Genomic DNA, 57,151 nt, shown 5'->3' with positions numbered 1-57,151 from the left:
ATAAAGCTTGCTGAGCAGGTCCAATAGCGATTCAGTGGGATCTACCTTGCGCTTCAACGCATACAGCAGCTGCGCATCTGCCTTGCCCACGGCGAAGGCGGTGGACATCAGGCCCATCAGCGCAACCGGGTTCGGCGAGATTTCTACCAGCTGGGTATGGCCGGCGTTGAAGGCCGCCTCGGTGGCATCCTGCAGGTAGACCGAGTGGCGGGTCATGCGCAGCCAGTAATCCTCATCGTGCACGGTGGTCCCGGGGCGATAGACCTCGCCCTTATCCACAGAGGAAAACAGCGGGGTGTGCAGCGGCTTGGCTTCCATGCCGGCGATGGCTGCATGCAGCTCGCCCAGGATGGGGTCCACAGCCGAGGTGTGCCCGGCCGCCTTCACATTGAGGGCGCGGGCGAACTTGCCCTCACCATCGAGCTTTTCCACCAGATCCAGCACCTCTTGGCGCGGGCCGCCCACGGTCGTCATGCCGGGGCCGGTGTACACGGCGGGCTCGATGTTTCCGTCAAGCGCGGCAATATCCTCGGCCGAGAGCTCTACTACGGCCATGGCTCCTTGCTCGGCATCGCTTAGCGACGCCTCGCCCTCACCCATCAGCCGCGCGCGGTGGCAAGCAATCACCATGGCGTCCTCGGCGGAAATTCCGCCTGCGGCATAGGCCGCTGCAATCTCGCCCATGGACATGCCCATCACACCGGCTGGGCGCACGCCAAAGGAAGCGAGCAAGTCCGTCAGCGCGATCTGGATGGCGGTAATGGCCACCTGGGCGGTCTCGGTGTCATATGTTTGGGCATCATCATTGACGATGTCCAAGATGGACCATCCGGACTCAAAGTCCACGATGACATCCAACTCTTCTAGGCGGGCCTTAAACTGCGGCGAGAGCGCAATCATGTCCTTGGCCATCTTGCGATGCTGGGAGCCGAAACCGGAGTAAACAAATACTGGCCCCGGTACCTGCGGGGAATCCGCAGCGGCAATACCGACGGATACCTTACCCTCGGCCACCTGGCGCAGGCGCTTGACCGCTTCCTCGGTGGAGCTAGCCATCACGATGGCACGCGAGCGGGAATGATTGCGGCGGGCGACGGTCCGGGCGACGTCGACAAGCGCGGGCTTTTCCGCCTCGATAAAGTCTGCCAACAGTGCCGCAGCGCGCGCCCGGCGCGATGGTAAGAGGCCAGAGACCGGCAACGCGACCGTTTCGGTGGAAAGCTGCGGCTCACGCTCGGCTGGGGTGCCGCGGTAATCGGTGAGCACGACGTGTGCATTGGTGCCGCCGAAACCAAAGCCGGATACGCCGGCGATCTTACGGCCGGAGTATTCGGGCCACTCGCGCGGATCCTCAACTACTTCGAGGCGCTCGGCCTCGAAATCGATATAGCGGTTTGGCGCCGAGTAGTTGATATTGGCCGGAATGACGTCATTGCGCATGGCCTGAATGACCTTGATGAGGCCTACCACGCCCGCGGCGGATTCGGAGTGTCCGATATTGGTCTTGGCCGAGCCGAGCAAAATAGGAGTATCGACCCCGCGACCCGCGCCGAGCACACGACCCAAAGCGGAAGCTTCGATCGGATCGCCCAAAATAGTGCCGGTGCCGTGGGCCTCAATATAGTCCACATCCTGCGGATTGACACCTGCATCGGCATAGGCGCGGCGCAGCACATCCTCCTGTGCCTCCGGGTTCGGGGCGGTCAGGCCATTGGAGTGGCCATCGGAGTTGACGGCCGAGCCCTTAATGACGGCCAAGATATCGTCGCCGTCCGCCTCAGCATCCTCCAAGCGCTTGAGCACGAGGACGCCGGCGGCGTCGGCACGCACGATGCCATCGGCGTCGTCAGAAAAAGCGTGAATGGCGCTCGTAGGAGAGGTAACGCCCAACTCCGAGAACGCTGTGGACGCATGCGGGGCGGCCAGAATATTCACGCCGCCGGCCAGCGCCACGTCCGCGCTTCCCGTGCGCAGATCCTTCATCGCCTGGTTCACTGCTACGAGGGAGGAAGAGCAGGCCGTATCCACGTTGATGGAAGGGCCGCGGAAATCCAGGGCATAGGAAATGCGGTTGGCCACCACAGCAGAAGAAATGCCAGTCAACGCATACGGGTGCATCTCGGCGGAATCGGCACCAATGAGCATGCCGTAGTCATTATTGGTCGATCCCATATACACGCCGGTCTGCGTGCCTCGCAGCTCATTGGCGGGGACACCAGCGTTTTCCAGTGCTTCCCACACCAGCTCCAGCAGGATGCGCTGCTGCGGATCCATATTGGCTGCCTCGAGTGGGGAAAGACCAAAGAACTCGGCATCAAAGGAGGCAATATCCTCGATATAACCGCCATCGGTATTTTGCTGGGCAATCTTCTCGCTCATCACCGGATCGGCGGAATACTCGGACCACCGGCCCATGGGCAGCGGGCCGGTGCCTGCGCGGGATTCCGCCAGCATAGACCAGAATTCCTGGGCATTCTTTGCACCTGGGAAGCGGCCCGAAAGACCAATAACCGCAACATCGGCTCCATGCGCTATCTGGGGAGCGTGCTCCTCGGGCTGCGCCACTGGCGCGTTCAACAGACGATCCGCCAGCAGCTCGATGGTCGGGTACTCGTATGCCACGGTGGCATCGAGGCGGGTACCGAGAAGATTTTCCAGTTCGCCAGATAGCACTACAGCATCCCGCGAGGAGAGACCATAATTTTCCAGCGGCTTGGAATCTAGGATCTCTTCGGGGGAAACACCGGTGGCCTGGGCGACCCAGTCACGCAGCCATGCTCGCAGTTGCTCGATGGTCATAAAAGGTCTTTCATTACGGGAAGTTATTAAATGGCATAAAGGTATATCGCTATATATTGTCACTTTGTTAGCGATAAATCAGATTCCTACATAGTTCTTCTTAGCTACACGGCGCGCAATCTTGCCGGAAGAAGTACGGTTGATTTCCCCTGGCGCCTTCCACACGATGTCATCCGGCGTGATTCCATGATGCGAGGTGACGGCGGTGCGAATGGCCTCGGAAGCCTCGGCATCGTCTGCCGGCTGCGCATCATCAGCGCGCTCCACCAACAATACGAGAGATTCAGCATCCTTGCCTTCCACGGAAAAAGCGGCAACGGAGTCCGGCCGCACCTGGGCGGAAGCTGCTTGAACGGTGCCTTCAATATCCTGCGGATAGTGATTGCGCCCAGCAATGACGATAAGGTCCTTCAGACGCCCGGTGATATAAAGCTCGCCATCCACTATGGCGGCTAGGTCACCGGTTGCCATCCAGTAATCATCCTCTGGCAGGCCTTCTTGCTGACGATCACCCAAGGTATTGCGGAACGTTGCAGAAGTTTTCTCTGGTCGGTTGAGGTAGCCGGAGGCGATATTGGGACCGTGCACCCAGATTTCTCCAATAACACCATCCTCAACCTCAGCGCGCGTTTCTGGGTCCACGATGGCCAAGTGCTGATGCGGCACACACTGCCCATTGGATGCATAGGCCACAGTCGCATCGGACTTATCCTCAATGACGGCGCGCCCCGCGGCCAACGCCGCACGGTTGAAGTGCGAGATGACCGGGCGCTTTTCGGTTTGCGGGGTGGACACAATCAGTGCTGCCTCCGCCAAGCCATAGGACGGGCGCAGCACAGAGCGGTCCGCACTGAAAGCACGCAGGAAGGAATCCACTGCCGTTTCCGTGACCGGCTCGGATCCAATGATGATTCCTGCTACGCGTGAGAAATCAGCGTCCTTGGCATGGCGCGCAGCGAGCTCCAGCGCAAAATTAGGAATTGCGGAATACGTGGCTTGCTCGCCGGCGGTGAGACGCCGGACCCAGCGGTCTGGGTGTTGAATGAAATCACGTGGGGTCATCATCTCGAAATCCAAGCCCAAGATGGTAACGAATACGGCCAGGATGATGCCCATATCGTGGTGCATCGGCAGCCATGAGACGATACGAGCCGGCATCTGCAGTTGCAGCGCTTGGAAGATCTGCGCGACATTGGTGATGATTGCTCGGTTGGTTAACTCCACGCCGGCCGGGGTTCGGGTGGAGCCCGACGTGTACTGCAAGAAGGCGGTGTCCCCTGCAGCTCCTTCCACGGGGGTCCAAGAGCTAGCCAAAGAATCTGGCAGGGCATCGAGGGAAATAACCCGCGGGCGCTCGCGCTGGCCGGAGAAGTACTTACGCACGGCAGCGGCAGAAACGCGATTAGTGACCACGATGGACGGTTCACAATCGCCAAATACAGCCTTGAGGTGGTCCGCGTGCCCCGGTTCATTGGGGTCATAGAGTGGAATCGGCACCATGCCCGCATACAGCGCACCCAAGAAACCAAAGACGTACTCCGGTGAATTACCCGCCAAGATGGCCACGCGGGTACCGGGCTCGGCTACCTGCTGGAGGCGCCCAGCCACCACCTTGATGCGGTTATTGACCTGCGCGCGGGTAAGTTCCCGGCAAGTCTCTTCCTCGCCATAGATCCACTGGCGCATCATCACGCGGTCTGGATCGGTCTCGGATTGGAAGAGCTTTTCCGCCAGCTGGGCCAAGGTGAACTCGGGCGCCAAAAATTGCCCCATCTGCGCTTTCAGATCCATCGAATCTCCTTTGGTAAATGGTTTCGTTAATAAAACTATCGGAGTTGGGAGAATAGTTGTTACGCGCCGTCGATAAGCTGGTGAGCCCAGCCCACAACCCACTGGTTGGCCGTGGTGCCATCAATAACGCCACTATTGGAGGCGTACTGTGCATGGACGCCATTCGCGGCAATCAAACCCTGCGCACGTTCGAGGGCATTAGAGACATTCGGCGGGGCGTCACAGACCGAATCATTGGGCGCACAGATCTGGAACGTACGATCTGCCAGGCTACCGAACCCATTCGGGCGCGCACCACGCATGGATGCGCCCGGCACGATGGGCTGGACCAAACCGGATACCGGCTGGAGGGCAATCTCCGCACCCACGCCACCGACTTTGCGGCCTGGGTTTTGTCCAACACCGTTTTGGCGGCGGCCGTCTGCAATAAGGGCCACGCCGGCAATATTTTCCGCCGGGACCGCACCCTGGCCCCCACCAATTTCATCGGCCACGTCACCAGCAATAACTGCGCCCTGAGAGAAGCCGCTCAGAATGAATTTGGTCTCCGGGCAGCTTTCATGCACGCCACGCAACTCGTCATTCATCTTTGCGGTGCCCTCGTTACGGGAATCGTCGTAACTCATCTCATGCTGCGCATTGATGTTTTTAAACTGCGCAGTATAAGGAAGAGTCCATATCTTTACGTCCTCCCCATAGGCCTCCTGCAACGGCTTCGTAATAGACAGCATGAACGAGCGCGGATTGGCAGAAGGATTGAGGGGGTCGTCGTCAGCCGCGGATTCCCACGTACCTGGGGCGGAAATGAACTCCACGCGAGGGCACCACTCAGGCTGCTGCGGTTGCGGCGGCGCAGCCTGCTCCGTGGGGTGCGGAGCAGGGGAATCATCAGTGCCACTGTTGAGGTAACGCGACGCGCCCACGCCGATGACAGCTAAAACGACGAGGACAGCGACGACGGTAATGGTTTTTCTCATGGATTAGTTGTACCAGGTAAACCTAGCAAATCCCTGTACGCGCGGAATCCGTAATGAGCTTGGAAAGCTCCTCAAAACTCATCTTGGTACGGTTTTGCTCAACGAGCTGGCCAGCAACCGCGGAGATAGTAACTTCATTCTCATCGCAAGCTGCTTGACCCGCGCCTAGGAGCTGATCTTCTACTCCATCGACGTTAACGCCAGCATCCTTGAGCTTGCCCAAGTACTTGGCCTCGGGTTCCGGCACTTCGGCGGACGGGATCTCCGAGATCTCGCGCGCACCGCGGTCTTCCTGAGACTTAGACTTTGCAGCAGAACTGGTCGTCTCTTCCGCTGAGGTAGGGGCGTCCGATTCCCGTTCGAGGGGCGCGACCTCGGTCTCCTGCGGCGGTTCGCTATCCACCGTGGCGGAATTGCAGCCCGCAAGAGCCAAACATAGGGCCGCGCCCACTACTACTAGCTTGCGCATAGCTACTTCTTCTCAGTCCGAACCTGTCCCAGGACCTCACTGATCTTGCCGTGCTGGAATTCCTGGCTCAGGCCCCCAGCGGCAATCTCGGAGTAGTCAGAAGTTGGCCAGCCGAACTCGCCCTGCTCCCAACCAGCCTGACCCCAGCGGTCCATGATCTTGCTCTTCATGATGTAATGCGCACCAGACTTAGGGGACCAGTAGATGCTGCCCTTTTCAAAGGTCTGGAAGAAGCCGCCATTGACGGCGTTCTCGCCGGACGTCGGGAAGCCGAGCGCGGATTCCGCGCCACCCATATCCTTGTACTTGGCGCCAATAGCACCGTGTACTACCTGGTTAGAACCATCCGGATTGCGGGTAAGGACGCCGTCCTGGAATTCCTGCATATAGCCCTCGCCAACCTTCTTGACTGGGCCGGTCGGGTACTTCAGATCGCCCTTTTCGTAGCCATTCTTGCCCCAAGCCTGGAACATATCGCCGGTGATCTCCCAAGCGCCGGTCTCTGGGGACCAGTAGATAGAGCCGTGCTCAAAGTGCACGAAGCGTCCCTTGCCGTCCGGAGTCTTGGTCTCACCAGTCTTAGGGAAACCAAGCCACGAGGTAGGTCCACCGATCTCGGCATAGCGAGCACCAATGCGGCCGAAGAGAGCGTGCGCACCGGTATCCGGGGACCAGTATGCAGTGCCGGATTCAAAGTCCTGGGCTTTGCCCTTCTTGGCGACGTCGTACTCATTATTCAAGCAAGAGCCAATTACGCCGCTCTTAGTCTCCTTAGCGATGGCACCGACGGCCTCACAGTCTGCACCACGGTCCGCCTTGTTCATCTGCAGGGCATCCGCAATGTACGGCCATGCCTGCTGCATCTCAAACTGCCAGTACTCCCAGCTGTGCACGCCGGATGGGCGGAACTTAACCACCGGGTTAATCTTCGCGCGCTTGGCGTAATCCACGTAGGTCTGGGTAGACATGCGGGAAATTACCTCCAGGCCCATGCCGGCGAGGTTGGCCTGACCCTTGGCCACAGAGTTGGCGTTGCCAAAGTCATCCTTGCCGGAGCCTGCGGAAACGTAAACCTGCATATCCTTCAGGTTCTCAATACCCAACTTTGGATCGTGATCAATCCAATTCTGGGAGCCTGGCTGACCCCACATCTTGCGGGAATCATAACCACCGGCATCGCGCTGCGAAGCCATGATGGCTTCCGGCATGCCGCGGGTGGTGGTGTCCAAGTATCCGGAGAAGGAACCGACAAAGTTGAACAGGTGAGGGTTACGCTCTGCCAAATTCATAGCGGCAGTGCCGCCCATGGACAGGCCAGTCACCGCACGCTTGTGGTTAGAGCGGTACTCATGGTCCAAGATAGGGATCAGTTCCTTAGTCAGGAAGGTCTCCCACATGTAGTGCTTGCCGCGGTCTGGCTGCTCCCAGTCCGAATAGAAGGAAGACTCGCCGCCCACCGGCATAATCAGGTTGACGTTGCGGTCAGCGTACTGGTTCAAAATATTGGTCTCGATGGTCCAACCGGACTCATCATCACGCGCGCGCAGTCCATCCAAAGCCCATACCTCTGGGAACTGCTTTTCTGGGTGGGAGTACCAGTCACGAGCAAGCTGGATTTGTACCTTCTGCTCTTTATCCGGCATGGCTGCGGACTTGATATAGACCATCAAGTGGCGGTTGGTCAGGTACTCCACACGGTTGATCTTCACGCCCTCCGGCAGTCCCTTAACATCCGGATATTCGGTGTTCAACGGGGTGCGGGCGGGCGGCTCCTTCGGGGCGAAGTGATCGGACAGGCTGGAATCGCCTTCAATTGCGGAGGAGAGATCGCCTACAGAAGATTGTGCGGTGGCGTTTGGCAGCAGGGCCAAACCCACGGCGATGGCGGTAGGTACTGCGGCCACTGCAAGGCCTTTGCGTGCCTTGCTCGGGGAAGTGCTTTTGCGCATAGGTAAACGTCCTTGAAGATTTGCCGCGGTACCTTTCCGAGGGTTCCCCTCCCCCGGACCGATGCCTACGGCGTGAGCTGTCTATCGTGTGCTCAAGTTTAAGTTGAACTTGAGACTTACACTAGGCTGACACGCCGCTACATTGCTGGGGAATTACCCGGGTTATCTTGTCCGCTCACGCGGTACAGGTGCTCGTTGACGAACTCGCCTACACCCCAGCGTGCCAATTCGCGGCCATATCCGGAACGATTAACGCCGCCAAATGGCAGGCCTGCTGCGGTTACCGACGCCTCGTTCACAAACGTCATACCATCATTGAGCTGGTTAGCCACCTCGAACGCGGCATCCAAATCGGTGCCCCATACGGAGCTAGACAAGCCATAGTCCGAGTTATTGGCGATCTCGATGGCTTCCTCGATGTCCTTGGCCTTATAGACAATGGCGACTGGGCCGAAGATTTCGTTGCAGCCAACATCGGCGGAAGGGTCGACGTCGGTAAGCAGCGTAGGCTCCATGTACGCGCCCTCGCGGTCAATCTTCTTGCCGCCTACGCGAACCTTGGCATCGCCATTGGCCGCAGCCTTCTCCAGCCGCTCTACAATCTCATCGCGAGCGCCGATAGAGGACAGTGGGCCAATATCTGCATTCTCATCGTCGTACGGGCCAACCTTCATGGACCCAATCTTCTTTTCCAAGTACTCTACGGTGCGGTCGTAGAAGTCCTCAAGCACAATAAGTCGCTTCGGCGCGTTGCAGGCCTGGCCAGTGTTGTACATGCGAATCAAGTTGAATTGATCCAGTACCCACTCGAGGTTTTCATCATCAATGACCAAGAACGGGTCGTTGCCGCCCAGCTCCAGCACCGACTTCTTATAATTTTCGCCCGCGGTCTTTGCTACAGCAGAGCCCGCAGCTTCAGAGCCAGTCAGGGAAACGCCCTTGATACGCTTATCCGCTACGAAAGCATCCATCTGGGAACCGGAAGCGTAGATGTTGATATAAGCATCCTGCGGCAATCCGGCCTCTTCCAAGATGTCCTGGCAAGCCTGGGAGGATAGTGGACAGATGGACGCATGCTTGAGCACAATCGTGTTACCCAGCAGCAGGTTAGGCGCTGCAAAGCGAGCCACCTGGTAATACGGGAAGTTCCACGGCATGATGCCCAGCAACGGACCGAGCGGCTCCTTACGCACTACGGTCTTGTGCGCGTTTTGGGCCGGCAGGTATTCATCTGCAAGCAGCTCGTGAGCATGCTCAGCATAGTAGCGGTAGATATCGGCCACAATCTGAATCTCAGCCTTAGCCCAACGGGTTAGCTTGCCCATCTCACGGCCAATGTGATCGGCTAACTCATCAATGCGTTCTTCATAAAGATCCGCTGCGCGCGAAAGGATTGCCGCGCGTTCCTCAATGCGGGTCTCGCGCCATGCATTAAAGGCCGCAGTGGAACGGTCCAGAATGTCATCGCGCTGCGAATCATCGATACGCTCGAAAGTGTCTTCACTCTTACCAGTGCTTGGATTCTCAATAGCGAACATGAGCCCCTGTATAGTCCCGACTCACGAACCTTGCAATGTTCTCCTCTGCAATTTAAGGAACCGCTCCCAAGTAAGTTTCCAATGAATATTTCGTGGTGCGAAAGGTCCAGCTGCGCGGTCCACTTCAAAGGTGCCATCCTCAAACATCCAGACAATATCGCCGGTAAACGGATCCATCACATAGCGCACCCGCCCATCTGTCTTTACGTTGTGGTGATGCTGGCAAAGGCTGACCAAATTTCCGACAGTGGTCGGACCCCCTTCGTCATACTCCACTCGGTGATCCAATTGACAATAGTGCGCCGGCATCGAACATCCCGGCCACCGGCACGTTGCATCCCTTCCTTGCACCCAAGCCCTAATTTCCGCAGTGGGAACATATTGCGCAACGTCATTGGCTTCCAAGGTACGCACCGCCGAATTTTGCGCTAAATAGTCCCCCAGCGCGCACCAGCCCGCAGCAGGAATAAAAACTCTGGAGGGATCCTCACCAGTGCGATAGGTGTTGATCACCACCTTGGTACGAGTGCGATCAAATATCAGGTGCTCTAGCGCCTGCGCTTTCGAAATTCCTTCTTGTTTCGCTGCTTTATCAATATGGCGCGCTATAGCTGCCGCAGTTGCTTTATCTGTCTTCAACACAACAGTGGCTTGCCCGCCCGTATAGGAAACTGAGACCGCACGCTCGACAGCCTCAGACAAATCTGGCTTTAAAAGGCCATCAATAAACCCTCTGAGAAAATTTCGAATTTCTGGCTCTGTGGGCACGTGCTGCCTAGGGTCCTTTGGAGTAAGGAAATCTGCTAACGCTGCATCAACCAGTTGAATCTGCGCCTCATCAGTACCTAGGAGCCGCAATTCCACATCGATGATCTGCAAGCGCGGAAGATCCAAGATCCAGTGCTCGGTTTGCACTGCCGTGGTAAGCGGTAGCTCGCGCATCCGAAAGTGCGCTTGGATAGCGCTTGAGAGCCGCCACCGCGATAATCCCAACCTCTTAGCCAATGAAGCCAGCGTGCACTCAACATCATCCTCTAGCTGCGGCAAGATGCCTTGAAAAAGTTGCCACGACTGAATCCGTTGCACCATGGCCATTACGCACACGGTGTCCTCCACGTCGTTGGTAGAAAAATATGCCTGCTTTGGTGGTGCGGTAGCAGTAGTCACGGAAGCTCCCCCTCTAAGAATCAATTCGCACACCCAATCGAACTAACAATTACAGAATAGCTTACTTAACCTGCTCTCGCAAGACCTAAACGTACAGTTGTGCGATACACTAACGAAAAGAAAATCCCTCTTCTGTATAGAAGAGGGACGAGGCTGGAAGAATTACCAGGCGTTCATAACGTTGAGCACCTGCGGCTTAGAGCGGTTGAGCTGGTAGCCAAACTGCTCCCAGTTGTGCAGGCCTTGAGCCGGGTAGTCCACGGTCGGGTTCAGCCCCTGTAGGCGAGCGGCACCCTCCCATACGCGGGTAGTGATATTGGAACCAACCTCAAGGGCAGCACCGGCCGCCTGGTGCTCAGGCAGGTAGTGACCATCGCCAGCACCTGGAATGCCGGAAGCTGCGGAGATATACAGGTTGGTATTGCGCAACTGCGGAATGAGCAGCAGCGGGTCGTTCTGGAAACGCTTCGGGTTAAACAATGAACCGTACATGGCGTTGATATTGAATCCGCCCGCGTCCAGCATGGCAAAGCGCATCATGGTCTGGGCACCCGGAACCGTGGTGGTAAGGAAGCCCGAGTAGGACATTGCCTGACGGAACTGATTCGGGTGCTTAGCTGCCAAGGTCAGGGCAGCGCCGGCGCCCATGGACAGGCCGGCAATGGAGTTGTTGTTGCGAGCAACGCCAAAGTTGCGCTCCAAGTAGCCCGGGAGCTCGCTTGTCAGGAAGGTCTCCCACTTATAGTTGACCGGGTTTTCCAGATCATAGGTGGCAGGACCTTGCCAGTCAGCGTAGAAGGAAGCGGCACCACCAACCGGCATAGCCAGGGTAATGTTGTGCGGCTCATAGGTCTTAGCAGCGTTGACGTCGTTGACCCAAGCATTGGTGCGCTCGGTAGCGCGCAGGCCATCTAGCAGGTAGAGGGCAGCATTGCCGCCGCGCTTTGCGGGCTGAACCTGCACTGGGACCGTACGGCCCATAGCCTGGGACCATACGTCACAGCGCTGGACCCACCAGCCAACCTTGTCCCACTCACATGTGCCAGTGGCGTCACGGCGCAGCCAGTCGCGGTTGGCTGCCTCTGCCGGCTGGGATCCCGCCACGACGGCAAGGCCCAAAGCTACGGCAACTGCCATGATGACTGAAAGGACACGACCCTTGATGGAAGCAGTCATCTTTCTCCTTCAAAACTACTCGGTGATTGTCACTAAGCTTTATCGTCCGCAACCTGTATACCGTTAACGTCACGGATCGCTAACATCGTCACAGAGTAGTGTAACTTAGGTTCCCCCCAAAGTCTGCATTTAAAGGGGCTAGTGCAGGTAGTCCGAGGGATCGGAAGAGAAGGCGAGCGTCCTTCCATCGGTCAGGGAGAATTTAATATTTTTCCAGAAACGGTCCCAAGTTAAAGGTTGCCTGTAAGTGGCGAAGAGTTTCTGGAAATCGGCGTCGGCAAGCGCGGCGCGTGCCTTAGCCGCCTCATACTTATCAATCCACGGCGGAATCTCATCGATGTCCACGGCAGAATCCGCTACCTGCCACGACAAATCCAAGCTCTTATCGTGGCCGATGCGCCCACCGACGATGCGCGGCTGCCGCGCGGCCAGCGGATTGCTGAGGCCAATATTGTCCAGCACGCGAATATCTAGCGGTGCGTTCATAGAGGAAAGGCCCAGATTGAGCAGGTAGACGGTTGGTGGATCGCTGCGGGAGGGATCTGCGGGTGAGGCCATCCAAGAGAACCTGTCTTCGCCCTTGATATAGCGGAAGGTCATGGCATCGCCAGCCTCCAGCTCATCGATGCCTTCTTGGTAGTCCTCCATAAACTTGGCACCAAGGAACTGCTCGGCACGCGTCGGGGGTTCTTGGCGCTGGGTGGCATAGGTCCAGAAATCGCGCTCGTCCACAATGGAGATTTCATCCTCGTACACGCTGCGGTCCACGGGGTGACCGCGCAGAACGATGACCAACGCCCAAACCGCGCAGAACGCGGAGACGATCCATGCTCGAACGCTAACCACAAAAATGGGAAGCAATACCGCAAATAGTGGGAGCAATAGCATGCGTCCGTGCATGAAGTCTCCACCCACGCGCAGGACATACAGCGTGTGAATGAGGGCTGCGCCCACAAAGAGATAAACCGCTGTGGTGGTAGAACGCACTGCGGTAGGCCGCAGGTTCGCTTTCCATAGGCCAGCAATGGCCAGCACGATGAGCGGTAGGAAGAGCCAGTACGGGCCGGCGAAATCAGCCAAGTAGGTAAAGCCCTTGCCCCATTCGGAACCAGCTGCAGATTTTGCCACGGCCGTGTGCGGGGTCAGCAGTCCGTAGTAGCCCATGCGGAAAATCTCATAGGCCAACGGCAGCGGTACCGCGGCGGCAAGAATCTTCCACGAGCGGTGGGATACCAGCAGCAGGATTCCTACCAAACCGCCGTACAGGGCGAGCTCTGGCCGCACCAACCAAGAAAGCCCAGCCCAGAAGGCAAGCCAGTATGTATCACTATTGCTACCGGAGTGGCGGCGTGGGCGCGACCAGCGCAGCAAAAGCCACCACAGCACTGCGAGATAGAAAATGCACAGGCCCCATTCCAGCCCGGACGTGAAAAAGTCCCGGGCCGGTGGCAGGGCCAGATACACCAGCGCGCCGGCCGGAAGGACGACCCCAGAGCGCATGCTTGCCGACGCCCCCGCACCGACCACCATTGCCGCTACCGCCAAGATAAGGCCTAAGTAAATGGCGATGCCTTCGAGGTTTGCGTGAGACACCCAACGCACGAGGAAGATAAGGTACTGCCACAGCGTGGAGGTATTGGCCTCCACGCGCTCGCCCATATTGAAAACCGGGCCGTTCCCGGCTTCTAGGTTGCGCACCGTGCGCAGGACAATGAGGCCGTCATCGGAAATCCAGCGCCGCGCAAACCCGCCCCAGAAAGATAGAACACCGATCACAAGAACGACCGCTGGGGTACTCCAGCGGGCGATGCTCTTGTGGTCGGTGTTAAACACGGGGAGAAAGTTTATCAGCCCCGCGGAAAATTTCTATATCGATTCCGCTGTGTCTAGAACAACGGCATGATATAAACCGCCATGGCAATGCAGGCGAGCCAGGCCAAAGCGAGAACCTGCAAGGTGCGGTCTTCCAGTGCAATCTCATCCGGTGCGCCGCCCTGACCGCGGTCCACATCGGCCGCGTAGCGCAGGATGGCGATGGTAAACGGCACCATGGAAATCTGGTACCACACGCCACCCGTCTGGGCGTCGTTAGCGAGCTCAAAGCCCCACAGGGTGTAGCAGATGACCACCGCAGTGGCAGCCAGAGTCCACACGAAGCGCAGGTAGGTAGGCGTATAGCCTTCTAGGGACTTGCGGATCTTCGCGCCGGTTTGTTCTACCAGCAGGATCTCAGAATACCGCTTGCCGGAGGCCATAAATAGCGAGCCAAAGGCTGCAACTAGCAGGAACCACTGAGATAATTCGATGCCCGCGGCTACGCCACCAGCCATGGTGCGCAGCATGAAGCCCGAGGACACTAGGGCAATATCGATCACCGGCATGTGCTTCCAACCGAAGCAATAGCCCAGCTGCAACGCAATATAAATCGCCATCACGATGGCCAACTGCGGTCCGGCGGTAGCGAGGAAGGATAGGCCGATGGACAGGCAGATGAGCACCACTGCCATGACATAGGCGAGCTTAATGGGCAACACGCCGGAGGCAATCGGGCGGAAACGCTTGGTCGGATGCTCTTGGTCCTCGCGCCAGTCCTTCGCATCATTGATCAGGTAGATGGAGGAAGCGCCGAGGCAGAAAACGACGAAGGCCAAGAGGACGTCGACAAGCACGCGGCCATGGAATAACGCATCGGCGCCGGCCGCGGCGGGGGCCGCCAGCACTAGGACGTTTTTGACCCACTGCTTGGGGCGCAGGGCCTTAATCATGCCATCAGCAAGATTCTTCGGCGGCTTGCGCTTGCGGCCGGTATCTACGCCAGAGGTGTGCGGTTCCGAATGGAAAAAGTGCTGGTTTCCATCATCACTCATGCTTCATTCCTTTCATCACGACCTCCGCGGTGGCAGCGCCGATGGCCGCACCCACTGCCGTATCGGTTGGATAATGCACCCCGAGCACCATACGCGATGCCATCATCACCGGCACGCCGAGCAGCGGCGTCTTGCGGCCGGTAAGTCGAGCTACCGCAACGAGGAATGCAGTGGTCGAGGTGGCATGCGAGCTGGGGAAAGATAGCTTGGAGGGAGTCTTTACCCCCACGCGCACGTACGAATAGTCCGGACGCTTGCGGCGCACGATGCGCTTGAGCACCACGCTGGCGGCGTGCGCGAGGAAGGCAGCGGCCCCTACGCGGATCCAGCCTTCACGGCGGCGCTTATCGATGCCCGCCCCTACCGCAGCGGTACCCATCCAGCCCAAGGCATGCTCGCCCCAGTGGCTGAGCCCGCGGGCGGTGGGAAGCACGCCGGGCACGTCGAAAGCCGCGCCCTGGATGGATTCGAGAACGCGCGATTCTGCTTCTGATAGCTTACTGGGCATCGAATACCTGCTTCCAAGACTCACGCGAGGTCAGCTCTGGCTGCGCCGCGCGGTATTCGACACGCAGATCATCGAAGTTTTCCTCGATTTCCTTCAGCAGCTCGCGGGTCTGGGAAACGAGGTCCTTGGCTAGGTCGCGGTCGCGCTTGCGGAAGGCCACACCGGTGCCACCTGCGGTAGAGACGGTGGCCGAATCTACACGGGAGAGGGTGAACCAGCGAGCCTCGTCCGGGGTGAGATTCAGCTGCGGCGCCTCGTGGTGCGCGGCGTCTTCCTTGCTGACCAGGTGCTTGAGGCCCTTGATGGCCCACGGGATCTTCTTAATCTTGGCCAGGCGGCCGCCGATATTTCGGGTGGGTACACCCGGCGCGCCGGTGGGAGCAGGCAGCTCATCGGCGGATTCCAAGATGACGGCATCGGAGTAGTTCTTGCGGATCTGTGCGATGCGCGGCAGCGAGGACTCCAGGATGCCAAAGAGGCGATCCGGTCCAGCAAGGAAGTCCCGCATGGCCTCAATCTGGATGGCCATGGTGGAGTATTCCATGCACATGGTGTGCTTGAGGGTGGACTTAAAGATGGACTTGGTGATGCCCTTGGCCGGGCCATCGTGGTACATCGCGGCAACAATGAGGCGGTTGCGCAGGTGGAAATAGGCCTGCCAGTCAATGGCATCGTCCTTGTCAGCCCAGGCCATGTGCCAGATGGCGGCACCCGGCCAGGTCACCGTGGGGAATCCATTGCGCGCCGCGCGCAGGGAGTACTCGGTATCGTCCCACTTGATAAATAGCGGCAGCGGCTGGCCGTTAGTTTCTGCCACGATGCGCGAGAAGAGGCACATCCACCAGCCGTTATACTCCACGTCAACGCGGCGGTGCAGCGCGCGCGAATCGTACTTCTTGGGATCCAGGTGGGTCTCGCGGGTGCCAATGGCGCGCAGCGGGTACTTGGCAAAATCATGATCGTAAACGGCGTGTGGGGCTGCGCCCCACATGAAATCGGCGCGGTTGACCCGCTCGCCGGTGGTGCGCAGCTGGGAGCGCTCCTGCAGGTTAAGCATCTGGCCGCCCACGATGATGGGCTTGGCGGCGTAGCGGGCCGCCTGAACCGCACGCAGTACGGAGTCCGGCTCAATGGCGATGTCATCATCCATGTAGAGGATGAAGGGCGAATCGGTATTTTCCAGCGCCTCGTACATGATGCGGGAGTAGCCGCCGGAACCGCCCAGATTGCCCTGGCGGAACTCGCGGAAACGATCGCCAAAGTGGGCCACTGCCTCGTCATAGCCCGGTTCATCAGCAGGGTGCTGGTTACCCTGGTCCGGCATGAGGACGAAGTCGATGATTTCATCTACCACCGGATCCTCGGCCAATGCCTTGAGTGCTGCCACGGCATCGGTCGGGCGGTTAAAGGTAGGAATGCCGACTGCCACGCGCTTGTCCTGCGCCGGTTGTTCGGTGCCGTCCGGCAGCAGCTGCGGGCCGGGGGCGTGGGGGGAGCACCAGGCGGCGTCGGCAAGCGTGGTTTCCTGCTCGGCGGTGATATCAAACCACAGCCAGCCGCCGTCCTCGAAGTTTTTGAGCGGCAGCTCAAACTCGTGGTGACCGGAGCCTACTAGGTGGTTGGCCACGGAAATGCGCTGGCCATCCTGCTTAGAACGGTACAGGGAAATATTTGCCTGGCCCTCAATGTCTAGGCTGAGAATAACGGAGCGCAGCTGCGACCAGCGGCGCCAATAAGAAGCCGGGAAGGCATTGAAATAGGTCTCAAAAGAGGCTTCCTCGCCGGCAGGGATGGTTACGGACGTGCGGTCAAACCAGCTAAGGCGTTCGCGGTTTTGCTCGGCTTCGATGAGGTAGAGCATCCGCACATCAAAGGGCTCGCCACGCTTAGGCAGCAGGATGCGCTGCAGGGGCTCATGGGCCTGGGTGTTGTTGGCAGTCACGATAGCTTCGATTCTCCAAACGGTATAAACAGTAGTCAGCGATTTAGCGTAGTTGCTTTTGCATAAGTACTACGGTTTACACGCGGGAGCCCGTATGATGGAACATCATGAGATGGGTTCCTTGCGCGGTAGCAGTAGGTCTTCTCGCTGTTACCAGCGCACCCGCCGCCCTAGCAGCGGAAAGGCCCGCGGTGGATTTTTTGGACCACGCTCAGATCCTAAGTAACTCAGACGAAGATGCCATTACTACGCAGGCACGGTCCATTCGTCTTCCGGATTCTGTGCACGAGGTCATCTACGCCACGTATCCAAGTTCGGGCGAGGAGTTTTCCCATACCCTTTTTCGGGACTTGGAGCGCGAGCATCCCCAGTTCATGACTGAAAGCGGGCTCCAAAAGAATGTGCTCGTCATTGCTGTCGGCTTCGAGCCTAATAGCATGGCCGTGCACTGCGGGACCGAGGTATGCCACGACATCAAAATTTATGACGAGGGCCGCGTGGATGGCATCTTGGACCAGATGCGGCCCGCACTGGTGGACAATAACTACACCGTCGGCATGATTTTGGCTACGCGCGCCGCTGCGGATACCTCCGTGCGCCGGCACTACGGGGAACAAATGCCCACGTGGACCTTGTTTATTGCCGGCACTTTGGTGATCGTGGTTCTCGGGACCGTTGGCCTCATCGTATATCTGCTCGTCCGGCGTGCGCGGCTGCGTAAGCGCTTTGACTATATAGAAGGCGCTCGCGATAGGGCAGAAGAACTCATCGCCCGCACGGAGGCGCGGATTAACGCCCTGCATTCCCCCTTGGCGGGTGACTACCTCAAGGTGCAGTGGCAATCATTGCTCGGCCAATATACCGATGCCCTGCCAACAATTAGGGCGCTGGAAGGCATCCAGGACTTCTCCCTGCACGCTGCGTCCGTCAAGAAGGCATATAAAGCACTCAAGCAGATCAATACCGCCGCAGCACAGGTAGATTCCCTAGAAAGGTTCTGCTCCGGCGATACCGCGGTTCGCGCCGGCGAGGTGCAATGGCTGCTTGGCGACGCCCAAGCGGCCCTATCCCGCCAGCCCGACAATGACAGCCTGCGCCAGATTACCCAGCGCATTAATGACTTGGCGCAGGATCTTTCGCGCGAAGACTTCGATTCTGCCTTCGCGCGCCTCTTGGAGGACTACCACCCCATGGTGGGCGCATTGCCGGAAAAGCTGTATCCGCAGCGCGACCGCGATACTCCCCCACTACTGGGAACCCCCGAGTGGCGCCCCGGCATGGGCACGCACTACATGCCCTTTAGGTTTGCAGGCTTCTGGGTGGCCAATAATAATGTCTCCTCCCAGTTGCCCAACCCCTATCGCTTTTAAGCGTTCACCGGCTCGGTTACCGGATCGATGCCCAGCTTATTGAGCATGTAGAGCACGCGTGCTTCTAGGTCATCTGCCAACTCGCGCGCCTGCTCCACGGTCTCAGCGGAGGCAATATCCCATATCTTGATATCTTTGCCAGCCTCGTCGCGCTCCACCTCACGGCCCAAGAAGACGATGTAGTCCGGCATCGCTACCGTGCGCACCTCATCGAGGTACTTATTCGGTGCATCACCCATGCCACGCTCATTCATGACGTGCGCAAGGTGGCCTTCCTCCTCGTTTTCTGGGTGAGCAACGGCAGTATCTACAAAGAGGGCCTCGCCGGCATACCTGCGGGTCAGCTCCGCTGCCGCTTGAGCCAGCGCACTATTCGTCCCAGCAGCAAAGCGGACGTGAATGCGGTGGTTGCCGAAGTACTCGCGCACCTCGCGCTCCACCAAAAGCGGCACAAATTCATCAAGCTCGGCCTTTTGGGTGTGCTTGGCAATTACCTCATCGAGCTTGGTATCGATCTCTGCGGACGTGTACTCATGGCCGTAGTTCTCATGCAAATCCTGGCGCAGGGTTTCAAACTGGTTCATTGTTATCCCCTTTCTCGGATTATTTTCCCGTTTGCCATTTGTTAACTTAAAGTTAACTTTAGCGGTTAACGTTGGGTTAAGTCAAACGTTTGGGGATAACCCAGTAGTTTTCCACGCCAAAAATGCGGAAAGGCCCGCCGAGTGTTCCGGCAGGCCTTCTTTGACTGTTCCTTCTTTTTATCGGGAATGCGCGATGCGCGGCTGCGCAATTTCAGATGCTCTTGCAGCCGCTCCGGCGACATCTTCCACATGCGTCGGTCAGCCATGCCGTCACCTCCTTTCCTCAGAGGTGATCAAGCATAGCGCTTAGTGGCCACGCTCTTGTTCGATAGCCTTACCCTCGTTCCAGAATGGTGCAAGCTTGTTATCAAACATGGACAGCGCAGATCCGATGGCCATGTGCATATCCAAGTACTGGTAGGTGCCTAGGCGGCCACCGAAGAGGACCTTATTATCCTTGGATTCCTGTGCTGCGAGCTTGCGATAGGCCTCAAGCTTGGTGCGATCCTCCGGGGTATTGATGGGGTAATACGGCTCATCACCCTTCTCGGCGAAGCGCGAGTACTCCTTCATGATGACGGTTTTATCCTTCGGGTACTTATCCTTGCGCTCCGGATGGAAGTGGCGGAACTCATGGATGCGGGTGAAATCCACATCCGCATCGTTGTAGTTCATCACTGGGGTGCCCTGGAAATCACCGGTGTCCAGCACTTCTAAGTCAAAGTCGAGAGTGCGCCAGCCTAGCTCGCCCTCGGCAAAGTCAAAGTAGCGGTCCAGCGGGCCGGTGTAGACCACGGGCGCATCTGGAGATTCGGCGCGCAGCTTGTCGCGCACTTCAAACCAGTCGGTATCGAGGCGGACCTCGATATTGTCATGATCGGCCATGTTTTCTAGCCATGCCGCGTAGCCTTCGACAGGCAGGCCCTCATAGGTGTCGTTGAAGTAGCGGTTATTGAAGGTATAACGCACCGGTAGACGGGTGATATTCGCCGCCGGAAGCTCCTTCGGGTCGGTCTGCCATTGTTTAGCGGTGTAATCGCGAATGAAGGCCTCATACAACGGGCGGCCAATGAGCGAGATGGCCTTTTCTTCTAGGTTCTGCGCTTCCTCCGGGGAAAATTCGCCGGCTTGATCCTTAATGAGCTGGCGGGCCTCATCTGGGGAATAGTAGCGGCCAAAGAATTGGTTAATAAGACCCAAGCCCATCGGGAACTGGTAGGCGGTGCCATCGTGCATGGCAAAGACGCGGTGCTGGTAGTCGGTGAAATCGGTGAACTTATTGCAGTAGTCCCACACGCGCTTATTGGAGGTGTGGAAGAGGTGCGCACCGTACTTGTGCACCTCGATTCCGGTGGTGGGTTCGGCCTCGGAGTAGGCATTGCCGCCGAGGTGGTTGCGACGCTCCACAATGAGCACCTTTTTGTCCAGCTGGCTGGCGGCACGCTCGGCAACCGTCAGGCCAAAGAATCCAGAGCCGACAACGATGAGGTCATAAGAAGTCATGGCCTCCACCTTATTGCACTTCGACACCGGACACCGTGCATCGGCGTGTCGCAACAAGTTTCACAAAAGCCTCAAACGTACCATCACTATCAGCTCTTAACTTTTGGCAACCGTTTTTACAGCTGCACAACCCCAGGGAGATAACAGTGCAACAACGACGTCGACTAGTACCCACCAGGTCAAAATGGTCCACCCCCGTCATCGCGGCGGTCACCTCCGTCGCACTCACCGTGACGGCCACATTTGGCGGGCAGCAAGTTCTCAAAACCCAAGATTCCGGCAACAGCGGCCCTATTGAGGTAAAGAACGCCTCCACCAGCTTTAGCGACGGCGAATCCATCGTCGTTGACGATCCGGCCGTTGCAGCGCAAGGCGATGGCGAAGGCCGTCGCGCGGTTAAGCAATTCCACCGTGACGACCCCTTCAACATGTTCGCCGTCACCTGGGAGGGCAAGCGAGATATCAACTCCTTCGTGCGCTCCAAGCAGCAGGACGGTTCTTGGAGCGAGTGGCTGCCCATGGATGCGATGAACTACTCCGAGGGTAAGAACGGCACCGAGCTCATCTTCGTGGGCGATACCAATGATGTTCAGGTCTCGATGGCCAACGTCGATCTCGTCACTGGCTCCAACCTGGACAAAAAGCAGGACTCCCTCCTAGACAAGGCCGCTAAGGGCGCTGATGCCAACCGCCCGGCGCCGCTTGCGTATAACGTCGGCGATATCTCCCCCGTGGCCGATGAGCGCACCCAGGTTGCGGATCTCGACGCCGTATTTATCGATGGCAATGCCCAAGAAGGCGAAGCTATCGAACCCACCGCGGAAACCGCGGGTATGCCCAAGGTTGTCTCCCGCGCCGGATGGGGTGCGGACGAATCCAAGCGCTGCCAGCAGCCGACGTATGACGATGGCATTAAGGCCATGACCTTGCACCACACCGCGGGCACCAATAACTACACCCGCGCACAGGCGGCGGCACAGGTCCGCGGCGCCTACGAGTACCACGCGCAAACCCTAGGCTGGTGCGATATCGGATACAACGTGCTCGTGGATAAGTTCGGCACGATTTACGAGGGCCGCTACGGCGGCTTAGACAAGGCCGTCCAGGGCGCCCACGTGGGTGGCTTCAACTCCAATAACTGGGGCATTTCCATGATTGGCAACTACGAGACAGCGGAGCCGTCTCGTGAGATGCTCAACTCCGTCGCCGAGATTGCCGGCTGGAAGGCTGCTATCTCCGGCATCGATCCGATGGGCAAGGCTAGCTTGTACTCCGGCGGCTTCTACGGCTCCAAGTTCCCGGCAGGGACCATGGCCAATGTTCCGGCCTTCGCGGGCCACAATGATTTCCACAACACGGCGTGCCCGGGTCAGTACACCATGCGCCACTGGGATGAAATCCGTAAGAACACCAAGCGCAAGGCGGATTCCATCAAGTCCGGCAAAAATAGCACGGATCTGAACTGGCAAAGGTCTCCCAAGCCCAATGCCCCCAAAACCCCGCAACAGGTGGGCGAGGAGATTACCTCCTCGCTAGGCGATGTTGAGGTACCGGTCTCCACCATCTCGGCCCTCGCCGGCATCGCGGCCGCGGTCTTTGGCGTCCTCATTGCCCACGATCGCCTGCAGAAGCCAGACACCGATAAGAAGGTGGCGGGCAACCTTACCACCGGCGATATCCCAGAGATTGTCAATAAGGTCGTACAGGTTTCGGATAACGAAGGACTCAAGGAATCTTGGACCGCCGTCCTCAATGCTTTCGGCCCCGTCTTGGGCTTGGCCGTGGGCGGCCCAGACACCGCCGATGGCGGAAAGATCCTTTACCAGCTCTTCCAAAATGGCGTGGTGCTTTCCTCCAAGGAATCCGGCACCAAGGCGCTTACGGGTGAGATTGCCAAGAAGTGGTCCGAGGGCGATAATGCCTCCAAGCTGGGACTTCCCACCTCCAATGAGGAAAAGAATGGCAAGGACATCCGCGTCAAGTTCCAAGGCGGCGAGATTGTCTACAATACCGAAACGGAAAAGGTAGACGTCTTCACCGACTAGAACCAGCGCTCCAGCACCTTAGCAACGCCCGCTTGGTGGTTAGCAACGGTGACCGCATCCGCGGCCGCCTTAACCTCCGGGTGGGCGTTTTCCATTGCCACACCACAGCCAGCCCAACGCAGCATCTCAATATCGTTAGGCATGTCTCCAAAGGCGATCGTCTCCTGCTGGGCGACGCCGGTGTGTGCGGCCAGCCATTCCACCCCACGGCGCTTGGTCACATTGGGCGCGGCGACCTCCAAAATTCCCTCTTGCATGGAATACGTCAGGTGCGCAAGCTCCGGATCGATATGCGGAGCGATGCGCTCATAAAGCTCTGGGGCGGAATAATCAGTGTTGCGAATGAGGAACTTCACAGCCGGCTGCCCCACAAGCTCGCCCATGCTGACCACGCCGAATCCCTCGAAGAGGGCGTTTTCGGAGTAGTGGCGCTCGACGACGAAAAGCTCTTCGACGGCGTCGGCAAGCGAGCCTCCCGCGCGCTCTGCGCCGAAGCCCACGGTGCCCAACACGGTCTGAGCCACATCCACCACCTCGGCCAAGGCTTCAGGGGAAAGCTCGTGGGCAGACATAACGCGGTCCTCCGCCGAGTCATACAACACAGCACCATTCGAGGTCACGCATACCGGCCGGACGGAAAGCTGCTCCAGCACGGGCGCTATCCACCGGAACGGCCGGCCGGTGGAAAGCGCAAAATAGGCACCCTGCTGAACCGCCCGCGCCACTACGTCACGGTTGCGACGCGGGACGCGATGATTGCGGTCCAGCAGGGTGCCATCAATATCGCTCGCAATGAGGCGAGGCGCGCGGGCTGGGAAGTTTTCCATACCCGCGAGTTTACGTCAGGCCTAGAAGCTCAGGTCCTCGTCCTCGTTATCCTCCCATTCCAGGGAACGCTTAATAGCGCGCTTCCAGTCGCGGTAGAGGGCCTCTACCTCTTCCTCCTCGCGCTTCGGCTTATACACCTTCATGTCTCCTGCTTGGCTGCCCAAGACGCTCAGGTCTTCCCAGAAGCCATGGTCCAAGCCTGCCGCGAAGGCCGCACCGGTCGCGGTAGTCTCAATATTCTTCGGCCGGTGCACTTCCACTCCGAGGATGTCTGCCTGGAACTGCATCAATAGTTCGTTCATGGTCATTCCACCATCCACGCGCAGCTCGGTGATCTCAACGCCGGAATCTGCAACCATGGCATCGGCGACGTCACGGGTCTGATACGCGGTGGACTCAAGCACGGCACGGGCCAAGTGCTTGCGGTTAGCAAAGCGGGTGAGGCCGACGATGACACCGCGCGCATCTGCGCGCCAGTACGGGGCGAAGAGACCGGAGAAGGCCGGCACGATGTAAACGCCGCCGTTGTCCTTAACCTCACGCGCAAGGTTCTCGATAGACGCGGAGTTCGGAATGATCTGCAGGTTATCTCGCAGCCACTGCACCAAGGAACCGCCCATGGACACGGAGCCTTCCAAGGCATAAACGGGGCGCTCGCCCTCGCGCTGGAAGCACACGGTGGTCAAGAGTCCGTTCTCGGAGAACTTCGGGGTGGTACCAGTGTTCAGTAGAAGGAACAGGCCGGTGCCGTAAGTATTCTTTGCGGAACCCGCGCGGAAGCAACCTTGGCCGAACATGGCAGCCTGCTGGTCACCGAGGATAGCGCGGATAGGCACGCCGGAGAGCGAACCGCGTTCGCGTACGGTGCGGAAATCACCCAAAGATGGGCGGATCTCCGGCAGCATGGACATCGGGATGCCCATTTCCTTGCACAGTTCCTCATCCCACTCCAGCTTTTCGATGTCCATGAGCAGGGTGCGGGAGGCATTGGTGACGTCGGTAGCGTGCAGGGCCTCACGGCCGGCATCGCCCTCCGCGCCGCCGGTAAGGTTCCACAACAACCAAGTATCGATGGTGCCAAAGAGCAGCTCGCCGGCCTCGGCACGTTCGCGTGCGCCCTCGACGTTATCGAGGATCCACTTCACCTTCGGACCAGCCGGGTAGGAGTTAATGATTAGACCGGTGCGGCGACGCCACTTTTCCGGGCCTTCCTCTCCCGAAAGCTCTTTGCAGATAGCGGTGGTGCGAGTATCTTGCCAAACGATGGCGTTGTAGACCGGCTTACCGGTGTTTTTATCCCACACCACCGTGGTTTCCCGCTGGTTGGTAATACCGACGGAATCAATATCCTCCACGGTGATATCGCCATTGGCTAGGGCCTCACCGACGGCGCGGCGGGTATTGCTCCAGATTTCTTCCGGATCGTGTTCTACCCAGCCCTTTTCCGGGAAAATCTGCTCGTGCTCGAGCTGGCCAACGGCAGCCTGCTCGCCATTGTGATCAAAGATGATGCAGCGCGTCGACGTGGTTCCCTGGTCGATCGCGGCAACGTATTTCTTAGTTGTCATGTGTGTAGTCTCCTGTACGAAGGTGGAATTAAAGCGCAACAGACAGCAGGCCAACGGCTACCGCCGAGGCCAGCGGAGCCACGATAGGCACCCAGGCATAACCCCAGTTCGCGCTGCCCTTGTCCTGGATGGGAAGGATGAAGGCATAAGCAATGCGCGGGCCCAGATCGCGAACCGGATTGATGGCATATCCTGTGGGAGTGCCGAGGGACAAGCCAACGGCCACCACGACGAAAGCAACAGCGAAATAGCTCATCGGACCAAGCTCGCCCCCAGTGGGGCCAAAGGCGATGAACATCAACAGCACGCTGGTCGCGAGGAACTCGGTCACCGCATTCCAACCGTTCTTGGGATATGCCGGCTTGGTAAAGAAGATGCCATTCGTGTTCTTGTTGGCGCCGGTGACATTGCCGGCGTCGTCGTAATTATTGGCGTCGAAAAGCTGCTTGAAGGCAGCCCATGCCAGGATGGCACCCAGGATGGCACCCAGGATTTGTCCCAGGCAGTAATACGGCACCAGGGACCACTCAAGTGAGCCATTGACGGCCAGCATTACGGTGACGGCGGGGTTGAGGTGCCCGCCAGTGGGATCGGCTACGCTCGCGCCGACGAAAACCGCAAGGCCCCAGCCTAGGGCGATTACGATCCAATCGGAGCCGCGCGCGCCAGAGGTGCGCAGGTTTACCAGCGCACATACGCCGTTACCTAGAAGGAGCAGCAAGGCGGTGCCGATAAACTCCCACAGGAATGCATCAAATCCGGTCATAACTTATACCTCGTTTTGGGTGGGTCGGGCAGATCCTGCGCGGACCAAGATGTCATTGGCCTCTCGGTCAGTTACCGCAGCTTCTGCTTCAAGTTCGGCCTGGGTATGAGCCTTGAACTGGGATACCTCGCGCTCCTTCTCGGCGTCGCTCCAGCCGAGCAGCGGCGCCACGAAATCAGCAACGCCCGGGGCAGCGTTCACGCCGCGGTCTCCGAACTCGATGGCAATGCGTAGGCGGCGGGACAGGATGTCCTCCAAATGCAGCGCGCCCTCGTGGGTAACGGCGTAACGCACCTCGGCCCACAGGTAAGACTCGGCACCTGGCACGGGTTCCAGCAGGGAGGCGTCCTCTGCGGCTGGCGCCAGGACCTCGCCCAGCAAGGAGCCGTAGCGTCCAAGCAGGTGCTCAATGAACTTTTCGCTCAGGTTATAGCGGCGGGCGAGGGACGGAACCTGGTTAGCCAGGGCGTGGTAGCCGGCAGCACCCAAAATTGGGGTCTGCTCGGTAATGGACTCTGGGACCTTGGTGCCGAGTTCCTTAACAGCAAGGTCGACGGCATCCTTACCAATGACGCGGTAGGTGGTGTACTTGCCGCCGGCAACGGAAATCATGCCTGGGGCCACGCGTGCGACGGCGTGGTTGCGAGAAAGGTTTGTGGTGGAATCAGACTTGCCAGAAAGCAGTGGGCGCAGGCCGGAGTAGACACCCACGATGTCATCGCGGGTGATCTGGCGGCGTACGCGCTGGTTTACCTGGTCCAGAATATAGTCAATATCGGACTTGGTCGGCGCCGGATCCGGCAAGGACAGGCCCTTTTCCCAATCGGTATCGGTGGTACCGATGATCCAGTACTCGCCCCAAGGGATGACGAAGAGGACGGACTTTTCGGTCACGAAGCACAGCGCTGCATCCGCATCGAGGGCATCTTTCGGCACAACGATGTGCACGCCCTTGGAGGCGTGCACGGTGAATTTTCCTTCCACGCCGGCCATCTCTTGGATCTTGTCATTCCATACGCCGGTGGCATTGATGAATACCTTGCCGCGCACGGTAGTTTCGCGGCCGGTGGCAGTATCGCGGACATGTGCACCGACGATGCGCCCGCCGCGATCCTTGTCAAAGCCAATGACCTCGGTATTGGTGCGAACATCAGCGCCGTACTCGGCGGCGGTGCGCAGGACCGTCATGGTGTGGCGGGCGTCATCCACTAGGGTGTCGTAATAGCGCACGCCGCCCACGATGGCGTCATCCTTCAGACCCGGGGTTACCTTCAGCACGCCCTTGCGGGTCAGGTGCTTTTGCATTGGCACGCTCTTGGAGCCGCCCATGAGGTCATAAAGGGTAAAGCCACCGAACATCATGACGCGCTCCCACACGTGGTGGGTAAGCGGGAAGATGAACTTCAACGGCTTAACCAAGTGAGGCGCCAGGGTGGACATGTTGAGCTCGCGCTCCTTGAGGGACTCTGCCACAAGGCGGAAATCAAACATGGCTAGGTAGCGCAGGCCACCGTGGAACATCTTGGAAGAACGGGAAGAGGTGCCTGCGGCGAAGTCGCTAGCTTCAATGACGGCGGTCTTCAGACCGCGGGTAGCGGCATCCGCTGCCGCACCGGCACCCACGGATCCGCCACCGATGATGACCACGTCATAGTCTTCATCGGTGTACCTGTTCCATAGATTTTCAAAGTATTCGGGGTTAAAGGATTGGTTGCTTTGCTGGGTCATTACTGACCGCATCTCCTTCCTTGGTGCTTGCATGTGCCTGCGCCATTAATCCATGAATGAGATGGCATAAGCACAGCTAAAAGCAATGAATTGTGGTTTCGGCGGAAAGTATCACACCGCGGCTGCAGAGACTTTATCTCCTAAAATCTATGTTAGGGGTCACGGACGCGGGTTACACATGTGGTTACTCACACGTAAGTTTTAGGCCCGTAAGCAGTCAGTTTTCTTAAAATACTTAGACATTCAAAAAGAAAAAGCACCCCCTCGCGGGGGTGCAAAGCGGACGCAAATCCTTCGCTATTTCTTCGCTAAACGAGCCATCGCCTCGAGCACTTCGGACATCCCCGCCTTTTCTGCAGAGTAGGTAACCGCTTGGGCTCCCTTCACTACCTCAATAGGCGCGGTTTCCAAGGCCACAGCTGGAATCCACTCAAGGAATTCCTCGTCCCCCGGTTCATTTGCAAAAACTAACGCCTCTTCCGGCTCAGCTTGGAGATCCTGCAGGATACACTCCACCCCCTGTGCCGCCGTGGCAGCGGTAACCGACATCGCCGCGATATCCAAGCGCGGCTGGGCAGCAGTCTCGTCGAGGACAATCTTCCACACGGCTTGCGGAACATCGATGCCACCGGCAGGAGAGACCACTATGAGAACTTCCGCAGCCGGATAAATATCTGCGAAAGCTTCACGCAAACGGGGAGTTAAAGCTCCATCCTCCCAATTCAAGGCACTGTTGTGCGCCACCACTACACGGGGAATGGAAGAAAACTGCGTCTTCATGCGGTGCGGCAGGCGCGAGACAATTAGGCGAGATTGCGTAGCCGCAGCCAAAAGGCCTTGCTCCGCCACAGAACCGGCCCATATCTCCTTGCTACTTGCAGTGATCGAGGCCTGGGCCTGCGCCACATCGGACTTCAATTGAGCCATGACATCTGCGACCTTATCGCGGCCTTCATCCAGACCACGGGTTGCTTCTTCCACCACGGCACTGAGGTTGGTCTTAATCCATTCCAAGGTCTCAGGGGCGGTGCGCGCCATATTCTTTGCCGTAGTTCCTTCAGCGTTTTTAGCAGCCGCCATGCGGTTGCGGACTAGGTCCACCGTCGTGACTGACACGCGTTCTTTAAGCCCCACCAAATCATCGCGCAAGCGGCGCACACGGTGGCGCTCCGTTTCTACTTCAGCGTCGCGAGCCTCAGCCTCCGCGAGGGTGGGGGCGCCACCCCCCTTACGGGCAGGCACCCAATATTCGCCGGCGGGCATTGGGCCAAACTCGGCTTCGTATTGGTCCCATAGCCCCTCTAGTGCTTCTTGCATGCGGCGGCGAATCTCCGCGGTATCGGCTTCCGCATCGCCAGTGGGATAGTACGGTTCCAAGGCAGTGATAAAAACCGGGGTCTTGGTCCGCCCCAAGTTCTTCTTGTGCCCCTTGGTCCACAGGCGCTGCGATCCGAAGATGACTTGGGGAATAACTGGCACGCCTGCCTCATAGGCAATGCGGGACGCGCCGCTTTTCATGCTGCGGATTTCAAAGCTGCGGGAAATCGTCCCTTCAGAAAACACCCCGACAAGCTCGCCGTCCTTGGCTAGTTGTACTGCCTGTTGTAACGAGGCGCCGCCATCGATGCGGTCAACTGGCACATGGTGCATTGCCTTCAACAGGGGTCCCGCCACTGGTGACTTGAAAATGTCGGCCTTAGCCAAGAATCGCACTAAGCGCCTTTTGCGGTAGGCCAAAAACGCACCGAAGAGAAAATCCATGTAGCCGGTGTGGTTGCAAACCAATACCGCGCCGCCTTTATCGGGGATGTTTTCCTCGCCCGAAAGGCGCATTTTTAATCCCTGCGCCAGAGTCACCCCCCTGCCAATGTGGGTGATCTGGCGGTACAGGAAATTCGTCGCAGCGTTCATAACTCTCCAGGACGACGGCGGACTTACTGCGGGGTCAAGACATCCTTGCCCACGAAGGGGCGCAGTGCCTCAGGGACGACGACGGAGCCGTCAGCCTGCTGGTGATTTTCCAGGATGGCAACGAGCCAGCGAGTCGTCGCCAAGGTGCCGTTCAGGGTGGCTGCGGTCTGGGTCTTGCCGTTCTCATCGCGGTAACGGGTGGATAGGCGACGAGCCTGGAAGGTAGTGCAGTTCGAGGTGGAGGTCAGCTCGCGATAGGTGCCTTGGGTAGGAACCCACGCTTCGTTATCGAACTTACGGGCCGCCGAAGAGCCGAGGTCGCCACCGGCAATGTCGATTGTGCGATAAGGCAGCTCCATGGCAGCCAGCATGTCCTTTTCCATAGACAGCAGGCGTTGGTGCATATCTTCCGCGTCTTCCGGCTTGCAGTAGACGAACATTTCTAGCTTGTCGAACTGGTGGACACGCAAAATGCCGCGGGTGTCCTTACCGTGGGAACCTGCCTCACGGCGGAAACAGGAAGACCAACCGGCGTACTGCAGCGGACCATTAGAAAGGTCAATGATCTCGTCCTTGTGGTAGCCAGCTAGGGCCACCTCAGAAGTGCCTACCAAGTACATATCATCGGCCGGCAGGTAGTAAACCTCATCGGAGTGCTGGCCCAAAAAGCCGGTACCGGACATGATGTCTGGACGAACCAAAACTGGCGGAATCATCAGCTTAAAGCCGGCCTCACGCGCCTTTTGAGCCGCCAACATGAGCATTCCCAGCTGGAGGAAAGCACCATCGCCAGTGAGGTAGTAGAAACGAGCGCCGCCAACCTTTGCGCCACGCTTGACGTCGATAAGTCCAAGGGACTCGCCCAATTCGAGGTGATCCTTGGGCTCGAAGTCGAACTCGGGGATTTGGCCAACCTCTTCTAGCACCACAAAGTCATCTTCGCCGCCAGCTGGAGCGCCTTCGACCACGTTATCCAGCTTGTACTGCAGCTCTTCCACCTTGGCCTCAGCCGCGGACTGTGCCTCTTCAGCCTCCTTGACCTTGGCTTTCAGCTCATTAGAGCCCTCCAGCAAAGCCGGGCGTTCTTCTGGGGAGGCTTGGCCGATCTTCTTGCCAAAAGCCTTCTGCTCGGATCGCAGTTCGTCGGCCTTTTGGATAGCAGCGCGGCGCTGCTCATCAGCTTCCAATAGCTGATCGACGAGGGAAGGATCCTCACCTCGGTTCACCTGGGAAGCACGGACAACGTCAGGGTTTTCGCGGAGTAGCTTGAGATCAATCACGAATGTAAGTTTAGCGTATTCGCACCACCTTGCGGTGGTAATAACCAGCGAATTATCATGGAGTTATGTCCGCCGTTCAGCTTCCCGCCCGCACAATTACGGACGGTCCCGTTCCAAAGCACGCCCAATTGCACGATATCCTCGAAGAATTGTGCCGCACTACCCTCAAACCCGGCGATATCCTGCCCGGCGAGAGGCTACTTGAAGAGACGTACGGCGTGTCACGTATCACAGTGCGACGCGCCATAGGGGACCTCGTTGCTGCGGGCAAGCTGCGCCGCGTCCGCGGCAAGGGAACCTTCGTAGCCCCCAACCCATTAGTCTCTCGACTCCACCTTGCATCTTTCTCCGATGAGATGGGTGCACAGGACGTCACCGCTTCCTCCAAAATCCTCACCAGCGGCCGCAGTAGCGCCCCAGAGGACGCGGCGCTCTTTTTTGATACCCCCGCGCAAACAGAGCATATTCATCTACGCCGCCTGCGCTTGGGCGATGGTGAACCATATTCCATTGACGATGGTTGGTATAACTCCACTTTTGCACCGGGCCTGCTAGAAAATGACACTTATAACTCGGTATACGCCATCCTCGACTCCGTCTTCGACGTCCCCATCACGGATGCGGACCAGACGGTATCTGCAATCTCGGCTGATACGGACACCGCCCCGCTTCTCGACGTCCCCGTAGGCACCCCACTGCTTCACATCGTGCGCTACTCCCGCTCGGGCGATAGGCCGGTGGAATGGTGCTCCTCGGTCTACCGCACCGATCGCTACCGTCTGACTACCCGGGTGGCTAGGGAGAACAGTATCTAGCCAGCATCCTGGTTAAAAGGTAGAATCAAGGTCCTTATGAAGAAATCACCTGCGTGGCGTTCCGCTGTGGCCGTCCAGATTGTCTTGATTGCGGCAATCGCGGCGGCCGTTTTCATGGGCATCTACGGCGTTATCAGCTCCCACAAATCGGGCGGCGATGAAACCACCGCCGCCCAGCAGCACGATGGCGGAGATAACTCTGAGACCGCCTCCGCTAAGCCAGAGCCATTCACGGCCGCGAACGCCAGCGCCTGCTTGACGTGGGACATCGCGCAGGATGGCTCCGCCACTGGGTTTAAGGAGGTGCCTTGTTCCGAACCGCATCGCTTCGAGGTCTCCAAAACCGAAGACCTAAGCGTGTATCCCACCAGCGAGTTCGGCCCCGACGCTACCCGCCCTGCGCTTACCCGCCAACACCAACTGCGCGATGAGCTATGCGAATCCGCTACCGTGAGCTACCTGCACGGCAAGTGGGATCCGAACGGCAAGTACGATGTGGCGTCCATTCTTCCGCCGCAGTCCGCCTGGGATCGCGGCGACCGCACCCTGCTCTGCGGCTTGCAAACCACCGATGATCACGGCGTGCCGCAGCTTAATACCGGCAACGTGGAAGCCTCCGAGCAGGCCAATCTCACTAAGCCAGGCGAGTGCTTAGCTATTGATGATAAGCAAGTCCCGCACGTCGTTGACTGCGCTAAGCCGCACCAGATGGAAACCGTATCCGTCATCGATGTGGGCAAGCAGTTCCCCGAGGGCTACCCGGATGGCAAGGATATGGACAAGTTCCTCTCCGATACTTGTACCGCCGCCACCGAGGACTACCTCGGCGGTGAAGAGCAGCTCTACCAATCCACGCTGCAACCATTCTGGGGTTCGATCACCGAGGCCTCTTGGAATGGCGGCACCAAATCCGTCAACTGCTTCCTTGTTCACGCCCGCGCAGGCGGCGGTTTCTCCGCCATTACCGGTTCCGCTACCGGCGGCCGCCAAGCGCTAACTATCGATGGCAAGCCGCCAGAGGAGCGTCCCGAGCGCAATCCGCTGCGCGAGGACAAGGATGATAAGCCGGCACCCGAGTCCGCCGCCCCCGCACCAGCCCCCGCACCCTAATGGTAGAGGTATCGGAAGAGCGCTTCGATGAGATGGTGAACGAGGCGTTGGATCAGGTGCCCGAAGAGTTCGTGCGCCGCATGCGCAATCTCGTCATCTTGGTAGAAGATGAAAACCCAGATAACCCCATGCTGTTGGGGCTCTACGAGGGCGTAGCACTGCCCCACCGGACCTTCGACCACACTGGCTTCCTGCCCGATGCCATCTTCATTTACCGGAACACGCTGCAGCGCTGGGCAAGCAGTGAAGAAGACCTAGCAGAACAGGTCAAGGTCACCGTATTCCACGAACTCGGCCATTACTTTGGCCTTGAGGAAGAAGAGCTGCACCGCCTGGGCTGGGGCTAGAGTTCGGTATCCGCCCAGCGGGTCAAGGTCCACTGCCCAAAGTTTTTGCCGCGCGGTTCCATCACCATAAAACGGCAATTGGGCAAATATCCGGTATAGGCGAAGTCGGCGTCAACCCCCGTGGCATGCTTGGTCATCACGCGGATGGCCGCGCCGTGGCTGACAAGGATGACATCGTGGTCGTCGGCAAGCTGCTCCGCAATGCCTTCCAGAACCGGCTGGTAGCGTGCCAACACATCATCTAGGGTCTCGCCGCCTTCCATCCCGGCATCCGGCTCGCCGTCGCACCAGCCGCGCATGGCCACCATGTGCGAACGGTGGGCGTCCTCGCTGCCGTCCATCTCCCAGTCGCCGGCAAAAATCTCATGCACGCCGGTGATCACGTCAACGCGCTGGGAGAACTCTGGCATGCCGCGTTCCTGCTCGAAGGCGCGCGCGGCCAGCATTGCAGTCTGTTGCGCACGCAATGCGACGGAGCACTTAAACTCCACCTCCCGTTCTCCTACCAATTGCGCCAACTCCCGGCCTACGTCTGTGGCTTGATCGCGCCCGCGCTCGGTAAGCTCAGCCCCAGGCGGCCGTGTATCAAGGAAGCGGGAAATATTGGAATAGGTTTGGCCGTGGCGCAGCAGGATGATTCTTCCGGGCATGCCTCTAGATTATTGGCCCCTGCACGCCCGCGCTACCCAATCATCCGCCGCGGTGAGATCGCGCGGCGGCTTGCCCGCAGGCGTTGCCGCCGGCCAAGAACCGAGGAACAGCAAATCCTCTGTCCGCAGCCACAGCGCACGCAGCGCCTCCGCCACCGGTTGATCCTCAATGTGCCCGATAAGATCCACATAAAAGCGGTACGTGCCAAAGGCTTCACGCGTGGGCCGTGATTCGATCCGGGATAGGTCCACTCCGCGGTGCGCAAAGTCCTGCAATGCCCCCACCAGGCTGCCCGGCTCATTAGGCAGGGTGAAAATAACGCTCGTGCGGTCCTGGCCGGTACGAGCGGTGGGCCTTCCGGGCCTCCCTACCAAAACGAAGCGCGTTGCGGCGCCCTCGACGTCCGCCACGCCCTGGGCGATAGTCTCCAAGCCAAAGATCTCGGCGGCACGTGCTGGTGCCGCAGCGGCATCAGCGTCCCCATGGGCTACGGCCTCGGCCGCGGCGGCATTGGAGCTGGCCGGCACAAACTCTACCTCCGGCAAGTTATTTTTCACCCATCCGCGGATTTGCTGGAACGCCACCGGGTGGGTGCTCAGCCGCCGAATATCACCCTTCCCCGGCCGAGTCATGATGCTAAAGGCCACAGGGATATCCACCTCGCGGTAAATCTGCACCGGTTCTGCTTCAACGAGCGCATCAAAGGTGGTGGTCACAGCGCCGTCAACGGAATTTTCAATGGCTACGCAGGCATAGTCTGCCTGTCCGGCGCGCACGGCAGCCACCGCTTCCGAGGGAGAGCCAACCGGCATGGCCTCGACCTCCGGCAGGTGCGCAGCGAACTTGTGCACGGCTGCTTCCGTAAAAGTTCCGGCCGGTCCAAGGAAGGCGATGGTAGTAGTCATGCACGTCACCTTAGCCCACTAGACTGGTGCGTCATGGACTTTTCCGTAGAACAACTCCGCGCGGATCTGCACGGCCTTACCCCAGAGGAACACGGTTTTACCTACTTGGATATGGACCGGAAGCCCTCCGGCCACGGCCGGCTTAGCGGCTGGATCCTCTCCGCCAAGGATCTCTGCGATGTTCGCGGCATGCCCACTACATTGGGAAATATCGATCGCACTTACCATCCCGAGCGCAGCGATGCCCTCATAGAGGCCTTAGAAGAGCAAGGTGCGCTGATCATTGGAAAATCCTCCACTCCAGAGCTGGGCCTGCGCGTGGATACGGAACCGGTAGGCCTGCCCCACCCCGATAATCCCCTCTACCCCGGCTGCACCCCGGGTGGCTCCTCGGGCGGTGCGGCGGTGCAGGTCGCGCGGGGTTTGCTGCGCGCGGCGCACGCCAGCGACGGTGGCGGCTCTATCCGCGTACCGGCCGCTGCCTGCGGTGTGGTGGGGTTTAAACCGGCCGGGACGGAGCTGGGTGTGCAGGGCTTTATTACCCGCACCGTGGCCGATAATGCGTTTCTACACGGCCACCGCATGATTACCCCGCGCGCCCGCATCGGCCTACTTACGGAGCCACTGTTTTGCGATACCCGCGTCGATGCGCACCACCTGCGCGCTGCCCGCGAGGCCGCGCAGCGCCTGCGCGCAGCCGGCTTCGAGGTGGTGCCCATTTCCCCGTATCCGCAGGCGGGTGCTACCTTTGCTCACTTCCGGAACACCTTTACCTCCCGCTTGGCAGGACTTAACCCGGCGGCAGGATACGCCGAGTGGATTGCCCAACAAGGTCGTCGCGTTAGCGCCGCCGAGTTGGCCGCCGCGCGGGCGCATGTACGGCAGCTGCCCGGCTTGCTGGCCCAAGAGTGGGGCGTCGATGCGATTCTTACCCCGATGCTCACCACCGATCCGCCGCGCATCGGTTCTTTCCTTTCCCTTCCCCACGAGGAGAATTTCGCGGCCCAGACCCGATGGTCGCCGTGGGGTTCCTTATTCAACATGGCACGCCTGCCTGCCGTTTCCGTACCGTGGACCATTTCCAATCACCCACCGGTGGGCGTACACCTGGGAGGCATTACGCTTTCCGACGCCGCCCTACTCGGCCTCGCCCACATCCTCCACCCATGACCAAATCCTTACGCGCCGAGCTGCTTATCGTCCTCACCCTCACGTTCGGCATTTCCGGGGTGCGAGCGGTGTTGAACCTCATCAATTCCTTGGCCTCCCCGCAGCGGCTCAACGAGCAATCGGTCACGCTCAATTCCAGCCAGTCCTCTCTAGCCTGGGTGGATCTGGGCCTGCAGCTGTGCTCTGCCGCCGTCCTCTGTTCCTATGGCGCTTTGGCGCTCTTCCTACTGGCCAAGGACCACATACTCCCGCGGTCCTACCGCACTCGCGACTGGCTGGAGGGCGCAGGTCTTGCTGCCCTCATCGGCCTCCCGGGTCTCGCTCTGTATTTCACCGCGGTCCACCTGGGCTGGAGCAAGGAGGTCATACCCGGTGACTTTGCCAATGCCTGGGTGGAAATCCCCGTCTCCCTTCTCAAGGCCGCCGCCAATGCCTTTGCGGAAGAAACCGTGGTAGTCATGTGGCTAATGACGCGCTTGCGCCAAGCCCGCTGGTCGCTTCCCGCCACATTGGCCGCAAGCTCCATCCTGCGCGGGTCCTACCATCTCTACCAGGGCGTTTCCGCTGGTTTCGGCAATATCATTATGGGCTTAATTTACGGCTACTACTATCACCGCACGGGCCGGGTATGGCCGCTGGTCATCGCGCATTTTCTTATCGACGCCGTCGCTTTTACAGGTTATTCCTTCCTGTGAAAATACCCGCAGGGGACGTCGCGAAGCGAGCGAAGCTCCCTGCTCCTTGTAAGGTATAGCGCATGACTGAATCAGGACGAGATCCACATAGGGAAGCCCGCCGCGCCGGCGATGGCTCCTCCACTGAATTCGTCCTTGGGGCTGATGGACGTCCCCTCAAGGATCGATACGGCCGCCCCATTCGGCGCCGTTCCTCCGCCCGCCAAACCCCGCGCCGCGTCGAACCGGAGCAGCAGTCCTTCCGTGCTCCCCAGCCACCACAGCCGCCGCGCCGCCGCACCCCACCGCCAACGCCGAGCCGCTATCCCAGCCAGTACCGCGCCGCGCAGCAGCGCCCACCTCGCCGCACTGAGCCGCGCCCAGTGCCCCGTCAGCGCCCGCATAGCCGCCGCAAGAAGGTTAATCCGGCCAAGCGCGCCCTCGGTTGCGTTGGCTTGGCGCTCGTTGTTCTGCTGGTATTCAACCTCGTCTTCATGTTCTGGGCCGATGCCCGACTCACCCGTATCGAGGCCCTGCCAGAGGAACAAGTGGCAAATACCGCCGGCACCAACTGGCTGCTCGTAGGTTCTGACTCCCGCCAGGGCCTGAGCGAGGAGCAGCAAGCAGAATTAGGTACCGGTGGTGACGTGGGCGAGGGACGCACAGATACCATCATGGTGCTGCACATCCCGCGCACCGGCAAAGCCAAGCTGGTCTCCATCCCGCGTGATAGCTACGTGGAAGTCCCTGGATTCGGCATGGATAAGATCAATGCCGCTTTCACCTACGGTGGACCACAGCTGCTCGCCCAAACCCTTGAGGGCACGACCGGTCTGCACATCGACCACTATGCGGAAATTGGCATGGGCGGTCTGGCCAACGTGGTCGATTCCGTCGGCGGCGTTGACGTGTGCGTGAAGGAACCCATCAATGATCCGTTGGCCGGCATCGACCTCCAAGATGGCTGCCAACAGCTTAAGGGGCGCGATGCCCTCGGTTACGTGCGCACCCGCGCCACCGCCATGGGTGACTTAGACCGCGTGCAACGCCAACGCGAATTCTTCTCTGCTTTACTGGATAAGATCACGTCACCGGCCACCATTATCAACCCATTCCGCGCCTTCTCCTTGGTCAACCACACCGCTTCCTCGTTCATCGTGGGCGAAGGCGAGCACGTCTGGCATCTCGCCCGCGTAGCCCTGGCCATGGGCTCCGGTGTGGAAACGGAAACCGTGCCCATCGGAGGATTCCAAGACACCGAGGTGGGCAACGTTGTCCTCTGGGACGATGAAGCAGCAACCGGCTTATGGGATTCCCTCAAATAAAGATCAAAAAATGGCCCCTTCACTACTAGAAGGGGCCATACCTATGTCTTTAGCGCAGGGTCACCTGGCGGGACTTGATGTTCTCTAGCTGCTTGCGCTCGTCCGCGCTTAGCTGAGCGTTATTGGAGATTTCTTCCTCCAAAGCCTTGTCCACTCGGGTGAGGTGGTCCTCATAGGAGGTGTGGTCAACCTCTGGATCCAAGTCGAATACCGGGGCGATGAGACCGTGGGTGCGGAAGACACCGGCAAACTTGGTGCCCTCTCCGAGGTTCAGCTCGCCGCGGGCAGCAACGCGAGCCAAGGCATTGAGGAATGCGGACTCATCATCGGTCGGGCGGACCCAGCGGATGTGGGCCTTACCGCCACCGGCATTAGCCCAAAAGGCCGCACCGGTGATGTTCTCGCCCACTTGGTGGGATTCGATGACGGAATCATTGGCTGCACGCAGTGACTGCGCAATTTGTGGGGTAACCTGTGCGCCTTCCGGAATCCACCACTCGAAGTCTTGGTGGACCTGCACGTCTAGGGTAGCGGAGGCATCAATAAGCTCCTCCAGCTTCGGCTCCGTGCCATCAGCTGCGGTGGATTCCAGGGTAGCGCCCGGCTCATTATTCTTTACCCAGTTCAGGGCGAAAGCCAAGTCGCGGCCGGGGTTATGAGTGTGGGACTGTACCTGCAGGCCTACAAAAGCATCGCCGCCAAATTCGGCATCACGAATCAGTGCTGCCGAAGCGCCCGGCAGGACGGTGGCTACATAGACGTTCTTATCGCAGCCTTTGACATCCAGCTTGGCAAAAGCGGAGGGCACGAATTCCTGAAGGGCAACCAGGGATGCCTCGGCAGCAAGCCCGCCATAGGGGCGGGGGTCCTTTTCCAGGGCGGCGCGCTCCTTGGCGCGGGCAGCGAGCTTTGCCTGACGGCGGGACATGCCCTCAGGCAGCTGTTCCTTGTTCTTTTTCTTCTTGGCCATGCCTCCAAGATACCTGCCTACTAGAGCTCAATGGCATGCAGGGCCACTTCAGGTTGGTTTGTGGCAAGCATATCTACGCCATTAGCCCATGCCCACTTCATGTCCTCCGGCTTATCCACCGTCCATAGGTAGGTAGGCAATCCCTGCGCGCCGATGATTGATGGCTGCAGCTTAGCGCGGAGCATCGATACGCCTAACGCGGTGGGCTTGGACAACATCACGTCGGGGCGATTGACGTGGCGCTCCCAGTCGCGACGAAGATATATCCGATCCATATGGGGCGCCAGATTCTGCATGCGGCGGATCGCATGGTGGGAAAAGGAAATGACGTGGATACGGGGGTCTTCGACAAGCCCCGCATAGCGCAGGCGCAGCATCGTTTGTTCCTCCAAGATGTCGCCCTGACCGGAGGGATGCTTGGTTTCGATATAAAGATGGTGCGGTTTGCCCTCGAGGATTTCCAAAAGCTCGTCGAGAAGCATCATGCGCTGGCCCCTACCTATGTCAACGCCGCGCAATTCCTCCCAGTCCAGTGTGGAAATACGGCCGGGGCGCCCTGCGGTGCGGTCCAGCGTGGGATCGTGCTGGACTACTACCTTTCCATCGCGCGTCAAGCGCACATCACACTCGACGCCATGAATTGGCAAATCTAAGGCCTTCTCAAAAGCTAGAGGGGATAGCTCCGGATATTTTCCGGAGTATCCCCTATGGGCGACAATCTTCACTAGCCGAAGAACTCTTCCTTGATGTCATTCAGGGTCTTGACAGAAGCATCGAAACGCTCCTTCTCGTGCTCATTGAGATCCAGCTCAATCGCGCGCACGATACCGGAACGGTTGATGACGGCCGCGGTGCCGATGTAGAGATCATCTACACCGTATTCGCCCTGCAAGTAAGCAGAGACCGGCAGCGCCACGTCCTGGTTCTGGATGACGGCGGCGGTGATGCGGGCCAAGCCCATGCCGATACCGAAGGAAGTAGAACCCTTGGCGTCGATGATGGAGTAGGCAGCATCGCGGGTTTCTTCAAAGATCTTCTCAATGCGCTCGGCGTACTCCGGATCAGAATCCAGCTTCTTGGACATCGGCACGCCAGCAATATTCGCGGTGGAGACTGCCGGCAGCTCGGAATCGCCGTGCTCGCCGACGATGTAGGCGTGTACGGACTTCGGGGCAACGTCTTCCAGCTCGCCCAACATGTAGCGGAAGCGAGCGGAGTCCAGCACGGTGCCGGAGCCGATGACGCGCTTGTGGTCCAAGCCGGATGCCTTCCACACGGCGTACGTCAGGATGTCCACCGGGTTGGAGGCAACGAGGAAGATACCGTCAAAATCATTGGCCATGACATCGGAGACGATGCTGTTCATGATCTTGACGTTCTTGCCCACCAGATCCAGGCGGGTCTCGCCCGGCTTCTGTGCCGCACCAGCGCAGATGACGACCATATCGGCGTCTGCGCAGTCGGCGTAGGTGCCCTTGGTCACGCGGGTGCGGGTAGGAGCCCAAACAACGCCATGGTTGAGGTCCATGACATTGCCTTCCAGCTTCTTTTCATCGATATCGATGATGGCCAAGTGGTCAACGATGCTTTGGTTGATGAGAGCGAAGGCGTAAGCGACTCCCACGTCGCCGGCGCCGATGAGAACTACTTTGTTTCCTACATGATTTGCCATGACTCCATTGTGCAACTTTTTGGAGATTTTTGCACGGGCTAAATCTCACACTGAAATTCCCACCGAAATCTGGGACAATCGGGCATTATGAAACGCGCCCTCCGCCGCGCTGCACTAATCGCTCTTGGCGTAGCCGCGGATCTCACGCCCATCGTCCGCATGACCAGCCGACAAACCTTACCGCCTAATATGTCGGCTGGAATTTTGGGTGCGGAATTAGCCACGTGGGCAGCTATTTCCCCCTCCCTTCTTCCTCGCCCGTGGTGGGTGACCGCCGCCAATGTAGCCATTGGCCAGGGCATCGGACACTTGGGGGCGGCATCGACAAGCTTTGTGCTCAATAGCATTGGTAAACGCCCGCAGGACCGTCTCGGGCCGCAGCATCGGCAAATTTTGCACCTTGCTATCGGCGCCGGTACCGCGTTCAATGCCGTGCTATCGCTGCGCAATCAGAAAAAACAGGCGGAGCTGGTCAATAAGCAGCTCGTACGCGGACCCGCCACGGCAGCGATTGGTTTGGCCGCGGGCACCGCGGGGTACGGGACTCTTTTGTTGATCGGAGAGGCCACACAGCTGGCCGTCACCAGGCTGTCGCGCCAACTAGGACGCTGGGTACCGGCGCTCGTCGCCTGGCCAGTTGTCACCGCGGGCCTGAGCCTGACGGCCTTCGCGCTTTCTGACCGCGTGGTTTTTCGGCGCTGGTTGCGCTCACTTTCACACCAGGCGCAGCGCATTAATAAGCAGATTTTCCCCGGCACGTCCATGCCGTGGGAGCCGGAGCGCTCTGGCAGCCCATGGTCGCTCGAGCCGTGGTCTGCGCTGGGCCAGCAGGGGCGCCGCTTTGTATCCAATGGGCCCCGCGCCCGTGATATCCGCAAAGCGACGGGAATCGATGCGAAGGAACCCATCCGCATCTATGCCGGATATATCCCTGGCCGCTCCTTCCGGCAATCTGCGGAAAAGATTCGCTCCGAGCTTGAGCGCACTGGTGCGCTACGGCGGGAGACCATAGTTATTCAAATGCCAGCCGGCTCAGGGTGGATCAATAACTGGGGCGCGTCCTCCTATGAGTTTCTAACCGGCGGCGATTGCGTCACCATCACGATGCAGTATTCCTATCTGCCCTCAGTTTTTGCCTACCTTGTGGACAAAAGCTCCCCAAAGCAGGCAGCCCAAGAACTAATGCGGGTGGTACAAGAAGAACTGGACAAGCTTCCAGAAGAAAACCGACCGCGGCTCTATTTCGCAGGTGAATCCTTGGGGGCTTATGCCATTATGGATAATTTCCATAATATGGATGAGCTACTATCGGCCTGCAATGGAGCGGTGTTTTCTGGACCGCCCCGCATGACGCGTTTTACCCAGCGCCTGCGCCGCGATATCGGGTCCTTAGAACGCCTGCCTGTTATCGATGGCGGAAAACACGTGCGCTACGCGGCGGCTCCCGACCACACGCTCCACGATGCCTTTGGCAATGACTTCACTCATACTTGGCGCCGCCCCCGCATGCTCATTGCGCAACATGCTTCCGATGCCATCGTGTGGTGGGATCTTAACCTCTTGGTGCGCAGGCCTACGTGGATTCATGAACCACAGCCGGAAGCACTGCACGCCGATACCTTCCGGCAACTGCGTTGGGTCCCTTTCATTACTTGGTGGCAAATTGGCTTGGACCAGATCAATTCCCTCAACGTACCCGGCGGACATGGGCATAATTACTTTGAGGAAATGCTCTGGTACTGGGACGAGGTTCTAGGATCCCAATCACGCCAAGCGCTCACACCAAAGTTGGCCAAGAAGATTGCCCGCTTTATTCGGCGCGACGCTTAGTCGCATTTCACCCCAGTGCTGTGGTGCGGGCAATATCCATTGGGCACCTTATATAGGTACTGCTGATGCTCATCTTCTGCTCGGTAGTACTCCCCGGAATCGGTATCTTTAAGGAGCTTTACCTCCGTAGTGGTATCCCCAAAACCGAATTCCTTGAGCTTATCCGCGTAGGAATCCACGATGCCTTGAATTTCTGCGCGCTCCTCCTCGGTGCGTGGATAGAACGCAGAACGGTATTGCGTTCCCACGTCGTTGCCTTGGCGGAAGCCTTGGGTAGGATCATGTGCTTCCAGTGCCTTGACCACAAGGTCGCGCAAGCTTATGCGCTGCGGGTCATAGACCACTTCGACCACCTCTGCATGATTGGTCAGTCCACGGCACACCTCGTAGTAGGTGGGATTCGGTGTGGTCCCGCCTGCAAAGCCCACCGAGGTGGACTCCACGCCTTCTGTTTCCCAAAACATTTTTTCTGCGCCCCAGAAGCAGCCCAGTGCAATGAGAATGGAGCGTTGTCCGTCTTTCCAGCGTCCGGTAATCGGTGTTCCTAGAACCGCGTGCGGGGCGGGGTCCAGGATCGGCTCAGCTCGCCCCGGCAGGGCCTCATCTGTAGGGACTAACTTAGGCTCTGGTTTAAACATCCACATGAGGTATTGCTCCTTCCTTATTCCTTCTTCCCAACGTTGTACTGCGAAAACCTATTCCTCGGCCACTTAAAATTCACTCTATTTCCACAATTCGAATTAATCATGGCGAAATCTTTCAACCGTGCCTATCATCGGGACACGTACCCGAAGAAAGGATTTAACAAATGGCTGTTTACGAACTTCCTGACCTCCCATACGCATTCGACGCACTGGAGCCACACATCTCCGCAGAGATCATGGAGCTCCACCACGATAAGCACCACGCAACCTACGTTGCTGGCGCTAACGCTGCACTAGAGGCGCTCGAGGAGGAGCGCAACGGCGAGGCTAACCCGGATCGCATCCGTGCGCTGTCCAAGAACTTGGCGTTTAACCTGGGTGGCCACACGAACCACTCCATCTTCTGGAAGAACCTGTCCCCGAACGGTGGCGGCGAGCCGACCGGCGAGCTGGCTGAGGCTATCAACCGCGACTTCGGCTCTTTTGAGAAGTTCAAGGCACACTTCTCCGCTGCTGCTACTTCCCTGCAGGGCTCTGGCTGGGCAGTTCTGGGCTACGACCACATTGCTGGCCGCCTCATTATCGAGCAGCTGACTGACCAGCAGGGTAATACCTCCATCGACTTCACCCCGCTGCTGATGCTGGATATGTGGGAGCACGCCTTCTACCTGCAGTACAAGAACGTAAAGGCCGACTACGTTAAGGCCGTATGGAACGTCTTCAACTGGGATGACGTTGCCGAGCGCTTCGCTGCAGCTACCAAGTAACACCTTTAGTTACTTCCGCCGCCCCCCGGGGCGGCTTTTTCTATGCTCGGATAAACTCCCGGAATTGCCGCACTGGGGGAGCATCATCCCCGGCGCGCCACACCAGGCCGAGCTCGCGGTACGCCGGTGGGGCGAGAGGAATAAGGCTTCCCACCTGCAAGTAGGGATCATCAAGCGGCAGTAGCGCCACGCCGAGGCCCGCCGCTACCAGCCCGGCAACGGTGGTAAGCTCCATCGATTCGAAGACGAGATGGGGGCTAAATCCGGCATCCTCAGCGAGGGCATCGAGAAGCATGCGCGTGCCATAGCCCGGGAGCATGCCGATAAATGGTTCCGCGGCGCATTCCGTCAGGTTCACCTCCCGCCGGTTCGCCGCCCAGTGGCCCTCCGGCACCGCAAGGCCTAAGCGCTGTACTTTAATCTGGTGCCACCCCAGTGCGGCATCCGGCCGCGGCCCTACGAGGGCGAGGTCGGATTCGCCATTTTCTACCCTGCTCACCAGCTCTCGCGCGGCGCCCTGATGCAGACGAATATCAACGTGCGGGTGCTGCGCGCGGTAGCTTTTCAGCAGGTCCGGTACAAGCCACGTACCCAGCGAATGCATAAAGTCTAGGCGCACGGTGCCGCGTTCCGGATCCATGAGACGGGCCACATCGTCCCTTCCAGTCCGGTAAGCGCGAAGCATCTCCCGCCCAGCCGCGGCAAAGGCCCGCCCCCGCGAGTTCACATGCAAGGTGCGCCCAGCGCGTTCAAACAACTGGGCATCGAGGCTGGTCTCAACCCGCTGTACACGGCGAGTCAGCGCGGATTGGGAAATTCCCAGTTCATCGGCTGCGGCACCGACGCGACCTAGTTCCACCACGGCAAGGAAGCCACGGATATCTTCTATATTCATGCATACTCCGCATTGTTTATCTTGAATTTCTACATTTTACACATGCAGCGTGGCGAGGCAGCCTTAAGAGCATGACTCGAACGCGGCGCGCTACGGTAGCCATGCTCCTTGTAGGCTTGGCCATTTTCTCCAGTTTGTATTCCACCCAGGCCATCCTTCCCACACTGGTAAAGAACATGGGCCTTTCCTCCACAGAGGCCGCCATGACCGTATCGGCCGCCACGGGGGCTCTTGCCATCTGCGTTGTGCCAGCGTCCATCTTTTCCGAGCGATTTGGGCGCGGACGTATCCTGCTCATTTCCGCCGTTGCGGCCACCAGCGTGGGGCTCATCGTGCCACTAGCCCAGGCGGGATGGCAGCTTATCCTACTGCGCGGCGTGCAGGGTGCGCTCCTTTCAGGCGCACCGGCCACCGCGATGGCATGGCTTTCGGAAGAGCTCGATGACAATGCCTTGCCGCGCGCTATGGGGCTCTATATCGCCGGCACCTCCGTTGGTGGTCTTACCGGCCGCCTCATCCCCACCGGACTAGTGGAGCTATCCACCTGGCGCTGGGCCCTTTTCGGCTCGGCACTTGTCTCCCTCGCTTTCGCCATCACTTCCTGGCTGCTACTTCCCGCACAACGCAACTTCCGACCTAAGGCTATCCACCTCAAAAACGAAACTCGGGTGGTATTTAGCCATTGGGCCAATCGGGACCTAGCCTTGCTATTTCTTAGCGCATTCCTTTCCATGGGCACGTTCGTCTCGATGTATAACTTCCTCACCTTTCGGCTCATCGGCGATTTTGGTTTGGCCCCGTCGCTGGCAGGCTTGGCCTTTTTGTTCTACCTCACGGGCACATGGTCCTCAGCACGGGCAGGTTCACTGGTCGCGCGCATAGGCCATGGGAAAACCCTGTTCGCCTCGGCCATGCTTTTTACCCTTGGCATCGCGCTGTGCGCCGGCAACCTACCGATGACGCTTCTGGGCATGATCGCCTTTACCGTGGGCTTCTTCGCGGTGCATTCCACCGCGTCTGGGTGGGTGGGCCAGATCGCCACCCATGACCGCGCGGAGGCCTCTTCCATGTACGTGTTTTGCTATTACTTCGGCTCTTCTGTGGTGGGCGCTTGCGCCGGTCTGCTTTTCGACGCCCTCTCTTGGCCCCTCTTTATTGCCTTCTTCACCGCCGTGGCCCTCGCCCTTACTGCGCTGACTTGGACCAAGATTAAAACCGACTAAACTCGTTTTTATGCCTGAGAATAAGTGGTCGGCTCGGACGTGGCACCGCAAGGCTTCCCGCCCCGTATCCCTGTGGATGATGGTATTTATCCTCGTGGGCGCAACGCATACCTTGGTGCCCAACTACCGGTGGGTGCTCATCCACCTATTCACCCTCGGGTTGGTAAGCAATAGCATCATCGTATGGTCGCAGCACCTAACGGAAAAGTTCACCCAGCAACGCCTTCCTGACTCCACACGTCCCGCGCAATTGGCTCGCATCTACTGCCTCAACGCCGGAATCATCATCACACTGGCCGGCCAGATTCTCACAGAATATTGGACCCAGCATTGGATCGTTACCCAGATAGGTGCCACGCTAATCGCCCTGATGATGGCCTGGCATGCGGCAAATCTTTTCCACCAGTGGCGCGGCGCAAAGGATAAGCGCTTCCGCCCAGTGGTGGGCGCCTATGTGCTCTCTTCCCTATGCCTGCCGGTAGGTGCCATCTTTGGCGGGCTATTGGCCGTCTATCCAGGCCATCCCACGCTGTTGCTCGCCCATATCGCCGCCAATATCGGCGGATTCATCGGCTTGGCCGCAGCCGGCTCTCTCACCATCCTCTTCCCCTCCATCTGGCGCACCCAAGGTATCAATCTCCACATGCGATCCTCCTTTGCGCTGCTCGCAGTCGGCGTAGCCGCTACCATCATTGGTGCCTTCCTCGGCTTCCCCCAGCTAGGCCTCATTGTGTACTGCTGCGGTTGGGCGCTGAGCCTGCAGCAATGGCTCGCTAATGTGCTCACGGTGGCAAAGAATCCGCGCGATCGCATCACCTTCGCCTCGGTTTCCGTTCTCATGGCTTCGTTATGGCTGGTCCTGTCTTTGGTGTACTACACGGTGCAGCACTTCTTTATGCCTGAGCCAGCGCTGCCGACCCTAGCCTTGCTGGTTGGGTTTGCCGGGCAGCTCCTTATCGGTGTCATGAGCTATCTCTTGCCCACCACCATGGGTGGCGGGCCCTCCGCCGTTCGAGCAGGCTTGCAGCAGCTGGATAAACTCGGCCTTCTGCGCGCCACCTTGGTCAACGGCGGGCTGCTGATATGGATAGGCACCGACATATCCCTACTGAAGGTGGTTGCCTCCCTGTTGTGCATCCTGCCGCTAGCGGTCTATCCCGTGCTCATCGCCCGCGCGGTAAAGGCCCAAAAGCAGGTATTGATGAAGAAGGCAGAAGGCCCGGATCCCAAGCCGGGCCCGGAGTGGAACCAGGTGTACGCGGGGGTCGCGCTCCTAGCGGTTACCTACGCCGTGTTTACAGCGCTGTAGTCCCCGGCGCGCCGGCATCCATCCACTCGCGGACCGCACGGGTGGCCTGTACATCTCCACAGTTATAGTCCAGCAGTCGCTGCCGGGCGTTGTGGTCCCCAGCCAGCGCCTCGCGCCGCGCGTTCACTGATTCTTCGCCGTCAAAATCCTCCTCGGGCCAGGCAAATCCAGCCTCTGGTGCCACTACTTTCAAGCCCAGACCGTACGGGCCGGCAAAGGAATTTTTAACGTGGGCAAACATATCCACCCACTCTGACGAGGCGATAAATTCTTCTACCTCCTGCTCATCGACCTCGCGGAAGCGTTGCGCGGACATTCGCATCCAGTGGTTTTCACCGTGCGCCGAGTAGCAATAGGCGGCAAACGTCTTGCCCTCCGCATGAGCTTGCGCACGCAGATCCATCAACCAGCGCCAGAATGCCGCAAAATTTTCCGCCTCGGCCCGTCCGCCTAGTGGTTCCCAGGTAACGAAGGGGAAATACTCCCCTTCATGCCATGCTCCCCACAGGTACGCGCCTTGGTCCAAGTAAGCCTCCATGTCCACGTCAACCTCAACGTCCGCACGCGGAACGTGCACACCCCCGCGCCGCAGCAATACCTCCCCGGCGCGCCACGCGGCGGCGAGGCGGGAAGGTTCGCCCAAGTGGGCGTCGATAAGCGCCTGCACAGTAGTAATCCCGCGCTCGCGAAAAGGCTTGGCTCGGTCGCCGGGTAAAAAGAGCGAAATATCATCCGCCGCCACCAACTCCTGCTCGCACAAAGACCAGAAACGGCAGCTGGCGCACTCTTTCACCCGCACCGGGGCACTGGGCAGAGGTTGATTCCAGGCGCGTTCCAGATCGAACTTAGCCGTCTCAGTAAAAAACACCCGAGTGCGGTCCTGCCCAATGGCCCCGCCGCGGCCGGAATCGAGCCCGAGATCCCGCAAAGCGCGGGCAGCAAAAGCTAGGCGGTAGCCATCTACCGCATGATGGCGCAGCTTATACGGCACTTCGAGCGGCTCACTCAGCCCCAAACGATGAGTGGGAACCGCCAATGTCTTCTTCTGCTCATTTTTTCGTGCAACGCGGTGATTAGACACGATAACCGGGGTATATCTATCCCTTTCCCGCAGCAGCAAGTCCACGCGCACCATCCACTCTTCAGTGGCAAATACCGCATTAGTAATGTGCGTATAGCCGGAGGCCAAGGTCTCGAGGGTGCGCATTGACCGCTCCCACTCATCGCCTTCTAAATCGATGCGGCGGAACCTGCCGGGACCCTTCCGCGGAAACATGTGCATGACCGTGTCCACGGCGGCAGCGTGGCGTTCCGCGCGGGCGATGGAGGCATGGGTACGCGGCATCTCAGGGTGCGCACGCCGCTGCACAAGGCGATAGCGGCACCCCACAAGGTCCGAAGCAACAACCACATCCTCCACACCGGGTGAGCTTAATAGAACGGCAAGGTAAAGTTGAATCCAGACTCGACCAAACGTGAGGGAAACTAAATGAGCATTCTGAAGAAAGTTAAAAAGGCCCGCCAAGAAGCACGCGCACAGGCAAAGGCCGCAAAGACCCGCGCCAAAGCCGAGGTAAAGGCTCAGTCTAAGGACCGCCGCCGGCAGCAAAAACTCCTGGCCAAGCAGGAAAAGCACCTCATTAAGTCCGAGGAAAAGGGCCTGAAGAAGCGCCGCAAGCACGAGCAGAAGATGGCCAAGAACGAGCTGGCCAAGCTCAAGGCCGGCCGCTTTAATTCCGATAACGTCAAGCGCTACGCCGGCGCGCTGCGCACCGCCGCGCCGCTGCTGTTGCCACTTATCTACCGTGGCTACGTGGGCTTGAAAACCGAAGGTGAAAAGCGAAAGGCCGCCAAGGCCGGCGTAACTTCGGACCAGATGGCTTCCTTCTCCGGCTACGGTGCACCGCTCAAGGCACGCACCGCAGGTATCCGCAACTCCCTCGATAACACGAATGTACCGGCCGGATTCAAGCGCGATGTGCGCGACCGCCTGCAGGAAGTAGACTCCGCCATCGATAATGCCGAATTCATGACCGAGCAGCAGCGCCGCCGCGCGCACAAGACGATTGACTCGGAAATCGACTCTATTACCGCGGAGATCCAACAGCGTCTGGGTCAATAAGATGATTTACGCCACCACCGCCCCCTATTCGGTGGTGGCATTTATTTATTTTTCATAAAGATCTAGGAATTTTAGGAAGAAACATTTTCGGCAAGAAAAAGTTACTGATAATCTTCTAATCGCCCTACCCCCTATACACCGTTTAATACTCTCTCTGCTTGGTGTGCTGTAAAAAATTGGAGGAAATATGGCCCGCCGTGAAGTGACCCAATTTTACGATGACTTGGATCACAGCCAAATCCCTGAAGACCAGCTAGAAGTCGTTCGCTTCAGCGTGAATGGTCAAAACTACCTTATTGATCTCTCTAGATAACGCGCGCCGCTTTCATGATGTTCTCGCCCCTTACGTGGATGCCGCCCGCATCGCCCCGGATATCGATGCACAGCGCGCAAATCCCAGCCAGATCCGCGAATGGGCACGCACCCAAGGGCTGCCCGTGGCGCACCGAGGCAAAATCCCGCAAGACGTTATAGAAGCTTATAACGCTGCGAACTAAAGCACGCCTTGCTCGCGGGCTGCGGCAACAGCGGAGGTGCGCGAACGCACACCCAACTTGTCATAAATGTGCACGAGGTGCGACTTCACCGTGGCCTCAGACAGCATGAGATCTTGTCCAATCTGCCGATTTGAAGCACCGGCCGCCACCAATTGCAGCACTTCCAGCTCGCGCGGCGTGAGGGAAGTGCGCGGCGTGCGCACGCGGGTCATCAGCCTATCGGCCACGATGGGCGAGAGCGCCGAATCGCCCTCCGCGGTCGAACGCACCGCGGCGAGCAATTCCTGCGGTGGTGCATCCTTCAAAAGGTAACCCACGGCACCGGCCTCAATCGCGCCGAGAATATCCGCATCGGTGTCATAATTGGTGACCACGAGGACTTTGGGCGGGGTGGCCATGGCGGAACGAATCTGCGCGGTAGCCTCCGCGCCGCCCATAACGCGGGTCCCTTCTACGCCGGCGCCAAAGCGCAGATCCATCAAGATGACATCGATGCCGCCCGCCTGCGCGGCTGACACCGCAGCTTCGGCCGTAGCGACCTCCCCTACGACGTCGATATCCTCTGCGCCCTCGAGCACGGAGCGCAGGCCTAGCCGGACGATCTCGTGGTCATCTGCCAATAGGACCCGAATCACGACATTCCTCCTATCGATGTCTTTGTCAACCAAAAGTTTAATCTACCCCGTTGCCTAAGGGCATACTAACTGACACGGCAGTTCCCTCCCCCGGCGCAGATTCAATAATGACCTCCCCGCCAAGCTCCTGCGCCCGGCGTCGCATCGCCGCAAGCCCAATATGCCCCAGTCCTGAGGGAGCACTTTCCACCATGGCTGGATCGAATCCTTTGCCATTATCCACCACGTCCAAACGCACCTCATCCCCCTCATACGTCACTGTGATCCGGGAGCGGCTAGCACCTGCATGCTTGATGACGTTCCCCACCGCACCCTGCGCAATCCGCAGCAACGCCGCTTCCACCTTCATAGGCAGCCGCTGCACCTCCCCCTCAGATTCGACTTCCACGCGTATGTCCCCGGTAGCCGCGAAATTTTCCGCCATGCGGGTCAACGCGGCCTCAAGCGATGCTTCAGTCAAAGTTGGCGGCTGCAAAGCAGCGATCATAGCTCTTGCTTCGTGCAGATTATCCGCAGCAGTCCTACGAGCCAGCTCGATTCGCTCCCGCGCTTTATCCTCATCCTGCTTATCCAAATCACGGTCGGCCGAATGCAAGAGCATCTGGATGGACGACAACCCCTGTGCGAGAGTGTCATGGATCTCGTGCGCAATACGCTGGCGTTCGGCCACCATGCCAGCATCACGCTCCGTGGCTGCGAGCTGCGAGCGTGTTTCTATCAGCTCCTTATTCATCCGCGATAGTGTCCGGAAGGCGTAGGTAATCGCTATCGTCACCAGCGCAGAGACCGCCGGCCCCATGACTCCGCCAAAGGTCAGGCCCTGCGGAATCTGGACCACCACGGTGATGACCGAGGCCCCTACGACACACGCTATGCCCGCCGCCATATCCAGTACCGTCAGGTACAAAAAGAACATGGCGAATACCAAATAGATTGCCGCCGGTGCCACGAATAGATCCGCCACCCACAGCACCGTAAGGATGCATAGCCACAGATAACGCAGCGGCTTAACCCAGTACTCTGCATATACCGAACCGGCAAAGTACACCGCCGCAAAACCCACTAGCAGCAATAGGTTGATAACCGCCTGCGAAAGCGGCATCCGTACAGAGGTAAAGATACCTACCACCAGCAGGCCAGCGGTGAGAATATGAATGCCGGTGCGGAGCGCATCGGTATCCCGGTCTATTGTGGAGCTCATGCGCAAAAGCCTACTTCCTCTCCTCGCCTTAGCCACTTTTGGGATTGCCGGCTGCGATTCATCCGAGCCCACCCCTGCGCCGAGTACGACGCCAGAATCTTCGGAGGCACCAAAGGTCAACGTGGCCCAGACTGCAGAGGTCAACGACTGGAGCGATTGCCCCTATATTGGCCCCGGCTGGCTCGAAGAAACCAATGGCCAGCGCTTGACAAAGCAGGGCATCGATACGCGGTTTCCCACCCCGGCCTGCGTCTTCTGGTCCTACCAGGACGATCCCCAGGCCACCGTCATCGTGCGCGATATGCCCACGGTCGAAGACGCGCGCGCCGCAGTAGATTGGGCTGCGCCAATCGACGCCACCGAGCCGGCCTCCTTCAACGGTTGGGAAGGCGGCAGAGGCGTGGTCAATGATCATGCCGTTTACGCAGTACAAAAGGACACGCACGCGGTGCTGGTATGGAGCAACCAGCAGCAAACCGTTAAATCAGAGCAAATCGCCCAAGAAGCGATTGCGAACTTGGGCCTTTAAACCGCAACGTCGTTATACGGCATCATCGGCGACAGCCATGGGAAGACCACTTCCATCAACAGGAAGAACACTCCTACCGCGATGACGATGGCGAGGATCACTTTTACAAAGGTTGGGCCCGGCAAGAGATTCCACAAAGCGCGATACATTATTTCTCCTCTTTTTCTACTTCCATAGCGTGCACGATCATTCGCTCCGCGTTTGAAAACTGTGGGTGGCACGTGGTTAGCGTCAAGATTTCGCGGCTCGGCTCAGCGTCCGATTCTGGTACCGGGTTGGTCACCGAGACGTCGCCAGGCGTCGTAATATGCCGGCCCGCTACGTGGGAATACTCCGGCGGAATGCCGTTGAAACAATCCGCCTGCTCACCATCGATGGGCAGCACCCGATAGGTAATGCGCTCCGTTTGTGTCTCCACCACGAGGTCATCGCACGTCTTCAACTTGCCTAAGTCATTAAAGGGCGCTCCCTTGCCCACACGGTGCCCTGCCACGGCGAAGTTTCCCATTTCTCCCGGCATCTGAGAATCCACGTAGCGGCCTGGGCCGCGCAGCAGATCATCCTCATCTGTGCCCTCAATGATGGCGAAGTGGTAGTCAGAACCGAATGTCGGAATATACAGTTGCGCAAAAGCCTCACCCAATTCCGGCTCCAGTTTCTGCCGCGGATTCCGCCATTGCTCTTCCAGGTGGGTGCTCGCTTCCTCCTGCAACTGCCCGGATTCTACATTTGTCCAATAGGCTTCATAGAATGCAAAGAGTAAAAGAACCACGCCAATGGTTAGCATGAGTTCCCCAAGAACTTTAGTCATGCCTTAAACCATACTGCCCATGAAAGGTCAAGCATGTACGAAGTCTTCATGTACCCAGTTTCTGGAATTATGAAATTCTGGCACTGGCTCATCAGCAGCTTCGTCGGTGAATCTACAGCTTGGCTGATCTCGATCATCCTGCTGGTTATCACTGTGCGTGGCGTCGTCGTCCCTCTCAACTGGATTTCCGTACGCTCCGCCCGCATCGGCGCACTCATCCGCCCCGAAAATAACCGCATCAAAAAGCAGATGAACAACGCCACCACCACCGAGGAAATGGCGGAGCTCATGCAAGAAGAAAAAGACCTCATGAAGAGCTACAACTACAACCCCGCGGCCGGTTGTATTCCCCCGCTCATCATGATTCCGGCATTCATCGGTCTCTATCAAGTGCTCCTGCGCATGTCTAATATTGAGCGTGGCTCCACCACCGTGGGCATGCTTAATGCTTCGGACGTCTCTGCTTTCCGCGAAACTACCTTCTACGGTGCGCCACTGACAGACTTCGCCCGCGAACACGGCGACCTCATCAACCCGATCCTCATCGCCGCTATTGCCTTTACCATGGCCAATTCTGTCATTTCCTTGGTGCGCAGCTTCCGCACCACTCAATTTGATCAGAAGGTCAACCGCCGCGTCTTCATCCTGATGGGCTTCTTGCTGCTCATCATCCCCTTCTTCCTGTGGAACTTGGCCCAAACCGGCCCAATCCCAGTAGCAATCATCCTTTACTGGGGCTGCGCCTACCTATTCACGCTGATTCAAACCGCCATCTTCGAGCTCATTTTGCACCGCGATTACCCGCTCACGGAGGATGTCCACAACATGCGCCGCAAAAGCATCCACCGCTGGCGCAAACGCGAAAAAGAACCCGCCCTCTCCAAGGAAGAGAAGAAGCGGGTAAGCCGACTCCGAATGGAGGCCCGGAAGTACCTTAAATCGAATAATCAGCAGGGGGAGCAGAAAGCATCTGAGTAGCCAATTCCCGAGCCGTTTGCAGCGGCCCAATCTCCTTGGTGAGACGGGCACCGGCGCGCCCACCATCCAAGAAGATCAGTAGCTGGCTCGCCTGCGAGGAGGATGGATACCCATTGCGCTCGGTCAGCAGGGCGGTCAATGTGGAATGCACCCAATTGCGGTGCTCCACGCACGCAGCCACGATGCCGCGTTCTGCTTCAGTTTCTGGGCGCGGATATTCGCCGGCTGCGTTCAAGAAATGGGATCCGCGGAACTCCTGCTCTGGCTCTTCTTCAATTGCCTTATCAAAAAAGGCCAAGATCTTCTGATCCGGATCCTTCATCTCCGCGGTGCGCTTTTCCCAATCTTGGCGGAATTTCTCATCCAAAGCTTCCACATAAGCGATAACCAGTGCGTCTTTGGAGCCGAATAGGGAATACAAAGAAGCCTTAGCCACATCCGCCTCGCGCAAAATTCGGTCAATTCCGATGACGCGAATGCCCTCGGTGGTAAAAAGCTTGGTCGCCGATTCCAGCAGCCGGCTGCGCGGGCTGGGCCGATTGCGGCGCGACTTCTTCTCTGCCATGGGTTCCTCTCTAAAACGACAAAGCCGGTTCATCTATACTTTATAGACAAACCGGTATGTACGCGAATTATATTCGGGTTACTTCTTAATGAGCCCCACAACCCACAGCAGGATACAGGCGCCACCAGTAGCGGCAAGCAACGAAAAGATCCAACCGCCTTCCTCAATATTCAGGAAGTGGATAATCATGCCGCCGATAACACCGCCAAGCACACCAACGATAAGGTTGGTCAACAAGCCATGGTCGCGCTTCATAATCTTTTCTGCCAACCAGCCGGCGATAATACCAATAATGATCGAGCTAAAAAGCCCCAAACCCAAGTTCATAAATTCCTCCTAAATTAGCGGGTAAACCTTAGCCTACACGAGCGCAGGCTACCTGAGAGGATACCGAACAACAAGAGCGCCCCGCCCAAGGGGCGAAGCGCTCTATCAGCAGGGGTTCCTAGTCTTCATCATCCGGGCGAACAACCATCATCGGGCATGGCGCAGACTGCAACAGTGCACGAGAGGTCGACCCCAAGAGCATACCTTTGAAGCCACCGCGGCCATGGGAGCCCACAACCAGAAGCTGCGCCCCTTCTGCCGCTTCAGTGAGTGCATTTACTGGGCGATCGCGGGTGATGAGCTGCTTCACCTCAACCTCAGGGTATTCCTCACGCGGTTCCTTCAGGTTCTCCGCTAGGAGCTCGCTCTGCTCCTTTTCAATCTCGGCCCACTCGGACTGGGCGGCGGAGAGACCTGCCAAGGAAGCCTGCACCTGCATATCCATCCACGTATGAACAGCAATCAAGGCAGCACCACGGGCTTGTGCCTCACGGAATGCGTAGGCGGTAGCCTTCTGCGAGACTTCAGAGCCATCCACTCCGACCACGATCGGGCCGTACTTGGTGGAGTCCGTAACATGATTATCCTCGCGGACAACTACCACTGGGCAAGAAGCGTGGGACACCACAGAAGCGGAAACAGATCCCATTACCATTCCAGATAGACCGCCCATACCGCGGGAGCCCATAACGATCATGGTGACGTCATGCGACATCTCCAGCAGCATATCGATAGGGGAGCCTTCAGCAACGGTATGCCCAATCTTGAGCTCCGGAGCTACCTCATGGGCGATGGCACGAGCTTCCTCAATCTTCTCAAGGGTCTCGGCCTGCAAATCATCAAAAAGCTCCTTAGGCGGAACCATGCCTTCTGCGTACAGGAACTGTGGCATGGTGTAGCTCGAGGCAATGCGCAACGGAATTTCGCGCTTCATAGCCGTATTTGCGGCCCAACGGACGGCATTCTTGGATGCATCCGAACCGTCGACGGCAACAACTACAATGTCTTCCTTAGCCATAGTGTGTCCTTTCGGTGGTTATACCTTAATTGTAGTACGGATTAGGCTTTAGGGTAGATGGTTGCAGCCTCAGAATTCGACGGGAACATGACAGTGTAAACAAACTCCAGCACGCTACGAATTACCGCGCCAATGCCTTCAGAGAAAAAGGCGACAACCGGTTCAATGAGAGAGTTAAAGTCCATGGACAAAACATTAATACATCGCAGAAAAGGTTTCACGCCTTTGCCGATCAAAGATGGTCTAAACCCGACCCGCGTGCGCACCCCAGAAGCAGGTATAACGGCCTGGGACTTCCTTGACGCTGTAATCTCCGCACAACGACACCGTCACCCACATGACGATTCCTCAGCCCTTCAAGCGCGATTTGACGCGGGCGAGGTTGTACTTCGGAACCAAACGCGCTTGCGCCCAGATTCCATCCTCCGGCAAAACGAAGACGTCTTCTTCTATCGTATGCCGGCCCCAGAAACGCCTGTTCCCTACGACATCCCAATCCTCTACGAAGACGACAACATACTCGTTGCCGATAAGCCCCCATTCATGGCAACGATGCCCCGGGCGAGGCACATTGTGCAAACAGCAACCGTGCAGTTGCGTCGCATAACCGGAAATGACGAACTCGCACCCGCCCATCGGCTTGACCGCCTTACATCCGGGATTTTGCTCTTTACAAAAAATCGAGGGGTGCGCGGCGCGTACCAGACTTTGTTCGCGGAAAGGCAGGTTTCAAAGACCTACCAAGCCGTCGCCGAGTTCCGCAGCTTTCCGACGCCACTTCAATGGTCCTCACACCTAACCAAAACGCCAGGCGAAATTCAAGGCCGGATTAGGGACGGCGCACCAAACGCTTTTACCACACTCGAGGACGTCGAACAGGTAGATAACGCTCCTTATGAAAGTGTGCACGGCCCGCTTCCTCAACTAGGGAAATACACACTAAAACCCACAACGGGGAAAACCCATCAATTGCGACTCCACATGTGGCAAGCTGGAATTCCAATACTGGGCGACCCAGTGTATCCAAACATTTTGCCCGAAGAGGAAGAAGACATGCGCCGTCCGATGCATCTCACAGCCACAGAAATCGACTTCATAGACCCTCTAAGTGGAAAAGCACGGCAATTTCAGTCCGACCTTCCCCTCTACACCCATCGTCTAATTCGGAAATAGTGGTCAAGAACCTTTTCATAAATCCCACCCGGCCAACTCAGCCTCCGGCGATAACAGACCAATATTGTTAACCAGATGCTGCATTTAGGACAGCACACAATCAACAAAAGCACGCAAACGCCATTTTCCGTCTATTAAGAACTGAAAGTCGCTGATCGACCAGAATATACAGCGAATTTCAATAGCTGCTGCAGGTACCCTGGGGAGAATGCGTTCTGAGGT

At 58.4% G+C, this 57,151-nt stretch carries 53 protein-coding genes and 1 pseudogene (1 of these 54 cut by a window edge); 17 read left to right on the top strand and 37 right to left on the bottom strand.

All coding sequences use genetic code 11. The features are described from left to right. The 12 genes from L8V01_RS09215 to L8V01_RS09160 all read right to left on the bottom strand — a co-directional run. On the bottom strand, positions 1–2,799 hold the 5' portion of the coding sequence (locus L8V01_RS09215) for a type I polyketide synthase (RefSeq protein ID WP_269946773.1). It extends 1,911 nt beyond the left edge of the window; the window shows 2,799 of its 4,710 coding nt (coding positions 1–2,799); its start codon is at positions 2,797–2,799; its stop codon lies off the left edge, out of view. Positions 2,800–2,877: 78 nt separating this feature from the next. After that, a complete protein-coding gene (locus L8V01_RS09210; RefSeq protein ID WP_269946772.1) occupies positions 2,878–4,590 on the bottom strand; it encodes a fatty acyl-AMP ligase in 1,713 nt (570 codons plus the stop codon). A 59-nt stretch (positions 4,591–4,649) separates the two neighbouring features. Beyond that, entirely contained in the window at positions 4,650–5,567 is a 918-nt protein-coding gene (locus L8V01_RS09205; RefSeq protein ID WP_269946771.1) for a cutinase family protein, read from the bottom strand. A 22-nt stretch (positions 5,568–5,589) separates the two neighbouring features. Beyond that, positions 5,590–6,036, bottom strand: a complete 447-nt coding sequence (locus tag L8V01_RS09200) for a hypothetical protein (protein ID WP_269946770.1) — start codon at positions 6,034–6,036, stop codon at positions 5,590–5,592. Between the two features lie 2 nt (positions 6,037–6,038). After that, on the bottom strand, positions 6,039–7,985 hold the full coding sequence (locus L8V01_RS09195; RefSeq protein ID WP_269946769.1) for an alpha/beta hydrolase-fold protein: 1,947 nt from the start codon (positions 7,983–7,985) through the stop codon (positions 6,039–6,041). 137 nt (positions 7,986–8,122) lie between these two features. Then, positions 8,123–9,523, bottom strand: a complete 1,401-nt coding sequence (locus tag L8V01_RS09190) for an NAD-dependent succinate-semialdehyde dehydrogenase (protein ID WP_269946768.1) — start codon at positions 9,521–9,523, stop codon at positions 8,123–8,125. 21 nt (positions 9,524–9,544) lie between these two features. Then, positions 9,545–10,690: an HNH endonuclease signature motif containing protein gene (locus tag L8V01_RS09185; protein ID WP_269946767.1), complete on the bottom strand. Its 1,146-nt coding sequence runs from the start codon at positions 10,688–10,690 to the stop codon at positions 9,545–9,547. Positions 10,691–10,852: 162 nt separating this feature from the next. After that, positions 10,853–11,866, bottom strand: coding sequence for an alpha/beta hydrolase (locus tag L8V01_RS09180; protein WP_269946766.1), 1,014 nt, complete (start codon positions 11,864–11,866; stop codon positions 10,853–10,855). A 138-nt stretch (positions 11,867–12,004) separates the two neighbouring features. After that, entirely contained in the window at positions 12,005–13,699 is a 1,695-nt protein-coding gene (locus tag L8V01_RS09175) for an arabinofuranosyltransferase AftB family protein (protein ID WP_269946765.1), read from the bottom strand. Positions 13,700–13,752: 53 nt separating this feature from the next. After that, on the bottom strand, positions 13,753–14,733 hold the full coding sequence (locus L8V01_RS09170) for a decaprenyl-phosphate phosphoribosyltransferase (protein ID WP_269946764.1): 981 nt from the start codon (positions 14,731–14,733) through the stop codon (positions 13,753–13,755). Next, positions 14,726–15,241, bottom strand: coding sequence for a phosphatase PAP2 family protein (locus L8V01_RS09165; RefSeq protein WP_269946763.1), 516 nt, complete (start codon positions 15,239–15,241; stop codon positions 14,726–14,728). The genes L8V01_RS09170 and L8V01_RS09165 overlap by 8 nt, the downstream gene beginning before the upstream one ends. Then, entirely contained in the window at positions 15,231–17,183 is a 1,953-nt protein-coding gene (locus tag L8V01_RS09160; RefSeq protein ID WP_269946762.1) for a glycosyltransferase, read from the bottom strand. The genes L8V01_RS09165 and L8V01_RS09160 overlap by 11 nt, the downstream gene beginning before the upstream one ends. A 191-nt stretch (positions 17,184–17,374) precedes the next feature. Here L8V01_RS09160 and L8V01_RS09155 point away from each other — a divergent pair, with 191 nt between their 5' ends. After that, positions 17,375–18,553, top strand: a complete 1,179-nt coding sequence (locus tag L8V01_RS09155; RefSeq protein WP_269946761.1) for a TPM domain-containing protein — start codon at positions 17,375–17,377, stop codon at positions 18,551–18,553. Here L8V01_RS09155 and L8V01_RS09150 read toward each other — a convergent pair. From L8V01_RS09150 to glf, 3 genes are all read right to left on the bottom strand, one after another. Continuing rightward, the gene (locus L8V01_RS09150; RefSeq protein WP_269946760.1) at positions 18,550–19,137 is read right to left on the bottom strand and encodes a three-helix bundle dimerization domain-containing protein; all 588 of its coding nucleotides are present in this window, start codon (positions 19,135–19,137) and stop codon (positions 18,550–18,552) included. The two genes, L8V01_RS09155 and L8V01_RS09150, sit on opposite strands and share 4 nt — an antisense overlap. Positions 19,138–19,202: 65 nt before the next feature. Further along, positions 19,203–19,403, bottom strand: a complete 201-nt coding sequence (locus L8V01_RS09145; RefSeq protein WP_269946759.1) for a DEAD/DEAH box helicase — start codon at positions 19,401–19,403, stop codon at positions 19,203–19,205. A 40-nt stretch (positions 19,404–19,443) separates the two neighbouring features. Next, on the bottom strand, positions 19,444–20,640 hold the full coding sequence (gene glf / locus L8V01_RS09140) for a UDP-galactopyranose mutase (protein ID WP_269946758.1): 1,197 nt from the start codon (positions 20,638–20,640) through the stop codon (positions 19,444–19,446). Between the two features lie 146 nt (positions 20,641–20,786). On the opposite strand from glf, the gene L8V01_RS09135 reads away from it, so the two are divergent. Further along, entirely contained in the window at positions 20,787–22,685 is a 1,899-nt protein-coding gene (locus tag L8V01_RS09135) for an N-acetylmuramoyl-L-alanine amidase (protein WP_269946757.1), read from the top strand. Here L8V01_RS09135 and L8V01_RS09130 read toward each other — a convergent pair. The 6 genes from L8V01_RS09130 to serS form a co-directional block, all read right to left on the bottom strand. After that, on the bottom strand, positions 22,682–23,512 hold the full coding sequence (locus L8V01_RS09130) for an HAD family hydrolase (protein ID WP_269946756.1): 831 nt from the start codon (positions 23,510–23,512) through the stop codon (positions 22,682–22,684). The genes L8V01_RS09135 and L8V01_RS09130 overlap by 4 nt on opposite strands. 21 nt (positions 23,513–23,533) lie before the next feature. Then, positions 23,534–25,081 (bottom strand): glycerol kinase GlpK, encoded by a 1,548-nt coding sequence (gene glpK, locus L8V01_RS09125; protein WP_269946755.1) that lies wholly within the window; start codon positions 25,079–25,081, stop codon positions 23,534–23,536. Positions 25,082–25,109: 28 nt separating this feature from the next. Beyond that, positions 25,110–25,847 (bottom strand): MIP/aquaporin family protein, encoded by a 738-nt coding sequence (locus L8V01_RS09120; RefSeq protein WP_269946754.1) that lies wholly within the window; start codon positions 25,845–25,847, stop codon positions 25,110–25,112. A 3-nt stretch (positions 25,848–25,850) separates the two neighbouring features. Then, complete coding sequence (locus L8V01_RS09115; protein WP_269946753.1) at positions 25,851–27,575, bottom strand: glycerol-3-phosphate dehydrogenase/oxidase; 1,725 nt, start codon at positions 27,573–27,575, stop codon at positions 25,851–25,853. Between the two features lie 297 nt (positions 27,576–27,872). Continuing rightward, positions 27,873–29,486 carry a lysophospholipid acyltransferase family protein gene (locus L8V01_RS09110; protein ID WP_269946752.1) on the bottom strand — a complete coding sequence of 538 codons (1,614 nt, stop codon included), beginning with the start codon at positions 29,484–29,486 and terminating at the stop codon, positions 27,873–27,875. Positions 29,487–29,509: 23 nt separating this feature from the next. After that, on the bottom strand, positions 29,510–30,766 hold the full coding sequence (serS, locus tag L8V01_RS09105; RefSeq protein WP_269946751.1) for a serine--tRNA ligase: 1,257 nt from the start codon (positions 30,764–30,766) through the stop codon (positions 29,510–29,512). Positions 30,767–30,831: 65 nt separating this feature from the next. On the opposite strand from serS, the gene L8V01_RS09100 reads away from it, so the two are divergent. The 3 genes from L8V01_RS09100 to L8V01_RS09090 are packed head-to-tail and all read left to right on the top strand — an operon-like array spanning position 30,832 to position 33,038. Next, a complete protein-coding gene (locus L8V01_RS09100) occupies positions 30,832–31,581 on the top strand; it encodes a GntR family transcriptional regulator (RefSeq protein WP_269946750.1) in 750 nt (249 codons plus the stop codon). A gap of 36 nt (positions 31,582–31,617) precedes the next feature. Continuing rightward, positions 31,618–32,691: a septum formation family protein gene (locus tag L8V01_RS09095; RefSeq protein ID WP_269946749.1), complete on the top strand. Its 1,074-nt coding sequence runs from the start codon at positions 31,618–31,620 to the stop codon at positions 32,689–32,691. After that, positions 32,691–33,038: a metallopeptidase family protein gene (locus L8V01_RS09090; protein ID WP_269946748.1), complete on the top strand. Its 348-nt coding sequence runs from the start codon at positions 32,691–32,693 to the stop codon at positions 33,036–33,038. Before L8V01_RS09095 ends, L8V01_RS09090 begins: the two co-directional genes overlap by 1 nt. On the opposite strand, the gene L8V01_RS09085 is transcribed toward L8V01_RS09090, so the two are convergent. Together L8V01_RS09085 and pheA are read right to left on the bottom strand one after the other, a co-directional pair. Beyond that, complete coding sequence (locus tag L8V01_RS09085; RefSeq protein WP_269946747.1) at positions 33,035–33,688, bottom strand: histidine phosphatase family protein; 654 nt, start codon at positions 33,686–33,688, stop codon at positions 33,035–33,037. The genes L8V01_RS09090 and L8V01_RS09085 overlap by 4 nt on opposite strands. Before the next feature lie 9 nt (positions 33,689–33,697). Continuing rightward, entirely contained in the window at positions 33,698–34,594 is an 897-nt protein-coding gene (pheA, locus tag L8V01_RS09080) for a prephenate dehydratase (RefSeq protein ID WP_269946746.1), read from the bottom strand. Positions 34,595–34,627: 33 nt separating this feature from the next. Here pheA and L8V01_RS09075 point away from each other — a divergent pair, with 33 nt between their 5' ends. From L8V01_RS09075 to L8V01_RS09065, 3 genes are all read left to right on the top strand, one after another. Beyond that, a complete protein-coding gene (locus L8V01_RS09075) occupies positions 34,628–35,764 on the top strand; it encodes an amidase (RefSeq protein ID WP_269946745.1) in 1,137 nt (378 codons plus the stop codon). Then, entirely contained in the window at positions 35,761–36,459 is a 699-nt protein-coding gene (locus tag L8V01_RS09070) for a CPBP family intramembrane glutamic endopeptidase (RefSeq protein ID WP_269946744.1), read from the top strand. Before L8V01_RS09075 ends, L8V01_RS09070 begins: the two co-directional genes overlap by 4 nt. Positions 36,460–36,521: 62 nt before the next feature. Next, positions 36,522–37,763 (top strand): LCP family protein, encoded by a 1,242-nt coding sequence (locus L8V01_RS09065; RefSeq protein WP_269946743.1) that lies wholly within the window; start codon positions 36,522–36,524, stop codon positions 37,761–37,763. 49 nt (positions 37,764–37,812) lie between these two features. Here L8V01_RS09065 and L8V01_RS09060 read toward each other — a convergent pair whose 3' ends face one another. Genes L8V01_RS09060 through L8V01_RS09050 form a run of 3 tightly spaced genes read right to left on the bottom strand, consistent with a single transcriptional unit; the run spans position 37,813 to position 40,405 of the window. Continuing rightward, on the bottom strand, positions 37,813–38,733 hold the full coding sequence (locus L8V01_RS09060; RefSeq protein ID WP_269946742.1) for a DUF5926 family protein: 921 nt from the start codon (positions 38,731–38,733) through the stop codon (positions 37,813–37,815). Positions 38,734–38,753: 20 nt separating this feature from the next. Beyond that, positions 38,754–39,458, bottom strand: coding sequence for a glycerophosphodiester phosphodiesterase family protein (locus tag L8V01_RS09055; RefSeq protein ID WP_269946741.1), 705 nt, complete (start codon positions 39,456–39,458; stop codon positions 38,754–38,756). After that, entirely contained in the window at positions 39,458–40,405 is a 948-nt protein-coding gene (locus tag L8V01_RS09050; RefSeq protein ID WP_259887480.1) for an L-lactate dehydrogenase, read from the bottom strand. Before L8V01_RS09050 ends, L8V01_RS09055 begins: the two co-directional genes overlap by 1 nt. A gap of 87 nt (positions 40,406–40,492) precedes the next feature. Here L8V01_RS09050 and L8V01_RS09045 point away from each other — a divergent pair, with 87 nt between their 5' ends. After that, positions 40,493–42,235, top strand: coding sequence for an alpha/beta-hydrolase family protein (locus L8V01_RS09045; RefSeq protein WP_269946740.1), 1,743 nt, complete (start codon positions 40,493–40,495; stop codon positions 42,233–42,235). Here the strand turns inward: L8V01_RS09045 and msrA are convergent. Then, entirely contained in the window at positions 42,232–42,879 is a 648-nt protein-coding gene (gene msrA, locus L8V01_RS09040) for a peptide-methionine (S)-S-oxide reductase MsrA (RefSeq protein ID WP_269946739.1), read from the bottom strand. The two genes, L8V01_RS09045 and msrA, sit on opposite strands and share 4 nt — an antisense overlap. A gap of 164 nt (positions 42,880–43,043) precedes the next feature. Here msrA and L8V01_RS09035 point away from each other — a divergent pair, with 164 nt between their 5' ends. Beyond that, positions 43,044–43,646 carry a superoxide dismutase gene (locus tag L8V01_RS09035; RefSeq protein ID WP_049377509.1) on the top strand — a complete coding sequence of 201 codons (603 nt, stop codon included), beginning with the start codon at positions 43,044–43,046 and terminating at the stop codon, positions 43,644–43,646. 40 nt (positions 43,647–43,686) lie between these two features. Here the strand turns inward: L8V01_RS09035 and L8V01_RS09030 are convergent, their stop codons facing one another. Then, positions 43,687–44,541 (bottom strand): LysR family transcriptional regulator, encoded by an 855-nt coding sequence (locus L8V01_RS09030; RefSeq protein ID WP_269946738.1) that lies wholly within the window; start codon positions 44,539–44,541, stop codon positions 43,687–43,689. A 71-nt stretch (positions 44,542–44,612) separates the two neighbouring features. Here L8V01_RS09030 and L8V01_RS09025 point away from each other — a divergent pair, with 71 nt between their 5' ends. Then, positions 44,613–45,764 (top strand): MFS transporter, encoded by a 1,152-nt coding sequence (locus L8V01_RS09025; protein WP_269946737.1) that lies wholly within the window; start codon positions 44,613–44,615, stop codon positions 45,762–45,764. A 10-nt stretch (positions 45,765–45,774) separates the two neighbouring features. After that, the gene (locus L8V01_RS09020) at positions 45,775–47,073 is read left to right on the top strand and encodes a copper oxidase (RefSeq protein ID WP_269946736.1); all 1,299 of its coding nucleotides are present in this window, start codon (positions 45,775–45,777) and stop codon (positions 47,071–47,073) included. On the opposite strand, the gene L8V01_RS09015 is transcribed toward L8V01_RS09020, so the two are convergent. Then, positions 47,060–48,493, bottom strand: a complete 1,434-nt coding sequence (locus tag L8V01_RS09015; RefSeq protein WP_269946735.1) for a TM0106 family RecB-like putative nuclease — start codon at positions 48,491–48,493, stop codon at positions 47,060–47,062. The two genes, L8V01_RS09020 and L8V01_RS09015, sit on opposite strands and share 14 nt — an antisense overlap. Positions 48,494–48,562: 69 nt before the next feature. Here L8V01_RS09015 and L8V01_RS09010 point away from each other — a divergent pair, with 69 nt between their 5' ends. Continuing rightward, entirely contained in the window at positions 48,563–49,195 is a 633-nt protein-coding gene (locus L8V01_RS09010; protein WP_269946734.1) for a DUF6474 family protein, read from the top strand. Between the two features lie 187 nt (positions 49,196–49,382). After that, positions 49,383–49,692, top strand: a pseudogene (locus L8V01_RS09005) (histone-like nucleoid-structuring protein Lsr2). Here the strand turns inward: L8V01_RS09005 and L8V01_RS09000 are convergent. Both L8V01_RS09000 and L8V01_RS08995 read right to left on the bottom strand, forming a co-directional pair. Beyond that, positions 49,689–50,327, bottom strand: a complete 639-nt coding sequence (locus L8V01_RS09000; protein WP_023020112.1) for a LuxR C-terminal-related transcriptional regulator — start codon at positions 50,325–50,327, stop codon at positions 49,689–49,691. The pseudogene L8V01_RS09005 and the gene L8V01_RS09000 sit on opposite strands and share 4 nt — an antisense overlap. 37 nt (positions 50,328–50,364) lie before the next feature. Then, the gene (locus L8V01_RS08995; protein ID WP_269946733.1) at positions 50,365–51,528 is read right to left on the bottom strand and encodes a sensor histidine kinase; all 1,164 of its coding nucleotides are present in this window, start codon (positions 51,526–51,528) and stop codon (positions 50,365–50,367) included. Between L8V01_RS08995 and L8V01_RS08990 the strand changes: the two genes are divergently transcribed. Further along, complete coding sequence (locus tag L8V01_RS08990) at positions 51,527–52,057, top strand: DUF2020 domain-containing protein (protein ID WP_269946732.1); 531 nt, start codon at positions 51,527–51,529, stop codon at positions 52,055–52,057. The genes L8V01_RS08995 and L8V01_RS08990 overlap by 2 nt on opposite strands. Here the strand turns inward: L8V01_RS08990 and L8V01_RS08985 are convergent. Together L8V01_RS08985 and L8V01_RS08980 are read right to left on the bottom strand one after the other, a co-directional pair. Beyond that, positions 52,054–52,206 carry a hypothetical protein gene (locus L8V01_RS08985; RefSeq protein WP_269946731.1) on the bottom strand — a complete coding sequence of 51 codons (153 nt, stop codon included), beginning with the start codon at positions 52,204–52,206 and terminating at the stop codon, positions 52,054–52,056. The two genes, L8V01_RS08990 and L8V01_RS08985, sit on opposite strands and share 4 nt — an antisense overlap. Then, entirely contained in the window at positions 52,206–52,868 is a 663-nt protein-coding gene (locus L8V01_RS08980) for a class E sortase (RefSeq protein ID WP_269946730.1), read from the bottom strand. The genes L8V01_RS08985 and L8V01_RS08980 overlap by 1 nt, the downstream gene beginning before the upstream one ends. Positions 52,869–52,901: 33 nt before the next feature. Between L8V01_RS08980 and yidC the strand changes: the two genes are divergently transcribed. Beyond that, positions 52,902–53,846 carry a membrane protein insertase YidC gene (yidC, locus tag L8V01_RS08975; protein WP_269946729.1) on the top strand — a complete coding sequence of 315 codons (945 nt, stop codon included), beginning with the start codon at positions 52,902–52,904 and terminating at the stop codon, positions 53,844–53,846. Here yidC and L8V01_RS08970 read toward each other — a convergent pair. The 4 genes from L8V01_RS08970 to L8V01_RS08955 form a co-directional block, all read right to left on the bottom strand. Next, on the bottom strand, positions 53,803–54,411 hold the full coding sequence (locus L8V01_RS08970) for a TetR/AcrR family transcriptional regulator (RefSeq protein ID WP_269946728.1): 609 nt from the start codon (positions 54,409–54,411) through the stop codon (positions 53,803–53,805). The genes yidC and L8V01_RS08970 overlap by 44 nt on opposite strands. A 78-nt stretch (positions 54,412–54,489) precedes the next feature. Further along, positions 54,490–54,738, bottom strand: a complete 249-nt coding sequence (locus L8V01_RS08965) for a GlsB/YeaQ/YmgE family stress response membrane protein (protein WP_269946727.1) — start codon at positions 54,736–54,738, stop codon at positions 54,490–54,492. A 118-nt stretch (positions 54,739–54,856) separates the two neighbouring features. Further along, positions 54,857–55,756, bottom strand: a complete 900-nt coding sequence (locus tag L8V01_RS08960) for a universal stress protein (RefSeq protein ID WP_269946726.1) — start codon at positions 55,754–55,756, stop codon at positions 54,857–54,859. Between the two features lie 41 nt (positions 55,757–55,797). After that, positions 55,798–55,941 carry a hypothetical protein gene (locus L8V01_RS08955; protein ID WP_269946725.1) on the bottom strand — a complete coding sequence of 48 codons (144 nt, stop codon included), beginning with the start codon at positions 55,939–55,941 and terminating at the stop codon, positions 55,798–55,800. Here L8V01_RS08955 and L8V01_RS08950 point away from each other — a divergent pair. Further along, complete coding sequence (locus L8V01_RS08950) at positions 55,922–56,929, top strand: pseudouridine synthase (protein ID WP_394371659.1); 1,008 nt, start codon at positions 55,922–55,924, stop codon at positions 56,927–56,929. The genes L8V01_RS08955 and L8V01_RS08950 overlap by 20 nt on opposite strands. Positions 56,930–57,151: the final 222 nt, after the last annotated feature.

It is taken from the genome of Corynebacterium curieae, assembly GCF_027570035.1.
GTDB lineage: Bacteria > Actinomycetota > Actinomycetes > Mycobacteriales > Mycobacteriaceae > Corynebacterium > Corynebacterium curieae.
Note: the sequence above shows the minus strand (reverse complement) of the source record. Positions and strands in the feature narration are given on the sequence as shown.

What these genes read in the sequence shown, in the direction of transcription:
- L8V01_RS09110 (WP_269946752.1), bottom strand. Translation starts at nt 29,486, where the DNA reads ATGAACGCTGCGACGAATTTCCTGTACCGCCAGATCACCCACATTGGC.
- L8V01_RS09090 (WP_269946748.1), top strand. Translation starts at nt 32,691, where the DNA reads ATGGTAGAGGTATCGGAAGAGCGCTTCGATGAGATGGTGAACGAGGCG.
- L8V01_RS09205 (WP_269946771.1), bottom strand. Translation starts at nt 5,567, where the DNA reads ATGAGAAAAACCATTACCGTCGTCGCTGTCCTCGTCGTTTTAGCTGTC.
- L8V01_RS09195 (WP_269946769.1), bottom strand. Translation starts at nt 7,985, where the DNA reads ATGCGCAAAAGCACTTCCCCGAGCAAGGCACGCAAAGGCCTTGCAGTG.
- L8V01_RS09025 (WP_269946737.1), top strand. Translation starts at nt 44,613, where the DNA reads ATGACTCGAACGCGGCGCGCTACGGTAGCCATGCTCCTTGTAGGCTTG.
- L8V01_RS09065 (WP_269946743.1), top strand. Translation starts at nt 36,522, where the DNA reads ATGACTGAATCAGGACGAGATCCACATAGGGAAGCCCGCCGCGCCGGC.
- L8V01_RS08990 (WP_269946732.1), top strand. Translation starts at nt 51,527, where the DNA reads ATGCGCAAAAGCCTACTTCCTCTCCTCGCCTTAGCCACTTTTGGGATT.
- L8V01_RS09035 (WP_049377509.1), top strand. Translation starts at nt 43,044, where the DNA reads ATGGCTGTTTACGAACTTCCTGACCTCCCATACGCATTCGACGCACTG.
- glpK (WP_269946755.1), bottom strand. Translation starts at nt 25,081, where the DNA reads ATGACAACTAAGAAATACGTTGCCGCGATCGACCAGGGAACCACGTCG.
- L8V01_RS09085 (WP_269946747.1), bottom strand. Translation starts at nt 33,688, where the DNA reads ATGCCCGGAAGAATCATCCTGCTGCGCCACGGCCAAACCTATTCCAAT.
- L8V01_RS09010 (WP_269946734.1), top strand. Translation starts at nt 48,563, where the DNA reads ATGAGCATTCTGAAGAAAGTTAAAAAGGCCCGCCAAGAAGCACGCGCA.
- L8V01_RS09095 (WP_269946749.1), top strand. Translation starts at nt 31,618, where the DNA reads ATGAAGAAATCACCTGCGTGGCGTTCCGCTGTGGCCGTCCAGATTGTC.
- L8V01_RS08985 (WP_269946731.1), bottom strand. Translation starts at nt 52,206, where the DNA reads ATGTATCGCGCTTTGTGGAATCTCTTGCCGGGCCCAACCTTTGTAAAA.
- L8V01_RS09075 (WP_269946745.1), top strand. Translation starts at nt 34,628, where the DNA reads ATGGACTTTTCCGTAGAACAACTCCGCGCGGATCTGCACGGCCTTACC.
- L8V01_RS08955 (WP_269946725.1), bottom strand. Translation starts at nt 55,941, where the DNA reads ATGGACTTTAACTCTCTCATTGAACCGGTTGTCGCCTTTTTCTCTGAA.
- L8V01_RS09060 (WP_269946742.1), bottom strand. Translation starts at nt 38,733, where the DNA reads ATGGCCAAGAAGAAAAAGAACAAGGAACAGCTGCCTGAGGGCATGTCC.
- L8V01_RS09210 (WP_269946772.1), bottom strand. Translation starts at nt 4,590, where the DNA reads ATGGATCTGAAAGCGCAGATGGGGCAATTTTTGGCGCCCGAGTTCACC.
- L8V01_RS09170 (WP_269946764.1), bottom strand. Translation starts at nt 14,733, where the DNA reads ATGAGTGATGATGGAAACCAGCACTTTTTCCATTCGGAACCGCACACC.
- L8V01_RS09150 (WP_269946760.1), bottom strand. Translation starts at nt 19,137, where the DNA reads ATGAACCAGTTTGAAACCCTGCGCCAGGATTTGCATGAGAACTACGGC.
- L8V01_RS09190 (WP_269946768.1), bottom strand. Translation starts at nt 9,523, where the DNA reads ATGTTCGCTATTGAGAATCCAAGCACTGGTAAGAGTGAAGACACTTTC.
- L8V01_RS09180 (WP_269946766.1), bottom strand. Translation starts at nt 11,866, where the DNA reads ATGACTGCTTCCATCAAGGGTCGTGTCCTTTCAGTCATCATGGCAGTT.
- L8V01_RS09120 (WP_269946754.1), bottom strand. Translation starts at nt 25,847, where the DNA reads ATGACCGGATTTGATGCATTCCTGTGGGAGTTTATCGGCACCGCCTTG.
- glf (WP_269946758.1), bottom strand. Translation starts at nt 20,640, where the DNA reads ATGACTTCTTATGACCTCATCGTTGTCGGCTCTGGATTCTTTGGCCTG.
- L8V01_RS08960 (WP_269946726.1), bottom strand. Translation starts at nt 55,756, where the DNA reads ATGGCTAAGGAAGACATTGTAGTTGTTGCCGTCGACGGTTCGGATGCA.
- L8V01_RS09100 (WP_269946750.1), top strand. Translation starts at nt 30,832, where the DNA reads ATGTCCGCCGTTCAGCTTCCCGCCCGCACAATTACGGACGGTCCCGTT.
- L8V01_RS09045 (WP_269946740.1), top strand. Translation starts at nt 40,493, where the DNA reads ATGAAACGCGCCCTCCGCCGCGCTGCACTAATCGCTCTTGGCGTAGCC.
- L8V01_RS09145 (WP_269946759.1), bottom strand. Translation starts at nt 19,403, where the DNA reads ATGGCTGACCGACGCATGTGGAAGATGTCGCCGGAGCGGCTGCAAGAG.
- L8V01_RS09070 (WP_269946744.1), top strand. Translation starts at nt 35,761, where the DNA reads ATGACCAAATCCTTACGCGCCGAGCTGCTTATCGTCCTCACCCTCACG.
- L8V01_RS09050 (WP_259887480.1), bottom strand. Translation starts at nt 40,405, where the DNA reads ATGGCAAATCATGTAGGAAACAAAGTAGTTCTCATCGGCGCCGGCGAC.
- L8V01_RS09165 (WP_269946763.1), bottom strand. Translation starts at nt 15,241, where the DNA reads ATGCCCAGTAAGCTATCAGAAGCAGAATCGCGCGTTCTCGAATCCATC.
- msrA (WP_269946739.1), bottom strand. Translation starts at nt 42,879, where the DNA reads ATGTGGATGTTTAAACCAGAGCCTAAGTTAGTCCCTACAGATGAGGCC.
- L8V01_RS09020 (WP_269946736.1), top strand. Translation starts at nt 45,775, where the DNA reads ATGCCTGAGAATAAGTGGTCGGCTCGGACGTGGCACCGCAAGGCTTCC.
- L8V01_RS09030 (WP_269946738.1), bottom strand. Translation starts at nt 44,541, where the DNA reads ATGAATATAGAAGATATCCGTGGCTTCCTTGCCGTGGTGGAACTAGGT.
- L8V01_RS09130 (WP_269946756.1), bottom strand. Translation starts at nt 23,512, where the DNA reads ATGGAAAACTTCCCAGCCCGCGCGCCTCGCCTCATTGCGAGCGATATT.
- yidC (WP_269946729.1), top strand. Translation starts at nt 52,902, where the DNA reads ATGTACGAAGTCTTCATGTACCCAGTTTCTGGAATTATGAAATTCTGG.
- L8V01_RS08950 (WP_394371659.1), top strand. Translation starts at nt 55,922, where the DNA reads ATGAGAGAGTTAAAGTCCATGGACAAAACATTAATACATCGCAGAAAA.
- L8V01_RS08980 (WP_269946730.1), bottom strand. Translation starts at nt 52,868, where the DNA reads ATGACTAAAGTTCTTGGGGAACTCATGCTAACCATTGGCGTGGTTCTT.
- L8V01_RS08965 (WP_269946727.1), bottom strand. Translation starts at nt 54,738, where the DNA reads ATGAACTTGGGTTTGGGGCTTTTTAGCTCGATCATTATTGGTATTATC.
- L8V01_RS09115 (WP_269946753.1), bottom strand. Translation starts at nt 27,575, where the DNA reads ATGACCCAGCAAAGCAACCAATCCTTTAACCCCGAATACTTTGAAAAT.
- L8V01_RS09200 (WP_269946770.1), bottom strand. Translation starts at nt 6,036, where the DNA reads ATGCGCAAGCTAGTAGTAGTGGGCGCGGCCCTATGTTTGGCTCTTGCG.
- pheA (WP_269946746.1), bottom strand. Translation starts at nt 34,594, where the DNA reads ATGACTACTACCATCGCCTTCCTTGGACCGGCCGGAACTTTTACGGAA.
- L8V01_RS08995 (WP_269946733.1), bottom strand. Translation starts at nt 51,528, where the DNA reads ATGAGCTCCACAATAGACCGGGATACCGATGCGCTCCGCACCGGCATT.
- L8V01_RS08970 (WP_269946728.1), bottom strand. Translation starts at nt 54,411, where the DNA reads ATGGCAGAGAAGAAGTCGCGCCGCAATCGGCCCAGCCCGCGCAGCCGG.